The 51309-nt window shown below is 63.8% G+C and carries 52 protein-coding genes and 1 tRNA gene (1 of these 53 only partly in view); 29 read left to right on the top strand and 24 right to left on the bottom strand.

Features of this window, described 5'->3' with window-relative positions; all coding sequences use genetic code 11:
* A protein-coding gene (locus tag M1L53_RS07780) for an FAD:protein FMN transferase (RefSeq protein WP_007727618.1) crosses the window boundary here: on the top strand, positions 1–673 show its 3' portion. The gene continues 140 nt to the left of window position 1, outside the view; 673 of the gene's 813 nt are visible here — the last part of the coding sequence; its start codon lies off the left edge, out of view; the stop codon is at positions 671–673.
* Position 674: 1 nt separating this feature from the next.
* Here the strand turns inward: M1L53_RS07780 and pgi are convergent, their stop codons facing one another.
* Positions 675–2330, bottom strand: a complete 1656-nt coding sequence (pgi, locus tag M1L53_RS07785) for a glucose-6-phosphate isomerase (protein WP_054188954.1) — start codon at positions 2328–2330, stop codon at positions 675–677.
* 92 nt (positions 2331–2422) lie between these two features.
* On the opposite strand from pgi, the gene M1L53_RS07790 reads away from it, so the two are divergent.
* Complete coding sequence (locus M1L53_RS07790; protein WP_007727613.1) at positions 2423–3877, top strand: NAD-dependent succinate-semialdehyde dehydrogenase; 1455 nt, start codon at positions 2423–2425, stop codon at positions 3875–3877.
* A 74-nt stretch (positions 3878–3951) separates the two neighbouring features.
* Here the strand turns inward: M1L53_RS07790 and M1L53_RS07795 are convergent, their stop codons facing one another.
* Positions 3952–4278 (bottom strand): chorismate mutase, encoded by a 327-nt coding sequence (locus M1L53_RS07795; protein ID WP_003946362.1) that lies wholly within the window; start codon positions 4276–4278, stop codon positions 3952–3954.
* Between the two features lie 316 nt (positions 4279–4594).
* Here M1L53_RS07795 and pcrA point away from each other — a divergent pair, with 316 nt between their 5' ends.
* A complete protein-coding gene (pcrA, locus tag M1L53_RS07800; RefSeq protein ID WP_054188818.1) occupies positions 4595–7087 on the top strand; it encodes a DNA helicase PcrA in 2493 nt (830 codons plus the stop codon).
* Between the two features lie 78 nt (positions 7088–7165).
* On the opposite strand, the gene M1L53_RS07805 is transcribed toward pcrA, so the two are convergent.
* Complete coding sequence (locus M1L53_RS07805; RefSeq protein ID WP_003946366.1) at positions 7166–8059, bottom strand: M23 family metallopeptidase; 894 nt, start codon at positions 8057–8059, stop codon at positions 7166–7168.
* Positions 8060–8420: 361 nt separating this feature from the next.
* Here M1L53_RS07805 and M1L53_RS07810 point away from each other — a divergent pair, with 361 nt between their 5' ends.
* From M1L53_RS07810 to sucD, 3 genes are all read left to right on the top strand, one after another.
* On the top strand, positions 8421–10262 hold the full coding sequence (locus M1L53_RS07810; protein ID WP_232319114.1) for a hypothetical protein: 1842 nt from the start codon (positions 8421–8423) through the stop codon (positions 10260–10262).
* A gap of 179 nt (positions 10263–10441) precedes the next feature.
* On the top strand, positions 10442–11611 hold the full coding sequence (gene sucC, locus M1L53_RS07815; RefSeq protein WP_003946426.1) for an ADP-forming succinate--CoA ligase subunit beta: 1170 nt from the start codon (positions 10442–10444) through the stop codon (positions 11609–11611).
* Between the two features lie 15 nt (positions 11612–11626).
* Positions 11627–12529, top strand: coding sequence for a succinate--CoA ligase subunit alpha (sucD, locus tag M1L53_RS07820; protein WP_003946432.1), 903 nt, complete (start codon positions 11627–11629; stop codon positions 12527–12529).
* A gap of 42 nt (positions 12530–12571) precedes the next feature.
* Here the strand turns inward: sucD and M1L53_RS07825 are convergent, their stop codons facing one another.
* Positions 12572–13207, bottom strand: coding sequence for a YigZ family protein (locus tag M1L53_RS07825; RefSeq protein ID WP_003946418.1), 636 nt, complete (start codon positions 13205–13207; stop codon positions 12572–12574).
* Between the two features lie 86 nt (positions 13208–13293).
* Between M1L53_RS07825 and M1L53_RS07830 the strand changes: the two genes are divergently transcribed.
* The 4 genes from M1L53_RS07830 to purH all read left to right on the top strand — a co-directional run bounded on the left by M1L53_RS07830 (position 13294) and on the right by purH (position 18266).
* Positions 13294–14334 (top strand): DUF5336 domain-containing protein, encoded by a 1041-nt coding sequence (locus M1L53_RS07830; protein ID WP_030534877.1) that lies wholly within the window; start codon positions 13294–13296, stop codon positions 14332–14334.
* 121 nt (positions 14335–14455) lie between these two features.
* Positions 14456–15988 carry a DUF6350 family protein gene (locus M1L53_RS07835; RefSeq protein ID WP_007727603.1) on the top strand — a complete coding sequence of 511 codons (1533 nt, stop codon included), beginning with the start codon at positions 14456–14458 and terminating at the stop codon, positions 15986–15988.
* Positions 15989–15994: 6 nt separating this feature from the next.
* Positions 15995–16714 carry a phosphoribosylglycinamide formyltransferase gene (gene purN / locus M1L53_RS07840; protein ID WP_007727601.1) on the top strand — a complete coding sequence of 240 codons (720 nt, stop codon included), beginning with the start codon at positions 15995–15997 and terminating at the stop codon, positions 16712–16714.
* A complete protein-coding gene (gene purH, locus M1L53_RS07845) occupies positions 16707–18266 on the top strand; it encodes a bifunctional phosphoribosylaminoimidazolecarboxamide formyltransferase/IMP cyclohydrolase (RefSeq protein WP_003946407.1) in 1560 nt (519 codons plus the stop codon). Before purN ends, purH begins: the two co-directional genes overlap by 8 nt.
* A 76-nt stretch (positions 18267–18342) precedes the next feature.
* On the opposite strand, the gene M1L53_RS07850 is transcribed toward purH, so the two are convergent.
* From M1L53_RS07850 to M1L53_RS07860, 3 genes are all read right to left on the bottom strand, one after another.
* A complete protein-coding gene (locus tag M1L53_RS07850; RefSeq protein WP_003946391.1) occupies positions 18343–18564 on the bottom strand; it encodes a hypothetical protein in 222 nt (73 codons plus the stop codon).
* A gap of 451 nt (positions 18565–19015) precedes the next feature.
* Complete coding sequence (locus M1L53_RS07855) at positions 19016–19984, bottom strand: S9 family peptidase (protein ID WP_007727595.1); 969 nt, start codon at positions 19982–19984, stop codon at positions 19016–19018.
* 27 nt (positions 19985–20011) lie between these two features.
* Complete coding sequence (locus tag M1L53_RS07860; RefSeq protein ID WP_007727593.1) at positions 20012–20584, bottom strand: DUF4126 domain-containing protein; 573 nt, start codon at positions 20582–20584, stop codon at positions 20012–20014.
* An 85-nt stretch (positions 20585–20669) separates the two neighbouring features.
* Between M1L53_RS07860 and M1L53_RS07865 the strand changes: the two genes are divergently transcribed.
* Genes M1L53_RS07865 through M1L53_RS07875 form a run of 3 tightly spaced genes read left to right on the top strand, consistent with a single transcriptional unit; the run spans position 20670 to position 24464 of the window.
* Positions 20670–21086, top strand: a complete 417-nt coding sequence (locus M1L53_RS07865) for a VOC family protein (RefSeq protein WP_003946398.1) — start codon at positions 20670–20672, stop codon at positions 21084–21086.
* Between the two features lie 54 nt (positions 21087–21140).
* A complete protein-coding gene (locus M1L53_RS07870) occupies positions 21141–22517 on the top strand; it encodes an ATP-binding protein (protein WP_102999408.1) in 1377 nt (458 codons plus the stop codon).
* A 9-nt stretch (positions 22518–22526) separates the two neighbouring features.
* Positions 22527–24464, top strand: coding sequence for a VWA domain-containing protein (locus tag M1L53_RS07875; RefSeq protein ID WP_054188816.1), 1938 nt, complete (start codon positions 22527–22529; stop codon positions 24462–24464).
* Between the two features lie 9 nt (positions 24465–24473).
* Here M1L53_RS07875 and M1L53_RS07880 read toward each other — a convergent pair whose 3' ends face one another.
* The gene (locus M1L53_RS07880) at positions 24474–25499 is read right to left on the bottom strand and encodes an agmatine/peptidylarginine deiminase (RefSeq protein WP_007727577.1); all 1026 of its coding nucleotides are present in this window, start codon (positions 25497–25499) and stop codon (positions 24474–24476) included.
* Positions 25496–26443, bottom strand: a complete 948-nt coding sequence (locus M1L53_RS07885) for a nitrilase-related carbon-nitrogen hydrolase (protein ID WP_054188815.1) — start codon at positions 26441–26443, stop codon at positions 25496–25498. The genes M1L53_RS07880 and M1L53_RS07885 overlap by 4 nt, the downstream gene beginning before the upstream one ends.
* 149 nt (positions 26444–26592) lie before the next feature.
* Here M1L53_RS07885 and M1L53_RS07890 point away from each other — a divergent pair, with 149 nt between their 5' ends.
* Positions 26593–27210 carry a TetR/AcrR family transcriptional regulator C-terminal domain-containing protein gene (locus tag M1L53_RS07890; RefSeq protein ID WP_054188814.1) on the top strand — a complete coding sequence of 206 codons (618 nt, stop codon included), beginning with the start codon at positions 26593–26595 and terminating at the stop codon, positions 27208–27210.
* Here the strand turns inward: M1L53_RS07890 and M1L53_RS07895 are convergent.
* From M1L53_RS07895 to M1L53_RS07905, 3 genes are all read right to left on the bottom strand, one after another.
* Positions 27207–28733 carry an APC family permease gene (locus M1L53_RS07895; RefSeq protein ID WP_054188813.1) on the bottom strand — a complete coding sequence of 509 codons (1527 nt, stop codon included), beginning with the start codon at positions 28731–28733 and terminating at the stop codon, positions 27207–27209. The two genes, M1L53_RS07890 and M1L53_RS07895, sit on opposite strands and share 4 nt — an antisense overlap.
* Positions 28730–29629 (bottom strand): universal stress protein, encoded by a 900-nt coding sequence (locus M1L53_RS07900; RefSeq protein WP_007727555.1) that lies wholly within the window; start codon positions 29627–29629, stop codon positions 28730–28732. Before M1L53_RS07900 ends, M1L53_RS07895 begins: the two co-directional genes overlap by 4 nt.
* Positions 29630–29719: 90 nt before the next feature.
* A complete protein-coding gene (locus tag M1L53_RS07905; RefSeq protein WP_054188812.1) occupies positions 29720–31150 on the bottom strand; it encodes a gamma-aminobutyraldehyde dehydrogenase in 1431 nt (476 codons plus the stop codon).
* Positions 31151–31319: 169 nt separating this feature from the next.
* Here M1L53_RS07905 and M1L53_RS07910 point away from each other — a divergent pair, with 169 nt between their 5' ends.
* Positions 31320–32837, top strand: a complete 1518-nt coding sequence (locus tag M1L53_RS07910) for a PucR family transcriptional regulator (protein ID WP_054188811.1) — start codon at positions 31320–31322, stop codon at positions 32835–32837.
* A 36-nt stretch (positions 32838–32873) separates the two neighbouring features.
* On the opposite strand, the gene M1L53_RS07915 is transcribed toward M1L53_RS07910, so the two are convergent.
* The 7 genes from M1L53_RS07915 to rpmB form a co-directional block, all read right to left on the bottom strand.
* Complete coding sequence (locus tag M1L53_RS07915) at positions 32874–34235, bottom strand: NAD(P)/FAD-dependent oxidoreductase (protein WP_007727552.1); 1362 nt, start codon at positions 34233–34235, stop codon at positions 32874–32876.
* A 154-nt stretch (positions 34236–34389) separates the two neighbouring features.
* The gene (locus M1L53_RS07920) at positions 34390–34854 is read right to left on the bottom strand and encodes a hypothetical protein (protein ID WP_054188810.1); all 465 of its coding nucleotides are present in this window, start codon (positions 34852–34854) and stop codon (positions 34390–34392) included.
* Between the two features lie 19 nt (positions 34855–34873).
* On the bottom strand, positions 34874–35812 hold the full coding sequence (locus tag M1L53_RS07925; protein WP_007727548.1) for an AEC family transporter: 939 nt from the start codon (positions 35810–35812) through the stop codon (positions 34874–34876).
* 130 nt (positions 35813–35942) lie between these two features.
* Positions 35943–36200 (bottom strand): 30S ribosomal protein S18, encoded by a 258-nt coding sequence (rpsR, locus tag M1L53_RS07930; protein WP_003946414.1) that lies wholly within the window; start codon positions 36198–36200, stop codon positions 35943–35945.
* A gap of 9 nt (positions 36201–36209) precedes the next feature.
* The gene (gene rpsN / locus M1L53_RS07935; protein ID WP_003946379.1) at positions 36210–36515 is read right to left on the bottom strand and encodes a 30S ribosomal protein S14; all 306 of its coding nucleotides are present in this window, start codon (positions 36513–36515) and stop codon (positions 36210–36212) included.
* A 2-nt stretch (positions 36516–36517) separates the two neighbouring features.
* Positions 36518–36682, bottom strand: coding sequence for a 50S ribosomal protein L33 (gene rpmG, locus M1L53_RS07940; RefSeq protein WP_003946358.1), 165 nt, complete (start codon positions 36680–36682; stop codon positions 36518–36520).
* A gap of 4 nt (positions 36683–36686) precedes the next feature.
* Positions 36687–36923 carry a 50S ribosomal protein L28 gene (gene rpmB / locus M1L53_RS07945; RefSeq protein ID WP_003946346.1) on the bottom strand — a complete coding sequence of 79 codons (237 nt, stop codon included), beginning with the start codon at positions 36921–36923 and terminating at the stop codon, positions 36687–36689.
* 104 nt (positions 36924–37027) lie between these two features.
* Here rpmB and mrf point away from each other — a divergent pair, with 104 nt between their 5' ends.
* The 9 genes from mrf to M1L53_RS07990 all read left to right on the top strand — a co-directional run bounded on the left by mrf (position 37028) and on the right by M1L53_RS07990 (position 44047).
* On the top strand, positions 37028–38281 hold the full coding sequence (mrf, locus tag M1L53_RS07950) for a ribosome hibernation factor-recruiting GTPase MRF (RefSeq protein WP_003946410.1): 1254 nt from the start codon (positions 37028–37030) through the stop codon (positions 38279–38281).
* Positions 38278–38532: a type B 50S ribosomal protein L31 gene (locus tag M1L53_RS07955; protein WP_003946367.1), complete on the top strand. Its 255-nt coding sequence runs from the start codon at positions 38278–38280 to the stop codon at positions 38530–38532. The genes mrf and M1L53_RS07955 overlap by 4 nt, the downstream gene beginning before the upstream one ends.
* Positions 38532–38705, top strand: coding sequence for a 50S ribosomal protein L32 (gene rpmF, locus M1L53_RS07960; RefSeq protein ID WP_007727540.1), 174 nt, complete (start codon positions 38532–38534; stop codon positions 38703–38705). Before M1L53_RS07955 ends, rpmF begins: the two co-directional genes overlap by 1 nt.
* Positions 38706–38723: 18 nt before the next feature.
* On the top strand, positions 38724–39335 hold the full coding sequence (locus tag M1L53_RS07965) for a trimeric intracellular cation channel family protein (RefSeq protein WP_003946409.1): 612 nt from the start codon (positions 38724–38726) through the stop codon (positions 39333–39335).
* A 70-nt stretch (positions 39336–39405) separates the two neighbouring features.
* Entirely contained in the window at positions 39406–40092 is a 687-nt protein-coding gene (locus tag M1L53_RS07970; protein ID WP_003946387.1) for a response regulator transcription factor, read from the top strand.
* A gap of 65 nt (positions 40093–40157) precedes the next feature.
* Positions 40158–41537: a HAMP domain-containing sensor histidine kinase gene (locus M1L53_RS07975; protein ID WP_020908630.1), complete on the top strand. Its 1380-nt coding sequence runs from the start codon at positions 40158–40160 to the stop codon at positions 41535–41537.
* A 225-nt stretch (positions 41538–41762) separates the two neighbouring features.
* Positions 41763–43286, top strand: coding sequence for a S1C family serine protease (locus M1L53_RS07980; RefSeq protein ID WP_230587546.1), 1524 nt, complete (start codon positions 41763–41765; stop codon positions 43284–43286).
* A gap of 80 nt (positions 43287–43366) precedes the next feature.
* The gene (locus M1L53_RS07985; protein ID WP_176720912.1) at positions 43367–43864 is read left to right on the top strand and encodes a molybdenum cofactor biosynthesis protein B; all 498 of its coding nucleotides are present in this window, start codon (positions 43367–43369) and stop codon (positions 43862–43864) included.
* Between the two features lie 6 nt (positions 43865–43870).
* On the top strand, positions 43871–44047 hold the full coding sequence (locus tag M1L53_RS07990; protein WP_003946347.1) for a hypothetical protein: 177 nt from the start codon (positions 43871–43873) through the stop codon (positions 44045–44047).
* Positions 44048–44106: 59 nt separating this feature from the next.
* Here M1L53_RS07990 and mscL read toward each other — a convergent pair whose 3' ends face one another.
* The 4 genes from mscL to M1L53_RS08010 all read right to left on the bottom strand — a co-directional run bounded on the left by mscL (position 44107) and on the right by M1L53_RS08010 (position 46454).
* Positions 44107–44529: a large conductance mechanosensitive channel protein MscL gene (gene mscL, locus M1L53_RS07995; RefSeq protein WP_054188809.1), complete on the bottom strand. Its 423-nt coding sequence runs from the start codon at positions 44527–44529 to the stop codon at positions 44107–44109.
* A 99-nt stretch (positions 44530–44628) separates the two neighbouring features.
* Entirely contained in the window at positions 44629–45375 is a 747-nt protein-coding gene (locus M1L53_RS08000; protein WP_065455352.1) for an SAF domain-containing protein, read from the bottom strand.
* Positions 45376–45452: 77 nt separating this feature from the next.
* Entirely contained in the window at positions 45453–45764 is a 312-nt protein-coding gene (locus M1L53_RS08005) for an FmdB family zinc ribbon protein (RefSeq protein ID WP_003946378.1), read from the bottom strand.
* Positions 45765–45875: 111 nt separating this feature from the next.
* Entirely contained in the window at positions 45876–46454 is a 579-nt protein-coding gene (locus M1L53_RS08010) for a 5-formyltetrahydrofolate cyclo-ligase (protein ID WP_054188808.1), read from the bottom strand.
* A gap of 59 nt (positions 46455–46513) precedes the next feature.
* Between M1L53_RS08010 and M1L53_RS08015 the strand changes: the two genes are divergently transcribed.
* The 5 genes from M1L53_RS08015 (at position 46514) to M1L53_RS08035 (ending at position 50647) form a co-directional block, all read left to right on the top strand.
* Positions 46514–47425, top strand: a complete 912-nt coding sequence (locus M1L53_RS08015; protein ID WP_003946415.1) for a UTP--glucose-1-phosphate uridylyltransferase — start codon at positions 46514–46516, stop codon at positions 47423–47425.
* Positions 47426–47550: 125 nt separating this feature from the next.
* Positions 47551–48810 (top strand): gephyrin-like molybdotransferase Glp, encoded by a 1260-nt coding sequence (glp, locus tag M1L53_RS08020; protein WP_003946353.1) that lies wholly within the window; start codon positions 47551–47553, stop codon positions 48808–48810.
* A gap of 21 nt (positions 48811–48831) precedes the next feature.
* Entirely contained in the window at positions 48832–49467 is a 636-nt protein-coding gene (locus tag M1L53_RS08025; protein WP_007727523.1) for a GNAT family N-acetyltransferase, read from the top strand.
* Positions 49468–49734: 267 nt separating this feature from the next.
* Positions 49735–50469, top strand: coding sequence for a gephyrin-like molybdotransferase receptor GlpR (gene glpR, locus M1L53_RS08030; protein WP_007727521.1), 735 nt, complete (start codon positions 49735–49737; stop codon positions 50467–50469).
* A gap of 102 nt (positions 50470–50571) precedes the next feature.
* Positions 50572–50647: transfer RNA gene (locus M1L53_RS08035), tRNA-Ala, on the top strand.
* Positions 50648–50939: 292 nt separating this feature from the next.
* On the opposite strand, the gene M1L53_RS08040 is transcribed toward M1L53_RS08035, so the two are convergent.
* Entirely contained in the window at positions 50940–51203 is a 264-nt protein-coding gene (locus M1L53_RS08040; RefSeq protein ID WP_155277927.1) for a hypothetical protein, read from the bottom strand.
* Between the last annotated feature and the right edge of the window lie 106 nt (positions 51204–51309).

Raw genomic sequence — 51309 nt, forward strand, 5'->3', positions numbered from 1 at the left:
AGACGCCGAGATTCACGCCGTCAACCTCGCTCAGGGAACTCCGGTCAAAGTGACACGACGTATGTCGGCTCTGCTGCGGTCGGCGCTGTGGGCTGCCCGTATGACCGGCGGTGCAGTCAATCCGCTTGCCGACAACTACTCCGAGGACGAATCCATCCCTCCGGTGCACCCGACCCCGACGTTCGAGGACGTACAGCTCGACGGAGACGTGGTGTACGCGCCCTGGGGTGCGTCGTTCGACATCACCGGAGTTGCCAAGGCCGACACCGTCGATCGCGCCGCGCAGATCGTCGCCGCCGAATTACAATGCGGCGTTGCTGTGCGGATCGGCGACGTGATCGCCACGGCCGGCCATGCACCGGCTGGTGGCTGGCAGATTCCGGTGCCGGACAGCGAAGAAGTCGAACTGATCAACGGAACCGCGATGGCGACGGCGCGGGCGCTGGAGCTGCCCTCCTGGGAGCCGAACCAGGAGCGGCCCTCCACGGAATGGGCACAGGTCTCGGTGATTGCTGACGACGCGGTGTGGGCGTACGCCGCGAGCGAAGCTGCGTTGATCCGGGGGATAAGCGCCATCAAATGGGTTGAACAGCAAGAGCTTCGCGCTCGGCTCGTCGACCGATCCGGACGCGTGTACACAACGGAAAGTTGGTTCGGCCCGGCCGCCGCGTGAGTCAGGCCCGTCCGCGCTCTCTGCGGTACCACTGCACCAGAGCATCTGTGGATGTGTCGCCGAGGTCGCCGGGTGCTGCTTCGGAAGAGAGCGCAGGCCCCAGTTCCATGGCTTGTGTCTTGCCGAGTTCGACGCCCCACTGATCGAACGGATTGACACCCCACACAGCACCTTCGACAAATACCTGGTGCTCGTAAAGTGCGATCAGCTGACCTACGACCGAGGGGGTCAGCTCCTTCGCCAAGATAGTGCTCGAAGGCCGGTTGCCTGGCATCACCTTGTGTGGCACCAGCTCCGGAGCAGTGCCCTCTGACGCGATTTCTTCGGCAGTCTTGCCGAACGCGAGAACCTTTGTCTGAGCGAAGAAGTTACTCATGAGCAGATCGTGCATTGATCCCGTGCCGTCCGCAGTAGGCAGATCGTCGGTGGATTCCGCGAACCCGATGAAATCGGCAGGCACCAGCCAGGTGCCCTGATGCAGGAGTTGGTAGAAGGCGTGTTGGCCGTTGGTTCCGGGCTCGCCCCAGAAGATCTCACCGGTGGACGTGGTCACCGGTGAGCCGTCGGCGCGAACCGATTTGCCGTTGGACTCCATGGTCAGCTGCTGCAGGTAGGCGGGAAAGCGCAGCAAGTCGTTGGAGTAGGGCAGCACTGCGCGGGACTGTGCGCCGAAGAAGTTGGAATACCAGAGCCCGATGAGGCCGAGGAGGACCGGCGCGTTCTGGTCGAGCGGTTGGTTTCGGAAGTGCGTGTCGATCTGGTGGAAACCGTCGAGGAACTCCGCAAAGCGAACGGGTCCGACGGCACACATGACCGACAAGCCGATCGCCGAGTCGACGGAGTAGCGCCCGCCGACCCAATCCCAGAACCCGAACATGTTCGCGGTGTCGATGCCGAACTCCGCCACGCGGTCACCGTGGGTGGAGACTGCGACGAAATGCTTGGCTACGGCCGAGACGTCTTCGCTGCCCAGACCGGCGAACAGCCAACGCTTTGCCGCTGTCGCGTTGGTGAGGGTCTCGAGGGTGGAGAACGTCTTGGATGCGACGATGAAGAGCGTCGTCTCCGGATCGAGGTCGTCGAGCTGTCCGACCAGATCGACAGGGTCGATGTTGGAGACGAACCGGACGCTGATTCCGGCGTCGGCGTAATGCCGTAGTGCGCGGTAGACCATCACCGGCCCGAGGTCGGAACCGCCGATGCCGATGTTGACGATGGTGCGGATGCGCTTGCCGGTAGCTCCGGTCCACTCGCCGCTGCGCACACGATCGGCAAAAGCGCCCATCGCGTCCAGAACTTCGTGAACGTCGGCGACGACGTCTTGACCGTCGACGGTCAGCGCAGAATCCTTGGGCAGACGCAGTGCTGTGTGCAGTACGGCGCGGTCTTCGGAAGTGTTGATGTGATCGCCCGCGAACATCGCGTCGCGTCGTGCCTCGACGCCGGCCTCGCGGGCCAGGTCGACGAGCAGCGCGAGAGTCTCGCGGCTGACGCGATGCTTGCTGTAGTCGATGTGAAGATCACCGGCGTCGATCGTCAGCTCTCGCCCGCGGGCTGGATCGTCCTGGAAGAGTTCTCGCAGGTGAACGCCTTCGATGTCGGCGTAATGAGCGCGCAGTTTCTGCCAGGCTGAGGTTCCGGTGATGTCAGTGCTCACGATCATCGACTTTAGTGGCACAAGCTGGAAACTTCCGCGTGAGTCTCGCTCGCGGGCAGACGGACGCGGCTCCGACGAGCATCATGGAACCCATGGACACATTCGAATTCATTCGATCAGTTCCCACCCAGTTGTTCGTCGGCGGTCGGTTCGTGCCCGCGGAGAACAACGCGACCTTCCCGGTGGCGGATCCGGCGACCGGGAAATCGTTGACCGATGTCGCCGATGCGAGCCCCGCGGACGCGCTGCGCGCTCTCGACGAAGCCGTCGCCGTCTCGTCGAAGTGGGCGAGCACACCTGCGCGCGAGCGTGGTGAAATCCTGCGAGCCGTCTTCGAGAAGATCACCGAGCGAGCCGAGGACGTGGCGCTGCTGATGACCCTCGAAATGGGCAAGGCACTCGCCGAAAGTCGCGCCGAGGTGAAGTACGGGGCGGAGTTCTTCCGGTGGTTCAGCGAGGAGGCCGTTCGCATCGGCGGGCGCTACACGCCGGCGCCGGCGGGCAACGGCCGGATCCTTGTCACCAAGGCGCCGGTCGGACCGTGTCTGGCCATCACTCCCTGGAATTTCCCGTTGGCGATGGGTACCCGCAAGATCGGCCCGGCGTTGGCCGCCGGCTGCACGATCATCGTCAAGCCCGCCTCGGAGACCCCGTTGACGATGTTGTTGCTTGCTCAGCTCATGGCCGAAGCCGGGTTGCCCGACGGAGTCCTCTCGGTGTTGCCGACATCGAAATCCGGTGAAGTGACCGGCCCTCTCATCGACGACCCTCGACTGCGCAAGCTCACCTTCACCGGGTCCACCGGCGTCGGCAAGATGCTGGTGGAGAAGTCCGCGAAGCGATTGCTCCGCACGTCGATGGAATTGGGTGGCAACGCACCCTTCGTGGTGTTCGACGACGCGGACGTCGACAAGGCAGTCGAGGGCGCGGTACTGGCGAAGCTTCGCAACGGAGGCGAAGCATGCACCGCCGCCAACCGGTTCCACGTCGCCAACGCCGTGCGTGAAGAGTTCACGACCAAGCTGACCGAGAAGATGGCGACTTTCACGATGGGACCCGGTACCGACCCGGAGACGAAGCTCGGCCCGCTGATCAACCAGAACCAACTCGACACGGTCGCGGAGTTGGTTGCAGATGCGGTGGATGCCGGGGCGAAGGTGCGACTGGGCGGCGAAGCGCCGGGTGGTGAAGGGTACTTCTATCCAGCCACGGTGTTGGCAGACGTTCCGGCCAGCGCGCGGATTCTGAAAGAAGAGGTGTTCGGACCCGTCGCCGCGATCACCGGCTTCGACACCGAAGCCGAGGGAATCGCAGCCGCCAACGACACCGAGTTCGGACTGGCCGCGTACATCTTCACGAGGGATCTCGACCGTGCGCTTCGGGTTTCCGACGCACTGGAATCAGGAATGATCGGCGTCAACCGCGGAGTGATCTCGGACGCGGCAGCGCCGTTCGGTGGCGTGAAGGAATCCGGATTCGGCCGCGAGGGCGGGACCGAGGGGATCGAGGAATACCTGAACACGAAGTACATCGCGCTCGAGAGCTGATACACACGCGAACGGCCACATCGGGACTGCCAGAGGCATCCGATGTGGCCGTTCGCAAGTGATCTGGGTGTGCGCTAGTGGCCCAGGCGTCCGCGGCCCAGGCGCAGGAGCAGCATCGCGAGAGTGTGGCCTTCCTGGCCCAGCTCGTTGAATCGTTCGAGGACCTTCATCTCGCGGCTGTGCACCAGACGCGGACCACCCGATGCCATCCGGGTACGGCCGATGATCTGGGAGACCTCGGAGCGGCGTTTGATGGCCGCGAGGATCTCGGCGTCGAGACGGTCGATTTCTTTCCGTAGTTCGTCGATCTCCGCCTCACTCTGGGGGATCTCGACGTCTGTCGGAGCAGTTTTTACAGTATCGACAGTATTTCCATGGGGGGCTGCAGCCTGGGTGCTCATTGCTATTCGTCTCCTCTTCCTACTGCGTGGATCGTGGTCTCGGCTCGGGTCGTTACCGATCCAGGCACACTGACGAAAATGCCCCGGATCCGATTCGGACCAGGGGCGGGTGAGCTGTTCAGATCACGTGCACCGAGGTCCGGGGCACGTAAAGTAACGCCACAGCGGGCCGACGGGGTCGGCCTTGTTGTCGCGAACGGAAATGCTGAACATAGCGTCCAGTTTGCCATGCTCGACACAGGTAATCCAAGTGCCTCTACCAGCAGGTGGACGCACTGACGACCGTGTCGGTGGACGCCGGTAGCGTGGACAGGCGATGAACACGTACCCAGCACTCGGTGAGCACGACGGACATTCCCAGCACGACGGGGGCGGCGCGCGGGGACACGACGCGGGTTCGGACGCCCTCCTCGAGGGTCTCAACCCGCAACAGCGCGAGGCCGTGGTCCATGCTGGTTCGCCATTGCTGATAGTCGCGGGAGCCGGCTCGGGCAAGACTGCAGTGCTGACGCGTCGCATCGCCTATCTGTTGGCCGAACGGGGTGTCACCCCCGGTCAGATCCTGGCCATCACGTTCACCAACAAGGCTGCGGCCGAGATGCGCGAGCGTGTGGCAGCTCTTGTCGGACCGCGTGCCAACGCCATGTGGGTCTCGACGTTCCACTCCAGTTGCGTGCGGATTCTGCGAGCACAGGCGGCGCTCCTACCCGGTTTGAACTCGAATTTCTCGATCTACGATTCCGACGATTCGCGTCGACTGCTGACGATGATCTCGAAGGACCTCGAGCTCGACACCAAACGATTCTCCGCGCGGCTTCTCGCCACTCACATCTCCAACCTGAAGAACGAACTCGTCGGACCGGAAGAGGCGGTTGTCGCAGCCGATCAGGATCCGGCCGAACTTCCGCGACTGATCGCCAAGGTCTACGGCCACTACCAACAGCGGCTGCGTGCGGCGAACGCACTCGACTTCGACGATCTCATCGGTGAGACCGTCGCGCTTCTTCAGGCGTTTCCACAGATCGCCGAGTACTACCGCCGCCGCTTCCGTCACGTGCTCGTCGACGAGTACCAGGACACCAACCACGCGCAATACATGCTTGTGTGTGAACTGGTCGGTGGAGCCGGCGAGTCCGACCACGCCGTTGCCCCGGCCGAACTGTGCGTCGTCGGTGACGCCGATCAGTCGATCTACGCATTCCGCGGAGCCACTATCCGCAACATCGAAGAGTTCGAACGCGACTACCCGGATGCTCGGACCATCCTTCTCGAACAGAACTACCGTTCGACGCAGAACATTCTGTCTGCGGCCAACTCCGTGATTTCCAAGAACACCGGCCGACGAGAAAAGCGTCTGTGGACCGATTCGGGTGAAGGCGAACTGATCGTCGGCTACGTTGCAGACAACGAGCACGACGAAGCATCGTTTGTCGCCTCGGAGATCGATCGGCTGGTGGACCAGGGCGAGACCAAGTTCGCCGACATCGCGGTGTTCTACCGGACCAACAACTCCTCACGCGCGCTCGAGGAGATCTTCATTCGACTCGGAGTGCCGTACAAGGTGGTCGGCGGCGTTCGCTTCTACGAGCGCAAGGAAGTTCGGGACATCGTCGCGTATCTGCGCGTCCTCGCCAACGAGGACGACACCGTGAGCCTGCGACGCATTCTCAACACGCCCCGACGCGGTATCGGTGATCGAGCCGAAGCCTGCGTCGCCGTGCACTCCGAGCATCGCAACATCAGCTTCGCCGCCGCTCTCCGTGACGGCGCGGAAGGCAAAGTGGCGCTGCTCAATACGCGGTCACAGAAGGCCATCGCGTCGTTCCTCGAGATGATGGACGGGCTGCGGGCCCTGCTACCGACAGCGGCCGCCGACGAGGACGAACCGTTCGAGCTCGGTGACATCGGTGAGGTTGCCGAGGCGGTGCTCGAGCGCACCGGCTACCGCGCCGAGCTTGCGGCGAGCAGCGATCCGCAGGATGGCGCGCGACTCGACAACTTGAACGAACTCGTCAGCGTGGCAAGGGAATTCAGTTCCGACGCGCGAAACGCGGCCGGGCTGATCGATCCGGACGACGAGGAAACCGCAGCAATGCGTGAAGGTGAACCCGATCCGGGTTCGCTTGCCGCCTTCCTCGAACGGGTATCGCTTGTCGCCGACGCCGATCAACTGCCGGACTCCGACGACGGCGTCGTGACCATGATGACGCTTCACACCGCCAAGGGCCTCGAGTTCCCGGTCGTCTTCGTCACCGGTTGGGAGGACGGGCAGTTCCCGCACATGCGCGCCCTCGGGGATCCGGCAGAGCTGTCCGAAGAGCGTCGACTCGCCTACGTCGGCATCACCCGTGCCAGGCAGCGCCTGTACCTGACGCGCGCGATCATGCGTTCGGCGTGGGGGCAACCGATCCAGAACCCGGCGTCGCGGTTCATCCAGGAGATCCCGGAGGACCTGATCAACTGGCGCCGTGAGGATCCGGGCACCGGTGGCGGATTCGGAAGCGGCAGGCCGGGTTACGGCAGCGGAAGCCGCTACGGCAGCCAGGGCGGCCAGGGATACGGCGGCGGGCAGAACTATGGGGGAGGGTCCGGCAAGGCCGCGTCGACTCCCAGTTTCGGTGCCGCGCGTGGCCGCAACAACGTTCTGGTCCTCGCCACGGGTGACCGCGTCAGTCACGACAAGTACGGTCTGGGCACCGTGTTGGAAACCAAGGGCACTGGCCCCACCGCGACGGTCACCATCGACTTCGGTAGCGCGGGCAAGGTGCGGTTGATGCTCATCGGCGGTGTGCCGATGGTCAAGCTGTAGAAGACAGGCAAAAACTTACGGCCCGTACCTGGAAAGGTACGGGCCGGAAGTTTTTCATCAGAAGCGTTGGGCTTGCGATCAGTCCTGCTCGACGCCGAGGCTGATGCCGCGTGAGGCGAGCCAGGGGAGGGGATCGATCTTGTTCTCGCCGGCGAGATGAACCTCGAAGTGAAGGTGCGGGCCGGTGGAGAAGCCGCGGTTGCCGACAGTGGCGATCTGGTCGCCGGCCATGACCTGCTGACCGACCGTGACGGTGGACGTGTCGATGTGGCCGTAGACGGTGATCGTTCCGTCTGCGTGCTGTAGGCGTACCCACATGCCGAACCCGGAAGCCGGACCTGAATCGATGACTTTGCCGTCGGCGACGGCGACGATGGGCGTCCCGATCGGGGCGGCGATGTCGACGCCGGCGTGCAGGGTGCCCCAGCGGGTGCCGAAATTGGACGTGAACGTGCCCACTGCCGGCAGGACGAACAGCGGGCGACGGGCAGCGGCTTCGCGTGCTGCGCGCTCGTCACTGAAACGCTGGCCCTTGGCAAGCAGGTTGCTGAACTGGGAGAGGTCGGTCGGCGCTGCGACGTTGAGGACCTGCGGAGCGTCGGCCTCGGTGGTGGCTGCCGTGGAGGTGGCCGGAGCGAACTGAGCGGCCTGCGGTTCTGCGGTGGTACCGATCGCGGAGGACTCGTTGGCGAGTGCAACTTCCGAGTGGTCGGCGGCAGAAGAGGAACCGTCGTTGACAACTGCCTGGCCCGCGGCGACAACCGCGCCGGCTGCAACTGCCAGAACGGCGGCGCGGCCCTTGAGAGCGGAGGGAGGGGTGGGGAGTCGGTGAGCACCGCTGCGGCGAACCGGAGATTCGACATCGACTGTCGGTGCGGAGGAAGCGTAAGTGGGGGTGCTGATCACGTCGGACTCGACGAACTCGTGAGAGTCGGAATCGGACGACGTGGAGGATGAATTTCGAGTGAACATATCGGTAGAGATCTCAGAACTTTTGGTCTCGGTGTAACGCCTGGCCGAGTGCGTTGGATAAGTGGTCGTGACCTCGTCTGGAGCTGAGTTCGAGAACCTACTAGCGGTGAACTGGCTGCGGTGATGCATATGCCGGTTCTCTCCTCGAGTTCGTGATCAGCCCGTGACTTAGACCGACTGACGGTAACGAAATGATTGCGATTGGCGCAAGCCGTAGCGGAAACCTGTCCGATTATGTGACGTGCCTCACAGCTTGACCTGGGAATATGTCGATCCGGGCAAAACGGACGAATCATCTCGTTTCGTGATCACGCGTGTCACAACCGGATCACCGGTCCATTGGGGCACTACCGTCGATCGAGTGTCCACAACACCTGGAACTACGTCGCAGGCGCGTTTCGACGACCCCGGAGTGAAGTCCGGGGCGCCACTCGCGGCGGTAATCGGACTGCTCGGTGCCGTCGGAGTGGCAGCCAGTCCCGTCGTCGGAGTCGGGAGTGGCCGCGGGGTCGACACGACGGGGGCGCTTGCTTCTGCCGCTCTCTTCGCGGCCGTCTGCACGATCGTCGTGCCGCTGGTTGCGGTGCTCACCTCGGGGCGCAGGCCCGCCTTCGCAGGCGGACTCCTGGCAGGTATCGGCGCGGTGTCCCTCGGCGCGGCGATCCTCGACGTTCAGTTGTTCGTCGACGCAATCGATGCAAACCGCTTGGACCTTTTCCGTCCGATTTCGGCGGGTTCGATCGATGCGGGTCCGGGCGCTTATCTCGCGCTCGCGGGCCACGGACTTCTTGTGGTGTCCGGTGTCCTCGGCTTCATGGTCGTCCATCGTGAATCGGAGCGGGACGGATACGGCAGCGCTCGCGCCGCGGAATTCGACGGGCGATCGGTTGGCGGGCGGATCGGTGGGTGGCCGACTGCGCTGCTGATTCTGGCCGCGGTGGTGTTCGTGCTCTCCCTGTTCGGTCCTTCCTTCAGTTCGCAGGATCCGATCTTTCTGGTCAAACCGCTCGTCGACTCGGCGGCGGCTACCGCCGTCGGTACGGGATTGGTCGGCGTCGCGGTACTCGTTGCGGTCGCGGCGGCATTGACGTCCATCTCGCGACCGGTGGGCTGCGGCGCCCTGATCGGTGTCGGTCTCGGCGCACTCGCAGTCAGTGGAACCAGGGTGATGGCTGGGTTCGCGGCCGGCGATCGGATCGGCGTCGGTTCGGGATCGGTGGTCGGGGCACTGGCCGCCGTGGTCATCGCCGTGATCGGAGTTTCAGCTCCCTACCTCGCTTCCAGGCGTGAAACAGATGCGATTCCCGCTGAAAGTGTGGTTCGCGCACCCGCGAAGACGACAAAGGGTGCGCTGAAAGCGGCGATGGTGGCTCAGTCCCGGGCGGCGCAAGCGCGGGTGAACAGACTTCACCGCGTTGCCGGTATCGGCGCAGTTGTCACCGCAGCAGTGGCAGCCCTGGGGGTGGCACTTCCGGTCCTGTCGTTGCCGGAGAACATCCCCGAACCGTCCATGCTTTCGTCTCGAGTTGTCTTGCTCGCGGCTGCTGTACTGCTGGTCGCCGGTCTGGGCTTGTTCGCCCCGGGCCGCGCCGCGGTGGTGCGGCCGGCCGTCGGCGTGTTGTGGACCACGGTCGTGATGGGAGTCGCCGCTGTCATGCAGTCGGCTGTCATCGCCACGGACGTACCGGGCGTCGGGTTGGGGGCCGGTGCCTTCGTGCTCTGCGGCGCGGCTTTCCTCGCTGCGGCGACGGGACTGCTCGTCTGGCTGGCGGGAAGCGCCGAGCGTGAGGATGTCGACACGTCGGTAGGTGGCGGTTCGCGAGGGCTGGTGCTTCTCGTCGGTGGGATCGGCGCCGTCGCTGTCCTGACCGGAACCGCGCTTCCCCTCTATCAGGGCGACGCCTATACGGCGGCCTCAGTTCTGGAGTGGCCGTGGGGAATTGACGTCTGGGGTCAACTGCTCGTCGGCGTCACCGTCGTGATCGCCGCTGTGATCGCAGCGTCCGCGCGGCCGTCGCGGGGCGCGGCATTGCTGATCGGATCTGCCGTGGCAGCTCTGGTGTATGTGGGTGAGTGGCCACTCACGTCATCGCGCATATCGGACGCAACCGTGGGGGTGGGTGCGATCACAGCGGCCACGGGCATAGTGTTGCTTCTCGTTGCAGCGTTCTCGAGCGCAAGAATCAGTGAGACTGATGCTTGACAAATTCGGTGTGGCCACCTTGCCGAATCGGTGAGGCGTGCCTCATCGGGCAATTGCGCGTGACTTGGGCCACATAGCATCAATGCGGGCGCAAACCGAACGCGGCAACTGGTTAAAGTCCAGAACAGACCCGCTCCTACCCCTCGAGCGGGTGACAACGCAGACGAGACGGTGAGCAGATGGATCTCTTCGAATACCAGGCGAAGGAACTCTTCGCCAAGCACGGAGTGCCGACTTCGGCTGGACGTGTTACAGACACAGTCGCCGGCGCACGCGAGATTGCCGAAGAAATCGGTAAGCCCGTGATGGTGAAGGCACAGGTCAAGGTAGGCGGCCGCGGCAAGGCCGGTGGCGTCAAGTACTCGCCCGACGTGGATGCCGCAGTGGCAAACGCCGAGGCAATCCTGGGCCTGGACATCAAGGGCCATGTCGTCAAGAAGCTGCTGGTCGCAGAGGCAAGTGACATTGCCGAGGAGTACTACATCTCCTTCCTGCTCGACCGCACCAACCGCACCTACCTGGCCATGTGCTCGGTAGAGGGTGGCGTCGAGATCGAGGTCACCGCCGAGGAGAACCCCGACGCTCTCGCCAAGATCCCCGTCGACGCAGTCAAGGGCGTCGACCTCGCGTTCGCGCGCAGCATCGCCGAGGCAGGAAAGCTGCCCGCAGAGGTGCTCGACGCAGCGGCCGTGACGATCCAGAAGCTGTGGGAGGTCTTCATCGGCGAAGACGCACTCCTCGTCGAGGTCAACCCCCTCGTTCGTACGCCTGACGATCAGATCCTCGCCCTCGACGGCAAGGTCACCCTCGACGAGAACGCAGCGTTCCGTCAGCCCGGCCACGAGGCATTCGAGGATCGCGACGCTACCGATCCCCTCGAGCTCAAGGCCAAGGAAAACGACCTCAACTACGTCAAGCTCGACGGTGAGGTCGGAATCATCGGCAACGGCGCAGGCCTGGTCATGTCCACGCTGGACGTCGTCGCATACGCCGGCGAGAACCACGGTGGCGTCAAGCCCGCCAACTTCCTCGACATCGGCGGCGGAGCTTCCGCTGCAGTCATGGCTGCCGGCCTGGATGTCATCCTCAACGATGCACAGGTCAAGAGCGTGTTCGTCAACGTCTTCGGCGGCATCACCGCGTGTGACGCAGTTGCCAACGGCATCGTCGGCGCACTGAAGACCCTGGGTGACGAGGCCAACAAGCCGCTCGTCGTTCGCCTGGACGGAAACAACGTCGAAGAGGGTCGTCGCATCCTCGCCGAGGCCAACCACCCGCTGGTCACGGTCGTCGCAACCATGGACGAGGCCGCCGACAAGGCCGCCGAACTCGCTCACGCAGCGAAGTAAGGGACTCACAGAACAATGGCAATCTTCCTCACCAAGGATTCAAAGGTCATCGTCCAGGGCATCACCGGCGGCGAGGGCACCAAGCACACCGCTCTGATGCTCAAGGCCGGCACCCAGGTCGTCGGCGGCGTCAACGCTCGCAAGGCCGGCACCACGGTCTCGCACGTTGCAGCTGACGGTTCCCCTGTCGAGCTCCCCGTCTTCGCGACGGTCGAAGAGGCAATCAAGGAGACCGGCGCAGACGTCTCCATCGCATTCGTTCCCCCGGCCTTCTCGAAGGACGCCATCGTCGAGGCCATCGACGCGGAGATCCCGCTCCTCGTGGTCATCACCGAGGGCATCCCGGTTCAGGACTCCGCTTACGCTTGGGCGTACAACGAGTCCAAGGGCAAGAAGACCCGCATCATCGGACCGAACTGCCCCGGCATCATCACCCCGGGTGAGGCTCTCGTCGGCATCACGCCCGCCAACATTGCAGGCACCGGCCCCATCGGCCTGGTCTCCAAGTCGGGCACCCTGACCTACCAGATGATGTACGAACTCCGTGACTTCGGCTTCTCCACCGCCATCGGCATCGGCGGCGACCCGGTCATCGGAACCACCCACATCGACGCCATCGAGGCGTTCGAGAAGGATCCCGAGACCAAGGTCATCGTGATGATCGGTGAAATCGGTGGCGACGCCGAAGAGCGTGCAGCCGATTACATCAAGGCCAACGTCACCAAGCCGGTCGTCGGCTACGTGGCAGGCTTCACCGCTCCCGAAGGCAAGACCATGGGCCACGCCGGTGCCATCGTCTCCGGTTCCTCGGGAACTGCTCAGGCAAAGCAGGAAGCTCTCGAAGCTGCAGGCGTGAAGGTCGGCAAGACGCCGTCCGCTACCGCTGCTCTCGCTCGCGAGATTCTTCAGTCCCTGTAAGGGGCTTCGCCCCCGTGCGTGGTTAGGGAGTCTCCGGACTCCTTAACCACGCACAGTGGTATCGACCCACATCGACCCGGCAGGTTCCAACTGCCCGGCACCGGATGTGATGGATGCGACGATCGAATCGAGATCGTCGGCGTCACCGGCGGCGAGCGTCATCACCGCCTTCGATCCATACGTAGTTCCGAGCACCGAGACGCCCCGCGCTCTCAGCTCCGCTTCCACCCGACCGGCCTCTGAGTGCCGGATCGCCAAAGTGCGCAGGACCTTTCTCTCCCTGGCCACAAGCTCGGCCGAATCGAGAGCCACCGAGACCGCTCCCGAATACGCGCGGACCAATCCACCGGCGCCGAGCTTGATTCCGCCGAAATAGCGCGTGACGACAACAATCACATCGACCAGATCTCGAGACTTGAGAACTTGAAGCATCGGCACCCCGGCAGTGCCGCCCGGTTCACCGTCGTCGTGTGCACGCTCGACGCGTGAGTTCGCCTCGTATCCGATCACGAAAGCCGAACAATGATGGCGCGCATCGGGATACAGCGATTTCTGCTCCGCGACGAACTCCGTGGCGGCTTCGGCGTCGTCTACCCGGTGAAGCGCGGCGATGAATCGTGAGTGCTTCACCTCGGTTTCGACGACGTGGTCGGCGCCGGGTGCGAGGGTGAAGGGCATCTGCCCATTGTCTCCTGTCGGTGTTAGCGTGCGAAGTCGAGACACATACGCTGGTAACCATCGAAGACCGTCTACGAGGAGAAGTCATGACGTTCACGCCGCAAGGGCCCAGCTTCGGGCCACCGAATCAGCCGGCAGCGGGCGGTGGAACCAAGAATCTCGGATTCATCCTGCTCATCGCCGTCGCGGCACTCGGCCTGATCAATTTCCTGCTCGGTTTTGCGCCCTTCACGTCGATCAGTGGAAGCAGCAGCGGCATCGGTAGCGGCCTGGATACCAGTTCGAGTTTCTTCGAATCGAGCATCTACGGCCTCGGATTCGTTTTCGCCGGCGGTGTGGTCGCAGGCGTCTCGCTGCTCCCGAAGCAGTCGTATGCAGGCATTGCCGCAGCGCTCACCCTCACGGGTTTCTTCGCTTTGGTGTTCGCCGCGTTCTCCGTCGGTACCAGCGACTACGTCGACATCAGCCTCGGTTGGGGCCTGATCATCGTGCTGATCCTCTCGTTCGTGCAGACCGTCGTCGCAGTCGCCGCGTTGTTGTTCGAGATCGGAATCCTGAAGGCGCCCGCGCCCCGACCGGTAGCTCAGCAGTACGGTCAGCAGCAGCCTTACGGCCAGGCGCCGGGGCAGGCGCCAGGTCAGCCACAGGGATACGGACAGGCTCAGTACGGCCAGCCTCAGCAGGCTCAGCAGCCGGGCCAGTACCAGCAGAATCCGCAGTACGGGCAGGCGCAGCAGCAGGGATACGGGGGAGCGCACGCCGCCCCCACAGACCCGACCGCTTCGCAGCCTTACGGCCAGACTGCGCCTCCATACGGTCAGAACCCTGTGCAGAATCCCGGACAGACCGACTCGTCGGCCGCGACGACGTCGTCTTACTATCCGCTGACCTCTCAGCCCGGTGGCCAGCCGAACCCGAGTTACTCGTCGGATCAGTTCACCGCTCCACGCGGTTACGGCCAGCCGTACAACCAGCAGCAGACTGGCTCGACCGAGCAGCCGACGGGCTTCGAGCCGCCCACTTTCGAAGCGCCGACGCCGTCTGCGGAACCTGACCAGGGCAGCAGCGATTCCGCGGCCGAGACCAAGGTCTTCGGCTCGCAGAACCCCGACGAGCGTCAGCAGTAGTACTTCTTCGTTTCACGAACATGAATGTGGCCTCCGACCCGCTGCGGGTGGAGGCCACATTCCGTGAGCCCGACGGCGCGCCTGAGTGCGCGGCGCACTGTCGAGTGAAACCCTCGAGGGGATGAGTTCTTTGATTGATGGCACCCGGTCCCGTCCCACGTCCTCACGACCCGGACGTGGTCGTACAGGCAGCGGCCGCGTCGGCGGCGGTCGCCCGGGACCGAACCCGGACCTGGCGCGCAAGCTGCTGACCGTCGCCTTCCGACCGTCGGGCCTGACGATGCTGCTGATCGCGGCTGTCGTCGTGGTCACTTTGGTATCGGCGAGCAGCGATCTGACCGGAACCTTCGGCGCCATTGCCACCACCTGGTTGGTCATCCACCAGGTGCCGGCGACTATCAGCGGCGTCCAACTCGGTGTACTGCCACTGCTTCCAACGGCGGTCATGATGTGGGTGGTCGCACGCCGATGCGCGTCGACTGCGGTGCACACCGACTCCCGTGACGACACCCTCCGCCTGGTGGGGGCGGCAGTAGCCGGGCCGTTGACTATCACGGCAATCGCTCTCGCCGTTGTCGCCGACGCCTCCGCGGCAATTCCGCTGTCGAGCCCCAACACGTTGGCCGCTTTCGGCTGGGTCGCCGGGATTCACCTGATCGCCGCGTCCGTCGGTGTTGCTGCTGCGCACTGGGATCGCGTCGTCGCCGAGATTCCGCCGTGGGCATCTGCCGCTGTTCGTCCGGCCGCGGCCGCGTCGGCAGCGCTGCTGGCTGCGGGCGCCGTGGCCGTCGTGGTGTCACTACTCGTGTCGTGGTCGACGGTCGGTGACCTACTCGCACGCGGCAACGGGTTTGTCGGCGTACTGGGATTGACGGTGTTGTCGCTGCTCTATCTGCCGAACCTCGTGGTCGGTGCAGCCGCGGTGATGACGGGATCGACTGCCGATTTCGGAAACGTCTCCATCAGCGTGTTCGGCAACATCGGTGGAGATCTGCCACCCTTGCCCCTTCTCGGAGCGGTTCCGGAAGGCGTCGCCGGCGGAATCTGGCCGGTGCTGTTGATCGTTCCGGCTGCGGTGGGTGTGATGCTCGGCCGTGATTGCGCTCGACGCATCGCCGGGCAGGACAGTGTGCTCGCAGTGCTGACGGCAGCTGCCGGTGCCGGCGTCGTCATGGCTCTGCTTGCCCTTGCTGCGGGGGGAGACCTCGGGCAGTTCGGCACCGTCGAGGTCCTGTGGTGGGGCTTCGGTCTTCTGACTTTTGCGTGGCTGGGATTGTTCGGAACCGTCTCGGCGCTGTTCGCGATGTGGTTCTCACACCGCGGACACATGAAGGACGAGGTTGCGCCGCCGACGGCTGAACCGGCTCGAGCATCCGAGCCCGAACTTGCGATCACGGCCGCGGCCACAACGGATGGCGAGGACGACGAAAACGCCGACGAAGTGCTCGCCCAGGAATCTGCGGTGGTAGTGACCAAGGTCGTCGAAGCCGAAATTGTCGAAGAATCAGGCGAACCCGTGCAGGTAGTGACAGAGGAAACCGTCGAGATCGAAGTAGTCGACGCGGAGGTTGTCGCGGCACCCGAGGCGGACCCCACAGCCGGGGCGGAGCCGGAGACCGACCTGCCCTCGAAGCCGCAGGAGTCCAGCGACTAGGCTGTCATGCGGCCGATACTCCGGCCGCATCATCTTCCAGTTCTCAGGAGTAGTGCGCTGACTGCCTCGGCCGACAATCCGCAGCCGACAATGCCCGACAGGGTCCAATTTCGCGACTCGGTCGCGCGGGTAGTCGTACTCGCTTCCGGCGCGGGAACCCTGCTGACTTCGCTGATCGACGCTTCGCATGCCGAGGGATACCCCGCCGAGATCGTTGCCGTCGGTGTAGATCGTGACTGCCTCGCCGCCGAGCACGCTGCGGATTCGAAGATCCCGTCCTTCAAGGTCTCGATCAAGACCTACGAAAATCGTGCCGCCTGGGACGAGGCGCTGACAGCAGCAGTGGCCGAGTACGAACCCGATCTCGTGGTCAGTGCAGGCTTCATGAAAATCCTCGGCCCCAGCTTTCTCGCGCGTTTCGGCGGCCGAATCATCAACACTCATCCCGCGTTGCTGCCTGCCTTTCCCGGCGCGCACGCGGTTCCCGACGCTCTGGCGTACGGCGTGAAGGTCACCGGTTCCACGGTGCATCTCGTCGACGGCGGAGTTGATACCGGGCCGATCTTGGCGCAGGAAGCTGTGCCGGTGCATGACGACGACACCGAGTCTTCGTTGCATGAACGCATCAAAATTGTGGAGCGACGGTTGTTGGCGGACGTCATCGCCGCTGTTGCTACGCGCGGAGTGGTTTCCGATGGACGAAAGGCCGTGATCCCCAGTGAGTGAACGCAAGGCTGTGCGCCGTGCACTTGTCAGCGTCTACGACAAGAGTGGTCTGATCGAGCTGGCCACGGGCCTGCACGAGGCCGGTGTCGAGTTGGTCTCGACCGGTTCGACCGCGTCGAAGATCGCCGACGCCGGAATCCCCGTGACGCCGGTCGAGGCTCTGACCGGATTCCCGGAATGCCTCGAAGGCCGTGTGAAGACGCTGCATCCGCGCGTCCACGCCGGCGTTCTCGCCGATACCCGCAAGCCGGATCACCTCGCTCAGCTCGAGGAACTCGGCATCGCGACCTTCGAATTGGTGGTCGTGAACCTGTACCCCTTCACCGAGACGGTTGCCTCGGGCGCTAGCCCGGACGAGTGTGTCGAGCAGATCGACATCGGCGGCCCGTCGATGGTGCGTGCTGCAGCCAAGAACCATCCGTCGGTTGCCGTCGTGGTCGATCCGGCTCGTTACGCCGACGTCCTGACTGCCGTTGCCGGTGGCGGATTCACCTTGCGTGAGCGCACTGTGCTTGCAGCGCAGGCTTTCCAGCACACTGCGTCGTACGACGTCGCTGTTGCGAGCTGGATGACGAGCACGATCGCCGCTGACGAGGACGGCTCGCTGTTCCCGGCCTGGGTCGGTGCTACCTGGAACCGCAGCGCTGTTCTTCGCTACGGCGAGAACCCGCACCAGGACGCTGCGCTGTACGAAAACCCGGCTGCGCCTGCAGGTTTGGCTCAGGCGGAGCAGTTGCACGGCAAGGAGATGTCGTACAACAACTACACGGACTCCGACGCAGCGTGGCGCGCAGCGTACGACTTCACTGATCCGGCCGTCGCAATCATCAAGCACGCCAACCCGTGTGGCATCGCCATCGGCACCGACATCGCCGACGCCCACCGCAAGGCGCATGCATGCGATCCGGTCAGTGCTTTCGGTGGTGTGATCGCTGCCAACCGCGAGGTCACCGTCGAACTGGCCGAGCAGATCGCCGACATCTTCACCGAGGTCGTCATCGCGCCCTCGTACGAAGACGGAGCTGTCGAGGTTCTGCAGCGTAAGAAGAACATTCGTGTTCTGAAGGCAGCCGCTCCGACCGCTACCGGAATCGAACTGCGTCCGATCTCCGGCGGTACCTTGCTCCAGCAGCGCGACGTCCTGGACGCCGACGGCGACAACCCGGCCAATTGGACCCTCGCCAACGGTGAGGCTGCCGATGCCGAGACTCTCGCTGACCTCGAATTTGCTTGGCGCGCCAGCCGTTCGGTGAAGTCCAACGCGATCCTGCTGGCCTCCGGCGGTGCCTCTGTCGGCGTCGGCATGGGCCAGGTCAACCGCGTCGACGCAGCGCATCTGGCTGTTCAGCGAGCCGGTGACCGCGTCGTAGGTTCGGTTGCAGCTTCGGACGCGTTCTTCCCGTTCCCTGACGGTCTGCAGGTGCTGCTCAACGCCGGCGTCAAGGCTGTTGTGCAGCCGGGTGGTTCGGTTCGCGACAACGAAGTGATTGCCGCAGCCAAGGAAGCCGGTGTCACTCTCTATCTGACCGGTGCGCGCCACTTCGCGCACTGACTCCTGCCTCGGTAGCGGGCCTCGACTCCTCAACGGGAGTTCGGGGCCCGTTCTGCATTCAGGCCGCCCGGGTCTTTCAGGCGGCGCTGCTGTGGGTGCCCTGGAGTTCGCGGGGTGAGCCGGTGATGACGACGCGTGAGGCTCCGCGACTGCGGATCTCGCTGATCAATGCGCCGAGGGTAGCTTCGTGGGCCGCATCGGAGTGTGAAAGATCCAGGGTGACGGCGTATCCGGTGAGGTCACCGGGCAGATCGACATACGGCGGCGCGATGGACAGTTGGTTGACTCGAAGTTTCATGTGGTGCTCCTGCGTGTGAAAGGTAAAAGAAAAGGCACCCGAGGCGTTTGCCCTGGGTGCCCGAGAACGAATCCGGTGAAACTGGGGATCATTCTCGGGGTACACCGCGCTTGTTGCCCATGTGCTTGGCCGACATTGCGGCCGAAAAAATGTGCTTGTCTACGGTGCAGCTGCGCCACGAAGGTACGGATACGACGTGCGGGTGTAGCGACATGATGTCCGTTCCTTTCTGTGTGGCGTTGCTGGTTAATGGATGACCGTACAGCACGGATCGAGGGTTCGCACCAATAAAAAGCGCCGCGAACGTAAACTCCGGGTGACTTCTGTCCCCAGGTTCGCTGGATTGAAAGAGTCTTCATTGCAGGTCAGGCGTAGAAAGCAGAATTCCCTCCGCGATGGTTCGCGGAGGGAACTTTCTACCTGAAAAAGAGGACGTTCGGTCTGTACGTGATCAGGAGAACGAACGGACCCACGCTGTGAAGGGCTCCGAGAACTCTGCCGAGTACGGAAGCGGCGCGACGTAGTCGGCACCGGTGGACTGTTCGTCGCCGATGTCCTTGAGTACGAAGTTGGCGTTGCGCATCCGCACGGAAGTCAGCGCTGTATGTGAGAGCGCGGCGTCGAGTGCCGCGACATCGGCGGGAATGACTTGGATGTCCTTGTCCGAGCAGCTCGTGAGAACGGGCATGCCCGCCGGTAGCGCCGCCACGAGCGCAACCGGGTCCAATGCGTCTTCCTCGGCGAGTGCCTTGGCATTGGCGTGTACGAGTCCCGCATTCTGCAGCGGCTCGGGCAGGTCATCCGGAACAGTGCCCTCGGATCGCAGCGACTCGACGGCATCGGCGAGCGCGACGCGCAGTTCGTCAGCCAGTTCGACCGGCAACTGACCGGCGCCGACGACCGCATCGAGCTGGCGGTGAATCTGCGTCGTGAGTAGATCGAGAAGTCTGACGCTCAGTGGCTCGAGCAGTGCGAGGGCACTGACTCTGGCGCCCTCCTTCGCGGTGGCGAGAGCCAGTGCGACTACGGCGCCGTCGCTGTGTCCGACCACGAACAAGCGCTCGGGATCGACACCGGGTTGCCCGGCGAGGTAGTCCAGTCCGTCGGAGGCGGCGTCGACAAAAGTGTTGAAGCCGAGATCGGCGATGTCCTCGATCTCGTAGTCGCCGAGGGCGGTTTCGCCGCTGCCGAGCTTGTCGTAACGCAGGCTTGAAATGCCTTGATTTTCAAGAAGATCCGCGATGAACCGCAGAGTTCCGATGTCGCCTTCGAGGAGGGCGCTGTCGCCGTTGCGATCGGTGGGGCCGCTGCCGGCCAGAATCAGCGCGGCCGGGGCAGGGGCGTCGGGTGAGGCGGCCAGGCGAAGACTCCCGTACAGGGTGACGTCGCCGGATTGGAACGAGATCTCGGTGTCGGACATGACGACTTGTCTACCAGGTCGGTGCGGTCAGGCGGTGCGCAGACTCCGGACACGACGCCAGCCACGCCAGCTGAACCACAAGAGCGCGGCGAGCAGGGGAATGATCAGGAGCGGCAAGATCATCGCGATCAAGGAGGTGAAGAAAGTCAGCACATCCTCGATGACGGAAACGACGGGATTTGCCAGCCCACCGGTAGTGGCCGTACTGACCGCGCGAGTGCCGGTCTGCGCGGCGCTGAACGTCAACGCCGTCGGCGCTCCGACGATGATGCCCGCCAACGCGGCCATCGCAGGGTCGAGATGACTGAATGCCGCCCAGGCGGCGATCACTCCGGCAATCGGTCCGGTGACGTTCCCGATCACCGAGAGTGCGTTGTCCACGAACGGAATGAGGTCGGCACCCAGTTCGACCACCGCGGCGATTGCCAATGCCACCAGCGCGCCGGTCGATCCGATCCACCGCATCGACTCACCGACGGTGATCCCGAACAGTTCGAAGTGGACGGCAGCGCTGAGCATCAGCAGCGGCAGGAAGGTTCGCATTCCGGACGCTGCGGCGAGTCCGAGGCCGAGCATGGCCGGCAACACCCAGGTATCCATGGGTGGAGTTTAGGTCTACTGTGCGCCTTTATTAACCGCCGGCGGTTAATAAAGGCGCACAGCAAAGTCTCGGAAAGGACCTTTCATGGCGACAAACCCGCAGCCGATGTTCTTCCTCAACCTGCCCGTCAAGGACCTCGGCAAGGCCACCACCTTCTACGAGGGCCTCGGATACTCCAAGAACACGCAGTTCTCCGACGAGAACGCGTCGTCGATGGTCATCAGTGACACCATCGTCGTGATGCTGTTGGCCGAGCCCTTCTTCAAGACCTTCACCACCAAGGGCATCGCCGACACCTCGACGTCGACGGAAGCGCTGCTCGGTCTCTCGGCCGAGACCCGTGAGGCCGTCGACGCCCTCGTCGACAAGGCGCTCGAGACCGGCGGTTCCGAAGGTAACGCGACGCAGGATCACGGCTTCATGTACAGCCGCAGCTTCCAGGATCCCGACGGCCACATCTGGGAAATCATCTGGATGAATCCCGAGAACATCGAGGGCTGAGCGACCGAACTTCCTCGGCGAGAGGCGAAACCCCGCAAACACTCGTAGCGTGGAGTGGTGACTGTCGCAAAAACCCTCGGAGAGCTACGCGCCTCCGGACACGTACAGCGAAGTGTCAAGGAAGAACTACGAGAGAATCTTCTCGCCGCGTTGCGGGACGGCCGTGACCCCTGGCCCGGGATAGTCGGGTTCGAGGACACGGTCGCCCCGCAACTCGAGCGGGCGCTGATCGCCGGCCACGACGTGGTTCTGCTCGGCGAACGAGGTCAGGGAAAGACGAGGCTGCTTCGCACTCTCGGGCTCCTGCTCGACGAGTGGACGCCCGTCATCGAAGGCTCGGAACTGGGGGAGCACCCGTACGAGCCGATCACCCCGGCTTCGATACGTCGAGCCAAGGAACTGGGCGACGACCTCCCGATCGCCTGGCGCCACCGCAGCGAGCGGTACTCCGAGAAGTTGGCGACGCCGGATACCTCGGTCGCCGACCTGATCGGCGACGTCGATCCGGTCAAGGTTGCCGAAGGCCGGAGCCTCGGCGATCCGGAGACCATTCACTTCGGCCTCGTGCCTCGCGCGCATCGCGGAATCGTGGCCATCAACGAGCTCCCCGACCTCGCCGAACGCATCCAGGTCTCTTTGCTCAACGTGATGGAAGAGCGGGACATCCAGGTCCGCGGGTACACGCTTCGGCTTCCGTTGGACGTTCTTCTGGTCGCGAGCGCCAACCCCGAGGACTACACCAACCGCGGGCGCATCATCACACCACTCAAGGACCGCTTCGGCGCCGAGATCCGCACTCACTACCCCGTCGAGCTGGCGGGCGAGATCGCGGTGATCGAGCAGGAGGCGCACCTGGCCGCGGAGGTGCCCGACTACCTTCTCGAAATTCTTGCCAGATTCACTCGCCTGCTCCGCGAATCCACCTCGGTGGACCAGCGATCGGGTGTGTCGGCACGCTTTGCCGTCGCCGGCGCGGAAACCGTCAGTGCCGCCGCGGTACGACGGGCAGCGGTGCTCGGCGAAGCCGATCCTGTTGCACGGCCCGTCGATCTCGAGTCCGTGGTCGAGGTTCTTCGCGGCAAGGTCGAGTTCGAATCCGGTGAAGAGGGACGGGAACTGGAGGTGCTCGAGCACCTGCTGCGTCGCGCGACGGCCGATACGGTTCGGGTGCGTCTCGGCGGGATCGACCTGGGGATGCTGGTTGCTGCGGTGGAGATGGGCAACACGATCGTCACCGGTGAATCTGTCACGGCCAAGGCATTTCTCGACGAGCTTCCGGACCTCGAGGTCCTGGACGAAGTAGCCGAACGCCTCGGCGCGCAATCCGACGGCGAGCGTGCCGCCGGTGCCGAACTTGCCCTCGAAGGGCTTTACCTCGCGCGCCGGATCTCCAAAGATCAAGGCCCGGGCGGCCGCTCGGTGTATTCGTAAGGGGCAGTGATGATCCACAATCCGCGGTACGGGCCTTACGACGGTGGTCCCGATCCGCTCGCGCCTCCCGTGGATCTGCGCGAGGCCCTGGCAGCAATCGGCGACGACGTGTTGTCGGGCACGTCGCCGCGCCATGCCCTCCGAGAGCTCCTGCGCCGAGGCAACCGGGACATGCGCGGGCTCGACGACCTTGCCGCCCAGGCGAACCGGCGTCGACGCGAGTTGCTGCGCCGCAACAATCTCGACGGAACTCTCGACGAGGTTCGCAAGCTTCTCGACAAGGCGGTGCTCGAAGAGCGCAAAGAACTGGCACGTGCTCTCGACGACGACGCACGATTCAACGAAATGCGGATCGAGGAGTTACCGCCGTCGACAGCTCAGGCCGTGCAAGATCTGGCCGACTACAACTGGCGCAGCGAACAGGCTCGCGCGGATTGCGAGAAGATTCGTGATCTGCTCGGACGTGAGGTTCTCGATCAACGCTTCTCGGGAATGAAGCAGGCACTCGAGGGCGCCACCGACGAGGATCGTGAGCAGATACGCCAGATGCTGGCTGATCTGAATCAACTGCTCGACGCGCACTCTCGCGGCGTCGACACTGCGGAGCAGTTCGCGGAGTTCATGGACAAGCACGGGCAGTATTTCCCGGACAACCCGCGCAACGTCGAGGAACTTCTGGATTCTTTGGCGCAGCGCGCGGCGGCTGCACAACGATTGCGGAACTCGCTCTCGCAGGAGCAGCGTGACGAGTTGGATGCGTTGGCGCAGCAGGCGTTCGGTGATCCGAGCCTGATGAGTGAGCTGAGTCAACTCGACCAGTTCCTTCAGGCGGCTCGGCCGGGTGAGGACTGGGAAGGTTCGCAACAGTTCCGCGGCGACAACGGAATGGGGTTGGGTGAGGGGACCGGTGCCCTGCAGGACATCGCCGAGCTGGAATCCTTGGCGGATCAACTGTCGCAGCAATACGCGGGCGCGGCGCTCGACGACATCGACCCCGAGCTACTCGCGCGGCAACTCGGCGACGAAGCCGCCGCTGATGCTCGCACCCTGGCCGATCTCGAAAAGGCTTTGCAGGAACAGGGTTTCTTCGATCGTGCACCGGATGGTCAATGGCGCTTGTCGCCCAAAGCCATGCGACAGCTCGGACAGACTGCTCTGCGCGATGTCGCCGGGCAACTGTCGTCACGAACCGGTCAACGCGATACGCGTCGGGCCGGTGCGATGGGTGAACCGACCGGAGCGTCCCGCGAATGGGAATTCGGGGACACGGAACCGTGGGACGTCACGAGAACCATCACCAACGCCGTCCTGCGTGACCCGGGCCGAATGCCGGTGCGGCTGAGCGTCGTCGATGTCGAGGTGGCCGAAACCGAACAGCGCAGTCAGGCTGCGGTTGCTCTCCTGGTGGACACGTCGTTCTCGATGGTGATGGAAGATCGCTGGGTGCCGATGAAGCGCACCGCTCTGGCACTCAATCATCTGGTGAGCACGCGGTTTCGCAGCGACGAGCTGCAGTTGATCGCCTTCGGACGCCACGCGCACGTGCTGAGCCCGTCGGAGCTCGCTGGTTTGGACGGCGCGTGGGACCAGGGAACCAACCTGCACCACGCACTGTTGTTGGCGGCCAGGCATCTTCGACGCCACTCCAACGCACAGCCGGTGGTACTGATCGTCACCGACGGTGAGCCGACGGCTCATCTCGAAGCGGACGGAGAAGCCAGGTTCGACTACCCGCCGAGTGCGCGAACCCTCGGTTTGACGGTTCGAGCACTCGACGCGGTGGCCAGGCTTGGCGCCAAGGTCACGTTCTTCCGCCTCGGTGAGGATCCAGGTCTGGCCAGGGTGGTCGACCGGATGGCGCACCGTGTGGGTGGACGCGTCATCGCGCCGGACCTGGACGGCCTCGGCGCCGCGGTCGTGAGTGACTACATGCGAGGTCGCCGCTGATTCCGGCCGTCAGTCTTGTTCAGCGGGCTGGTGCTGGGTGATGCAGTGGATGCCGCCGCCACGTTCGAACAGCGGTCTGGCGTCGACGGTGACGACGGTGCGCCCGGGGTAGGCGGCCGCAAGGATCCGGGCCGCTTCGGCGTCGGCCGGATCGTCGAAGCTGCAGGCGATCACTCCGCGATTGACCACGAGATGGTTGATGTAGCTGTAGTCGACGAATCCCTCGTCGTCGCGCAGGATCTCGGGCGCAGGTACCCGAATGACCTTCCACGGCCGACCGCCGACGTCCGTCGAGCTTTCGAACAACTCGATGATCGTCTTGCTGACGGCGTAGTCGGGGTGCACCGGATTGCGTTGGTCATGGACGAGTACAACTCCGGGGGAAGAGATGGCAGCGACGATGTCGACGTGTCCGCGCGTTCCGTAGGTCTCCTGATCGCGAGTCAATCCGCGGGGAAGCCAGATCACGTGCTTGGCGCCGATGGTGCGGGCGAGTTCGGCCTCGATGTCGGCCTTCGTCAGGTCGGGGTTTCGTCCCGGATCGAGTTGGACGGTTTCGGTGACCAAGACGGTGCCGAGACCGTCGACCGCAATACCGCCGCCCTCGTTGACGATTGGTGAGTCGATCAACTGGGCACCGGATTGTTCGACGACAAATGCGCCGATCTTCGAGTCCTTGTCCCACTGCGCCCAATCCTGTGCACCCCAGCCGTTGAACACCCAGTCGACTCCGCCGAGACGGCCTTCGTCGGACAGGACGAACGTCGGCCCGATGTCGCGCATCCATGCGTCGTTGAGAGGTGCCTCGACGATGTCGACCTTCTCGGACAGGTACTTTCGTGCTTCTTCGACTTCGGCGGGATCGACGACGACGGTGACCGGCTCGAATTCGGCGACGGCGTGGGCGACGGCCGCCCACGTCGAGCGCGCTTCGTGCTGTTCTTCCGCGGTGTCCCCGAGAGAGTATCCGGCGCTCGGGTACGCCATCCAGGTACGTTCGTGCGGTTCACTTTCCGCGGGCATGCGCCAGGTCATCGGTTGGCTCCTGCAGTGTTCACCGGTGCGGTCAGGGCCGAGTAGGTGTCGGGTCGGCGAGTGGCCAGGAACGGGAACAGCGCAAGCCAGTCTTCACGGTGCTGCAGATCGAGATCTGCGACCAGGACGGCTGATTCGTCGCGCGGAGCCTGAACGAGGATGCGTCCGTACGGGTCCGAGATGAACGACGAACCGTAGAAGGTGATGAGACCTTCACTGCCGTGGCGATTGGGGACAACCATGAAAGTGCCGTTGGCGATACCGTTTCCGACGATCACTTGCTGCCACAGCGGTTGGGTGTCGAAGTTCGGGTGATCGGGTTCCGAGCCGATCGCCGTCGGGTACACCAGGACCTGGGCACCGGCGAGGGAGTATGCACGTGCGACCTCGGGAAACCACTCGTCCCAGCATGTCGGGAGTCCGAACTTGGCGCCGAGTGCCTCGTGAACGGGGTATGCGTCCTCGGACGGACCGCCGCGAAAGTACGTGTCCTCGTAGTACCCGGCCGTCACCGGAATGTGGAGCTTGCGGGTACGACCGAGAAGTTCACCCCCGGGCGAGACCAGGATCGCGGTGTTGAAGCCCAGGCCGTCCTCGGCGTCGCTGCGCTCGTACAACGACGCGTGAACGAGAACCTGGTTCTCCGCGGCGGCCTTGGTGGCGAAGGCGAAAGTGGGTCCGGTGAGCAGGTCTTCCGCCGCGCGTCCGGGATTGTCGCCGGCCGGGGTGGAGGCGGGGTAGCGGCTGAGCGTCAGCTCCGGAAGAAAGACCACGGAAGCGCCCAGCTTCGCTGCGGACGCAATGCCTTCGCTCAATTCAGCGTGGAGGTCGTCTTGGTCCTCGTGCCAGCGATGTTGGACGAGACCTACACGCAGAGGGGTGGACGTGGACGGCGAAGTCGCGGCCGGTGACTCGGGTGGGGTGAGGGCGGTGATCGTCAGCATGGGGTTTCCTCGGTGCTCGGGTATTCGACGTTCAACGTAAAACGAATGTGATTCGTTAAGTATGGTGGGTGAGCGCTGATTGATCAAGGACTTTCGAGGAATTGTTTTTTGCAGCGCCCCGGACGGTGTGGATCACTACAGGAGGACATATGCCGCGGCCATCGCAACGACTGCTCTCACCGGCGATCATCACCGAGGCAGCGATCGAGTCGGTGGACGAATCCGGCGACTTCACCATGCCGGGACTCGCCGCAAGTCTGAAGGTTCGACCGTCCTCGCTCTACAACCACGTTTCCGGACGAGCCGAGATCGTCGAACTGATGAGGGCTCAGCTGATGGCAGGAATCGACGTCGAGTCGGCCTCGGGGACCTGGAGTGAGACCGTCGCGGCGCTGGCAGCCGAGTACCGGCGAAGCTACGCCGCGCATCCTCGTCTGATTCCGCTCTTCACTGCCCAGACGGTGCAGGCCGGTGTGGCGTTCACCCTCTACAACGCATTGGCGCAGGCATTTGCCGATGGTGGCTTCGACCCGACCGAAACACTGCACGCGATCACGACCGTCGACAGTTTTGTTCTCGGTTCGGCCCTGGACCTGGCGGCGCCGGACGTCCAGTGGGCGTCGGGACCCGAAGCCAACGACGCGATGAAGGCGGCGTTGGCAACATCCGGGAAAAATCCCGAACGTGCCGACGCCGCCTTCGAATTCGGCTTGCGCGTGTTGATGGCGGGCCTGATCGCGCAGGCCCCCGAAGCTAGTGACTCCTAGGACACGCTGAGGTCGTTCTCGTCGCGCAGAGCCTCCGTGTCGCGATTGAGGGTCTTGCCCTCGAAGAACTCGGGATTGCGCACTCGCATGACCATCATCAGGACCGCGCCGAGGATGAGGATTCCGAACCCGAGGAAGAAGACCAGGCCGATTCCGCCGATGGATGCTCCGCTGGCATTGTCCGGATTCATACTCTCCTGGACCGAAATGACGAACACCGCAAGCAGCATGAGGCCACCGATGAGTGGGAACGCGAGCCGAAAGACGAAGTTTCGTACGCTCTCTAAAAGCGTCTTGCGGAAGTACCACACGCACGCGAATGCGGTGATGCCGTAATACCAGCAGATCATGATGCCGAGTGCGGCGATCGTATCGAGCAGAGCACTTTCGGACAGGAACGTGACGACGCTGTAGAACACTGCGGTTACCGCGCCGGCCACGACGGTCGCGTACGACGGCACCAGGAACCGAGGCGACACCTCGGCGAGCTTCTTGGGGAAAGCTCCGTATGCACCCATGGCGAGCATGGTTCGTGCCGCGGGCAGGAACGTGGTCTGCAGGCTGGCGACTGAAGAGACGAAGACCGCGAGGAACAGAAGCATTCCGCCCCAGTTGCCCAGGACCGGGTCGGCCAGAGCGCCGAAGACGTTCTCGGAGTTGTCGGGATTGCCGAGACCGAGGCCTTCCTCGCCGACGCCGGCGTACATCATCGCGGCAACGGCGACCAGCAGGTAGGTCAGGAGAATGGTTGCGACACAGAGCAAACCGGCGCGGCCCGGGGTCTTCTTGGGGTTCTTCGACTCCTCGCCCAGCGTGAGACAGGTATCCCAGCCCCAGAACGCGAAGATCGATCCGGTGAGTCCGATGACAAACGCACCGATGGCGAGTCCGCTGAACGGGTTGAACCAACTCAGGTCGAAGGACAATCCGGCCGGGGCGTCGCCGGCGCCGACGTGAACCAGTGCAACGACGGCGAAGACGACCAGCAGCACCATCTGGAAGCCGACGAGCGCGAACTGTACGCGCTCGCTGGTAGTGATTCCCCGACTGGCAATCCAGGTGGCCAACGCGATGAACACCAGTGTGGTGCCGACGTTGACGAATTTATTGCCCGGCAGATCGGCGATGGAGGGATTGTCGGCCACCCGCGCGATGAACAGATAGAAGAAGTCGACGGCAATCGCAGCGAGGTTCGAGAGCACGATGATGGTGGCGATCACCATGCCCCAGCCGCACATCCAGCCGACGTACGGTCCGAATGCCTTGGTGGACCACGTGAATGACGCTCCGCAGTCAGGAGTGTCGGAGTTCAGTTCGCGGTACGCGTACGCGGTGAGGAACATCGGGATGAAGCCGGCGATGAAGATGGCGGGCATCTTGAGACCGACCGCAGCGACGATCAATCCGATGCTGGCCGTCAGGGTGTAACCCGGTGCCACGGAGGAGATTCCGAGCACCGCGCCGGAGATCATGCCGATCTTGCCGGTGGCGAGGCCTTTGGAACTCAGTTCGGTGCTGGTCATGACAGTGCCTCCGGCTGGGTGAATTCGTGCTTGGGCACTACGACCATGGGTACGGGCAGTACGCGCAGCATCTTGGCGGCGGTCGAGCCCAGGAAAAGTTTGCGGGGCTGGGCGAGGCGACTTGAACCGACCATCACGAGATCGCCGTCCTGCCAGTCCAGTTGACGCACTGCCGATTCCACGGTGGACCCGTCGGCGATGATGACCTCGATGGGGAACTCCGCGGGGAGCGCGGCTCTTGCGACGTCGAGTGTGTCCTGAGCGTGATTTCGTGCACGCTCCCTGGCCGACTCGGCGGTGTCGCGATGATCGCGCAGATCGTTCTGGGGGTCGAGCGCTACCAGTGAGACCAGTCGCAGCGGAACCTGCATCAGTTCGCTGGCGCGCACGGCGGTGTTCAAGACGATGTCGGCGCCGACACGGGTGCCGAGTGCACAGGTGACCTCTCGTATAGCAGTGGCCGCCGAGTGCCGCGTTCCGCGAGGCGCCAGTGCTACCGGGACATGGGCGGAGTGAAGCAGTTCGGTCGAGACCGAACCTATCGCGTGACGGCCGAGCAGACCGTCGCCGGAAGCTCCCACCACGATCGCGAGCGCATTCAGTCGGTCCACTTCGTCGAGCAGGCCCTGAGCGAACGACTCGTGGAAGCTCAGGTGTACTTCCACCTGGATGTCCTCGGGCACCGACGCTTTCGCCTCGGCGAGCCAGTCGTGTGCACGCGCGGCGAGGATGTCGTCGTAGCCGGCTTCCGAGGGAACCTTGGCCGGCAGTGTCCGATCCGGTGGGAGGACCATGCAGATGTCGAGTTGCGCGCCGAGACTGCGCGCGAGCTGGGCCCCGAGGACCAGCCCGTCTTTACCGCTGGGTGTGGCGAGGTATCCGACGATAAGGCGCATGGTGGCTCTTTTCCGGATTGGAGGAATCTGCTGTGCGCCTTTATTAACCGCGGGGGGTTGATAAAGGCGCACAGCAGGAGGGGCGGCGACTCAGTCGTGCGAACTCATGACGTGCTTGAGACGGGTGTAGTCCTCGACTCCGTAGGCCGAGAGATCCTTGCCGTAACCGGAATACTTGAAGCCGCCGTGCGGCATTTCGGCGACGAGCGGGATGTGGCAGTTGATCCACACCGCACCGAAGTCGAGAGCAGCGGAGACGCGTTGCGTGACACCGTGATCCTTGGTCCAGATGCTCGAGGCCAGGCCGAACCGAACGTCGTTGGCAAGCGTGATCGCCTCCTTCTCGTCGGAGAAGCTCTGGACTGTGAGGATAGGACCGAAAGTCTCTTCCTGCACGATGTCGTCCGATTGCGCGACGCCGGTGATGACGGTCGGCTCGAAGAAGAATCCGGTTTCGCCCGAACGCTTTCCGCCGGTAACGATCTTGGCCGACGCCGGCAGGTTCGCGATCTTGTCGCTCACGGCGTTGAAGTGATTGATGTTGTTGAGCGGGCCGTAGAAGGCATCAGGATCGGAAGGCGCTCCGGGGCGCAGCTTCTCGGCGTTCCGGACGAGGGCTTCGACGAGCTGATCGTGGATGGACTCGTGAACGATCACGCGAGTGGCCGCGGTGCAATCCTGGCCGCCGTTGAAGAACGCTGCCTCGGCGATGCCGGTGGCGGTCTTCTCGATGTCGACGTCGCCGAAGACGATCGCCGGCGCTTTGCCGCCCAGTTCGAGGTGCGCGCGCTTGAGCTGCTGTGCTGCGGACACGGCGACAGCGATGCCTGCCCGCACCGAACCGGTGATCGAGACGAGACCGAGGGCCGGGTTCTCCACCAACGTCGCGCCGGTTCCGCCGTTGCCGAGCACGACGTTGAACACACCGTCCGGCAGGATGCCCTTCGAGAGCTTCGCCAGGACCAGCGTGCTGCCCGGTGTGGTGTCGCTGGGCTTGAGGACGATCGTGTTGCCGGCCGCGAGGGCGGGCCCGATCTTCCACAGCGCCATCATGAACGGGTAGTTCCAGGGAGTGACCTGGCCGACGACGCCGATCGGTTCACGACGGACGTAGGAGGTGAAACCCTCCATGTACTCTCCGGCCGCCTTGCCCTCGAGAAGTCGTGCGGCTCCGGCGAAGAACCGCATCTGATCGGCTCCGACCTTGACCTCTTCGTCGGCGATCATCTGGTGAGCCTGGCCGGTGTTGGCGCTTTCGGCTGCGACGATTTCGTCGCTGTGCGCTTCGATGGCGTCGGCGAGCTTGAGGAGTGCAGCCTGCCGCACGCTCGGCGTCGTCTTGCCCCAGGTCTCGAATGCTTTCTGTGCGGCTTCGACGGCGGCGTCGACGTCTTCCTTCGTGGAGACCGGCGTACGCCCGACCACACTCTCGTCCACGGGGTTGATCAGGTCGAGTGTTTCCGTCGCGGCTGAGGCGACGAATTCACCGTTGATGTAGTTCTCGAGTACGACGATCGACATCGGTACCGGTTCCTCTCGAGGTCGAACGAGTTCCGGCCGAGGTGATCAGCACGGAACTCGCACTTTGTGGGGCGTGTGTGAGCAAGTGTGCGCTGACTCACAAGTAAAGGCAGCTGCCAAAAAGGTGAAATCTTTGATCGCCGACGCACCGAGTTGTACAGTCCTGCCCATGACGATCGCTGTGCGGTGGATGTTGGCGCAGCCGGATCTCGCGCTGGAACTCAAAGGTGGCGCCCAGGGTGTCGGTCGCGAAATCACATTTGCGCACGCCACGGAGCTGCTCGACCCGTTTCGATGGTTGACCGGCGGCGAATTCATCCTCACCACCGGCATCCGATTGCCGTCCACTCAGCAAAAGCGCGGCCGCTATCTCCGGATGCTCGACGCGGCGGGAGTGGCGGCGGTGGGATTCGGTACCGGGCTCTCGTACCCCGAGGTCCCGGCCGATCTGGTGGCCGTCGCCGACGAGATCGGACTCCCGCTGATCGAGGTGCCGCTGCCGACGCCGTTTGCTGCCGTCGTCAAGCGTGTGATGAGCCGGTTGGCAGAGCAGGAATACGAAGCGGTCCTCCGGGCGTCGCGGGCGCAACCGCGGATGACGCGTGCCGTCATTTCCGGCGGAACGGCTGCGACCGTGCGTGAACTGGCGATCGCGACTTCGGCGACGGTGCTTCTTCTCGACGTCGCCGGAAGAGTTCTCGAGAGCTCACCTCAACTGCCGACGGACGACGTGATCGACGAACTGCGAGCAACTCTCGGGGGCGGTGCCTCCAGTAGCGTGACGCTCGCAAGGTCTGGAGCGTCGATCGCGGTGCAGCAGATCAGCGTCGGGCGAACGCCGTACGGATACCTGGCGGTGATCAGTGCTTCGGCGCTCAGCTACGTCGATCAGATACTGCTCGGTCACGCGAACTCGTTGTTGGCGTTGGACTTCGAGAAACCCGCGCGTCTGCGTGCTACTCAGGATCAGTTGAATTCGCACGCCCTCGGGCTGCTGCTCACCGAGGATCGCGACCCGGCGCCGGCGTGGCAACAGATCAGGCAGGCCGCCGACGGTGAGGGAATGATCCGAGGATTGACAGTTCTTACCGACACGTCCGACGTAGCGGGACGCGTCGGAGCCGAGATTGCCGAGTTCATGAACAAGGCGGGGCGGCAGTTGTTCTCGCGGATCAACGACACTCGCGTCACGGTGCTGCTGCGTGGAACCGACGACGTCGAGTTCGCCCGAGAGCTGCTCGGCGGGGTATCGAGGTCGGATCTTCGCGCGCTTCGTGTCGGCTTGAGCGCGCGACGGGTGGTCGCTGCGCTGGCGGTCGCCGTCGAACAGTCCCAGCTGTGTGCGTCGGCGGCCGAAATCGGTGGCGAGCCTTTGGAATTCGCAGCTCTGACCGGAAGTGTGCTGCTGTCTTTCGATTCGACGCGTGAAGTGCTCAACACGCTGGCGGAAACGATGATCACACCGATCGAGGACTACGACCGTGACAACGGCACCGAACTGCTGGCGTCGCTGCGGGCATTTCTCGAGGCCAACGGACACTGGGAAGCGGCCGCCATCACGATGGGCGTTCACCGGCACACACTGCGGAGCCGAATGGCGAAGGTGGAGAGCCTGATCGACTGTCGGCTGGAAGTGGCCAGGGTTCGGGCCGAACTACTGCTCTCGATCATTGCCCGGCAATCGTGACTGCCGGGCAATGATCGAGACTTGGCAAAGCGGCCGTCAGGCCTTGCTGCGAGCGATGATGTCGGCTGCGGTTCGCTGACCCATCCGAACGGCACCGTCGACGTGCTGGTACCCCTCGGCCGCAATGTCGGAGCACGAGAAGTGAATCGGGCCGACGGGCGTGCGGGAATCCGCGCCGTAGCGGTGCAGGCCTCCGAGGTCGAAGCTCGCTGCATACGCACCGCGGGTCCATTCCTCCGAGCCCCAGTCGGATTCGTAGTACACAACCGGCTCTTCGGCCTTCGGGCCGAGATAGCGGGCAAGTGAGGCCAGAATCGTGGCCTTACGCTCCTCGACGGAAAGCTCGAACATCGCGTCGGCCTTCTCGTCGGAGACGAACGCGACCAGGGTGCCGCGATCGTCCTCGTGGTTGGTGTTGTCGTACACCTCCTGCACTACCTCGGACGCGCCGAAGCCGGTGCCGGAGAGGCCGTCTTCGCGCCAGAAAGGCGTCTCGTACACCGCGTGAACCTTGATGACGAGGCCGAGGGACTGGTGCTGGTGCATCTGGTGCTGACGACGCGGCAGCGGGGGATCGTACGAGATTCGGGAGTAGAGGTTGGGCGGTACGGCCAGGATCACTCGGCTTGCCTCGACGCGAACATCGCCGTCCGCCAACACCGTTGCACCGGATTCGTTCCACTTCACCGTTCGCACGGGTGCGTTGAGGAAGACGTCGTCACCGAGGGCCTCCGCCATGCGGATCGATACCTGCTGCATTCCGCCGATCACTCGCTTGTCGAGAATGAAGTCCTCGTCGACAAGGTGGGAGAACGAACCTGCGGAAGCGGCCATGAGTACGGCCTGCAGGGCAGAGAACGAGTGGGCGGGCTTGGTGAGCATGCCACCGGCGATGAAGAGGCCGATGTTGTCACGTGCCTCGGCGTCGTCGGACTGATTGATCAGCCACTGCTTGAAGGAGACTGTGTCGAGATCGCGGGCGAGGGGATGTGCCCACGGTTCCTCGGCGCCGATCTGTGCTGCGAGATCGTCCATCTCGTCGATGAGACGGTCCATCTCCTTCTTTGTGGTGTCGTTCGTGGGGAAGGAATCACCCGTGTACTGCGTCCGCTCACCTGCCGACGAGATGTAGACGGACTCGCCCTCGCGGTAGCGCTCGAAAGTTTTCAGGCCGAGTTCGTCGAGCAAGGAGATCAGCGCGGTCTGGTCGGGGGAGACCCACTGGCCGCCGATTTCCAGAACTGCTCCGTCGATGGTGTCGGTCCACGTGCGGCCGCCGACGCGGTCGCGCGCTTCGATCACAGCGACGGTCAAACCGGCCTTGCGCAGCGCGGTTGCAGCTGCCAGGCCAGAGGGGCCGGCACCGACGATTGCAACGTCTCTCTGGAGAGTAGGCACTTGCGAGCTCCTTCATGTTGAGCACCGCTCGAGTCGAAAGCTGCCGACGAGCGAGTGAACGGGTGTCGGTTTTCAGTCTGTCCCGAGGAGACGCACACCACACCTGACGAAACGGCGTGTTCGATCGTCGAAATTGTGCCGTTTAGGCGCGCAGCTAGCCGTTGATGACGTGACGATCGCCGAGCGGTCGGCTCAGCGGGACATCCAAGCTGCCGAACACGGCAACCAGAATGCACATCTTGTCCGCGGCCTCGGGCAGTGCCCCGGTTCGGAGCGTGACGATCACCGTCGTATCGGTCTCTTCGACGGTTGCGTACGCGCCGTAGCACTCCGGAGTGCCGGTCACGAAGTGGACGGCCACCGTGTGATCGTCGACCTCGGACCACGATTCGAACATCGTGGCCGTCGCACCCACGATGTCGGTGCGGCTGTCGAACTCCGTGCCCATCTCGCTGTCGTCGACCTCGTCGGGAACGGGGGTTCCGAGCGACCAGTCGGCGGGACTTGCTTCGTTGGCCGCCATCGGATTCGGTGCGGCAACCGGCCCCATGGTCTGGGCCCCGACGGAGCATCCGGCCACAGCAAGGCAGGCCAGAACGGCGAGGGTTAGTACACGCATGAATCCACCGTAACCCTGCTCAAGCGAGTAGCGCTGTGACCAGCGCAATTGCCGGAATTGACGCCAAAGTGGTGACAAAGGCACTGTCTCGGGCGAGGACCATTCCGCGCCGATAGCGGCTTGCGTAGATGAAGACGTTCTGCGCCGTCGGCAACGTCGAGACGACCACGATGGCGAACAACTGATGACCGTCGATGTCGAGGAGGAAATGCGCCATCAGATAGGCCAGCACAGGTTGGACCACGATCTTGAGCGTCGACGCCAGCGCGACGTCGCGGCGTGGACTCGAGCCCTTCTCCAGCACCCGCACGCCGTAGAGCGAGAGCCCGAATGCCAACAGCGCACCGGGTACCGACGTCGCGCCGATCAATTCGAAAGGCTGCATCAGCGGCCGGGGCGGTACCCAACCGATCAACGCGACGATCAACCCCGCAGCGCCCGCGAGCACGATCGGATTCTTGAACGGGGCGGTGACGGTGTCGATCAACGAGAGCTTCTCGGCATCCGCGCCGCGAAGGGCCGTCAGATCGAGGATCGTCAAGGCGATCGGGGAGTACACGACGATCTGGAAGAGCAGGAGCGGCGCGACGAACGTGGCATCGCCGAGCACGAACACCGCGATCGGGATTCCGAGGTTGGCTGAATTCACGTACGAAGCCGACAGCGCGCCGATGGTCAGTTCGGGTAGCGGCCGGTTGAGCCAGATCTTTGCGACGACGACGTACAGAGCGCCGACGGCAAAGGCAGTAGCCGACGCAACGGCGAGCGTCGGCGAGAAGATCACCGAAAGATCGGACGACGCGAGGGTGGTGAACAGCAGGGCAGGCGTCGCGACGAAGAAGACGAGTCGACCGAGAACGAACTGTCCTTGGCTACCGAGGGTGCCGAGACGGCCGAGGAGATACCCGACCGCGATGACAACAAAAATTACGGTGAAACCCGCAACAACTCCCGACACGCTGCGGGCACCTCTCGACTGGAATGAACGACTTCGGGAAAATCTTAGTCAGGGCAACAAAAAGGCCGCGCAGTCGAGTGACTGCGCGACCTCTTCGGTACTTCTACGTGTGACTACTGAGCACGTATGACTACCGGGCGGCGGTGAAGGGGAGCAACGCCATTTCGCGTGCGTTCTTCACTGCAACGGCGACCTGACGCTGCTGCTGCGGGGTCAGGCCCGTGACGCGACGGCTGCGGATCTTGCCGCGGTCCGAGATGAACGTGCGAAGCAAGTTGATGTCCTTGTAATCGACATGCGTGATCTTCGCTGCGAACAACGGGTTCTTCTTGGGCTTACGACCCTCTACGGGGCGTGGCTTCTTCGACGGTGAACGCTTGACTGCCATCCGACTTCCTTACCAGCTCGACTTGTGTACGCCAGGCAGTTCCCCACGGTGCGCCATTTCTCGCACGCGAATCCGGGAGAGCCCGAACTTCCGCAGGTGGCCGCGCGGACGTCCATCCGCAGCGTCTCGATTGCGCAATCGTACCGGACTGGCGTCGCGTGGTAGACGTTGCAGGGTCGCTTGGGCCTTCGCGCGCTCCTCTGCCGAGCTTTTCGGGGAGCGGATCGTCTCCTTGAGAGCGGACCGCTGCTCCGCGTACCGCTCGACGACGACCCGTCGCTGGTTGTTCTTCGCGATCTTCGACTTCTTGGCCATGCCTACTTCTCTTCTCGGAAATCGACGTGCTTTCGCAGCACTGGGTCGTACTTCTTCAGTACGAGTCGATCGGGGTCGTTACGACGGTTCTTGCGGGTCACGTACGTGTACCCGGTGCCCGCGGTGGACTTGAGTTTCACGATCGGGCGGATCTCGTTGCGTGCCATCTGCTCAGACCTTCTCGCCGCGCGCGCGGATCCGGGCGACGACGGATTCGATGCCGTCGCGGTCGATCGTCTTGATGCCCTTGGTCGAGAGCGTGAGTGTGATGCGACGCCCCTCGCTGGGCAGGAGGTAGGTCTTGCGCTGGATGTTCGGGTTCCAGCGACGGTTCGAACGCTTGTGAGAGTGCGAGACGGATTTTCCGAACCCCGGCACACGTCCGGTCACTTGGCAGTGAGCCGACATGGGTGTTCCTTTCAACTTGCAGATGACAATCATTTTCGACAATGCGGTGAGATCAATGTACCGTTCAACCTCGGTAATGACAATCATTCCCAGAAAGGCCCGCTGTGAACACGATCTTGGACGGCAGGACTCCGCTGGTCCTGGTCGCCGGCATGAGCGAATCCACCCCACACACCGCACGAGCGTTGCTGAGAACCGGAACTGTTCTGGTCCACCACGACCTGAGCCACGTCCGTGAAGGGGTGGTCCGGCGGACGGTCACCTCGATGACCGGGAGTGCCGGGTCTGCCGGCACTGTGTCCGAGCGCGAGACGATCCTCGAGCTCGCGCACGGCTGCGTCTCCTGCACCCTGCGCGAAGACTTGCTGCCGCTCCTGCGCCGGCTTCACTCGCACAGTTCGGTGCAGCGGATCGTGTTGCTGTTGGACCGGCAACTCGAGCCCGAGGCGCTGTGCTGGGCGATCGAGCACGTCGTCGTGACCGGCGTCGTCGGCCAACTGGACGGACCGGCGCAGCGGGACGTCCGCGTCGACGCCGTAGTGACGTGCATCGACGCGGCGACCTGGCTGGCAGACGCCACCGGCGACGAAGCTCTCGACGACGACCGCACCCTGGCTCAGGTCGTCGTCGGGCAGGTCGACTTCGCCGACGCGCTCGTCCTACGCGGGTCCGATGCGCTCGACGGCTGGCAGCGGTCCCGCTTGAACGCGGTTCTCGCGCGCATCGCTCCACGGGTACCCGTCTTCGATGAGGGAGACGACATCGAGGCACTACTCCTCGAGGTGCCTGCGGATGCGCGACGCGGTGAACTGGCCGACGCTCACTCACCGCTGTTGCGTCGCCAGCCGCCGCTCGACGACGACGGCGGAGTGATGCTCGTCGAGTTCACCGCGAACCGGCCGTTCCACCCCGGTCGTCTGCACGAGGCGATCGACGTCCTGCTCGAAGGCGTCGTGTACTCCCGCGGACGAGTCTGGGTGGCGACGCAACCGGGTGAAGCGCTCTGGCTCGAATCGGCGGGCGGTGGCCTGCGAGTTGCCAGCGCGGACACCTGGCTTGCCGCGATGACGCCGGAGGAACGAGACCGCGTTCCAGCTGAACGCCGTGCACTCGCGGCCCTGAAATGGGACGAACGTTTCGGTGATCGCGACACCTCGATGGTCGTTCTCACATGCGGTGCGAACCCGCTCGAGATCGACCGAACACTGCAGCACGCCTTGGTCACCGACGACGAATTGGCGGACGAAGCGTCGTGGGCAACGTGGGAAGACCCGTTCGGCGAGTTTCACGAAGACCCGTGTGACGAATCCGAATCACCTTATGCCGAAACCGAATCAACGCGAGAGGGAAACGAATGAAGAAGCAGATGCACCCCGACTACCACCCGGTGGTCTTCCAGGACGCCAGCACCGGCAAGAGCTTCCTGACCCGATCGACCGTGACGAGTGAGCGCACCGTCGAATGGGAAGATGGTGGCACGTACCCGCTGCTGGTCGTCGACGTCACGAGCGACTCTCACCCGTTCTGGACCGGAGCGCAACGTGTGATGGACACCGCCGGACGCGTCGAGAAGTTCGAGCGGCGCTACGGAAAGCGCAAGGCACTCTGATGGCCGTTCCCAAGCGGAAGATGTCCCGTTCCAACACGCGCAGCCGTCGTGCCCAGTGGAAGGCGACGGCGCCCGATCTGGTCGAGGTCACAGCCTTCGGCCAGACCCACCGAGTCCCTCGGCGACTGGTCAAAGCAGTTCGACTCGGGGTGATCGACCCGAGCCGCATCTGACCGTGCGATCCTTGGCCGGTGCTGCTGAGGATCCTCGAACTGGTGGGCATCGTGGCGTTCGCGGCCTCGGGTGCCCTGGTGGGCGTCACCAAGCGACTCGACATCTTCGGGGTGTGCTCGGTGGGTGTGTTCACCGGCATCGGCGGCGGTATCGTCCGCGACGTTCTCCTCGGCGTCCATCCGCCCAGCTCTCTGAGCAGTTGGCCGTACTTCGGAACGGCCGCCGCCACCTCACTCGCCGTGTTCTACCTCCACGAGCCGCTCAATCGACTGCGTCGTGAAATCCTGGCGCTCGACGCACTGGGGATGGGCTTGTTCGCGAGCACCGGCGCCGTCATCGCGCTGGACAACAACGCCAGTTCGCTGGCAGCGACGTTGATCGGTGCGACCGCGGCGATCGGCGGCGGCGTGATCCGCGACGTTCTCGTCAACGAGGTGCCACTGCTCCTGCACAAGGACCTGTACGCGGTTCCCGCACTGCTCGGCGCTGCGTTGGTGGTCACAGTCTCGCAAGCCGGACTGTCCACCAACGCCGCGCTGGTGTGCGGCACAGCGTTCGCCGCGGTGTTCAGACTGCTTGCGTTATGGCGTCATTGGAGCCTGCCCGGGCCGAGGCGAACCCGGGACTGACCGCGACACGCCGGAGGCCGGAATCGGACCCTCTCAGCCGCATCTCAGCACTTCAGTCCAAACTGTCGGTATGCGTATTTTGGTGGTCGACGACGACCGGGCGGTTCGCGAGTCGCTTCGGCGGTCGCTCAGCTTCAACGGCTACACGGTCGAGCTCGCGGTCGACGGGCTCGACGCACTCGAGAAGATCCTCGCCAACCGGCCCGACGCCGTCGTGCTCGACGTCATGATGCCGCGACTCGACGGACTCGAAGTGTGCCGTCGTCTTCGCAGTGCCGGCGACGACCTGCCCATCCTCGTGCTCACCGCCCGCGATTCGGTCAGCGAGCGAGTGGCCGGTCTCGATGCCGGAGCGGACGACTACCTGCCCAAGCCCTTCGCTTTGGAAGAGTTGCTTGCCAGGTTGCGTGCACTACTTCGCCGCACCGCGCCCGATCTGGACGCCGATTCCGAAATGATGGCGTTCGAGGACCTCACCCTCGACCCGGTCACCCGTGAGGTCAAGCGCGGCGAACGATCGATCAGCCTGACGCGCACCGAGTTCTCCCTCCTCGAAATGCTCATGGCCAACCCACGCCGCGTGCTGACCCGTGGACGCATTCTCGAAGAAGTGTGGGGATACGACTTCCCGACGTCCGGCAATGCCCTCGAGGTGTATGTCGGCTACCTGCGTCGCAAGACGGAAGCCGACGGCGAACCGAGGTTGATCCACACCGTCCGCGGAGTCGGCTACGTCCTGCGGGAGACGCCTCCGTGATCACCGCTCCGTTCGGCAAGAACGCCGAACCGAAGAAATCCTCCACCACCCAAGCGTCCGTCGAAATGCGCCCGCCGATGCCGCTGACCCGTTCGGTGTCATTGCGTTGGCGTGTGACGCTGCTCGCCGCGTCGGTGGTGGCCATTGCCGTCGCAGTCATGGCGATCGCTGCCTACGCGGTGGTTTCGCGTGCGCTCTACGCGGACGTCGATCACCAGTTGCGTACCAGGGCAGCGGTGCTGATCGACAGCAATGTCGTGCGATTCGATCCTCGCTACATCTCCGGTGCGACGCTGTACACCACCGACATCAGTGTGGCCCTGATCTTCTCGGACCTGAGCACGTACCAGCCGCCCGGTTCCGACGTGCCGATCGGTGAAGCCGAAGACGCCGTAGCGCGTGGCGAATCGGATTCCTCGCTGCGAACCGTCGACGGTCAGCGAGTGCTGGCTCAACGAACCCATGACGGAAGCACTTTGGTGATCGGTCAGCGGCTCGCGCCGACCGTTGCGGTACTGGACCGTCTGGCCTGGGTGCTCTTCGTGGTCGGCGGGTGTGGCGTCATACTTGCGGCGGTGGCGGGTACTACCGTGGGCCGCACCGGTTTACGACCTATTGCCAGGCTGACTGCTGCCACCGAACGAGTCGCTCGGACCGACGATCTGACGCAGATCCCCGTTACCGGCAGCGACGAATTGGCGCGCCTGACAGAGAGTTTCAACACGATGCTGCGGGCGCTCGCCGAGTCCCGTGAGCGTCAGTCGCGCCTCGTTGCGGACGCCGGACACGAGTTGCGGACGCCGTTGACTTCGTTGCGCACCAACATGGAATTGCTGATCGCGTCCAGTCGCCCCGGTGCGCCGCAGATTCCCGACGAGGACATGGCAGAACTTCGTGCCGACGTCGTCGCGCAGATCGAGGAACTCTCGACTCTGGTCGGCGACCTCGTCGACCTGGCCCGTGAAGACGCACCCGAAACCGTGTACGAGCGCGTCGACGTCAGCGACGTCGTCGAGCGTGCGCTCGAACGAGCGCGGCGCAGGCGCAACGAAATCGAGTTTGAGGCGGTCACCACTCCGTGGTACGTCTACGGAGATCAAGCGGGCCTGTCGCGTGCCGTGCTGAACGTCCTCGACAACGCTGCGAAGTGGAGTCCGAAGGGCGAACAGGTACGCGTCGAAATGCGACCGGTGGGTCAAGGATTGTTGGAATTGACCGTAAGTGATGCGGGACCTGGCATTCCGGAGGAGGATCGGGAGTTGGTGTTCGATCGTTTCTACCGGTCGACTGCGGCACGTTCGATGCCGGGATCGGGTCTGGGACTTGCGATTGTGCGTCAGGTCGTCGTCAAGCACGGCGGCACCATCGCGATCGACGAATCCGATCGTGGGGGAGCGCTTGTTCGTATCGTGCTTCCCGGTGAACCGGGGCCGAGTGCCGAGTAGCGTGTTCTGTAGACCGTTGGTCCCGCGCTTCGGTGACTGACGTCACGGCTTAATGCGTTCGGCCCGAAAGTCTTTCGGGCCGAACCGACAACACCGGTTTTTCACGTCGAACTCTGGGTAAAGTGACAGGCACGTCTCAGCGCCTTCTCAGCAGCGCAAGGCAGCATTGTCGGCAGAACAGTTGTGACTGCCCGTCCGGTGGTCACCGTAGACGAAAGCGAGCCGATGACCGAGGACCGTAACGTCGGGCCGACCCGGCCCGAGCAGCCCAACAGCGAGCCCACCACCCAGGCGCAGCCGACAGCACCTCAGGCACAGCCGACAGCACCTCAGGCACAGCCTCCCGTGCCGCCGCAGCAGCCTCAGGGGCAGGCGCCTCAGCAGCCGTACCAGCCGACCGAGTCGTTCGCCCGACCCGCCGAAGCCCGACCCACTGAAGGCAGGCCCACCGAAGCCTTCGGGCAGGCACAGCAGCAGCCCACGCAGGCTTTCGGCCACCCGCACGGTGCCCATGAGGCCGCGTACCAGCAGAGCGCCCCGTACGGCGCACCCAACCCTGGTGGCCCCGGCGGTCCGAACGGCCCGGGCGGCGGCCACAACCAGATCCCCGCACCGCTGCAGGGGCCGAACTCCGGTTCGACCACCACCAAGCCGAAGTCGGGACGCATGGCGCTGGTTGCCGGCGCTCTCGCCCTGGTCCTGGTCAGTGGTGGTGTCGGTGGCGTGGTCGGCGCCGTCGTCGCGGACCGCAACGGTGGAACCGCGACGGTCACCAACTCTCTGAACGCTCCGAAGCCCACTGCGACCAACACGTCCAACGCTCCCGCCGGCTCGGTTCAGGCCGTTGCCTCGAAGGTCGTGCCCAGCGTCGTGCAGATCGAGGTGGCCACCGCGCAGGGACAGGGCGGTGAGGGCTCCGGTGTCATCCTGTCCTCCGACGGTCTGATTCTGACCAACAACCACGTTGCCGGCGCACAGGGAGCGCAACTTCGCGTTGCGTTCTCCGACGGAACCAAGGCCTCGGCCACTCTGGTCGGTGCCGACCCCGTCTCCGACATCGCCGTCATCAAGGTCGACGGTCGCAACGACCTCACGCCCATCGATCTCGGCAACTCCGGCGACGTCCAGGTCGGACAGCAGGTGGTTGCCGTCGGGTCCCCGCTCGGCCTGGCCGGCACGGTCACCGAAGGCATCATCTCCGCACTCGATCGCCCGGTCTCCACGAGCGGCGAGTCCGGCAACCAGAACACCGTCATCGACGCTCTGCAGACCGACGCAGCGATCAACCCCGGCAACTCCGGTGGCGCCCTCGTCAACATGGACGGCCAGCTGATCGGCATCAACACGGCGATCGCCTCGCTCGGAGCGTCGTCGGGTACCCAAGGCGGTTCGATCGGACTTGGTTTCGCCATCCCGATCGATCAGGCACGCCGCGTCGCCGACGAACTGATCAAGACCGGCAAGGCGACTCAGGCCATGATCGGCGTGACCGTGCCGTCGCAGGACAACGCCGACGGCGCAACCGTCATGGATGTCACTGCTGACGGGCCGGCCGCCAAGGCCGGTATCCCGAAGGGTGCAGTCATCACCAAGGTCGACGATCGTGTTGTCGCAGATGGTGATTCGCTGATCGCGGCAGTGCGTTCACATGCTCCCGGCGACAAGGTCTCGATCACGTACAGCGACGGCGGGCAGACCAAGACCGTCGACGTCACGTTGGGAACCGCGGCAGCGCAGGGCGGCCGATGATGTTCGGCGATCAGCAGACGATCGACCCGATCTTCGGCCAGATCGCAACGGCGTCGGGATCGGACACTACGGTAGGAGTCATGGAACTCGAAGCCACATCGGCCGGCCGCGCTCTGGTCGTCATCGTCGACGATCGCACAGCCCACGGCGACAACACCGACTCCATCGGTCCACTGGTCACGGAACTGCTGAACGAAGCGGGTTTTCTCGTCGATGCGACGGTCGCCGTCGCCGCCGACGAAGTGGAGATCCGCAACGCTCTCAACACCGCAGTCATCGGTGGCGTCGACCTCGTCATCTCGGTCGGCGGTACCGGGGTATCCCCGCGTGACGTCACTCCTGACGTGACCGCTGAGGTTCTCGATCGCGAGATCCCGGGAATTGCCGAAGCACTTCGTGCTTCCGGTCTTTCGGCCGGATCGCTCGAAGCAGGCTTGTCCCGCGGCCTCGTCGGGGTTTCGGGAAGCACCGTGGTAGCCAATCTGGCGTCGACCAGGCCGGCAATTCGCGACGGCATGGCAACCCTGACGGCTTTGGCGAGTCACGTGATCGCCGAGCTGTCCAGCCTCGAGGGCTGAGACAGCTTGTCGGAGCAACCAGATACCCCGAAGAAGCCGTCAGTCGACAAGAAGCGCCTGGCGCGCATCTTCGGGGACGTCTTTCCCGAGACGACGTCGGACGAGCGGGGTCCCGAAGGATCCTCGCGGTCCTCGGACGACGACTGGCTGCGCAGTCAGCGGCCCCCGCACCACGGCGGTTGAGAAGTAAATCAGGCCCCCGGACAATTGTCCGAGGGCATGATTTGATCTGTGGGCACTGCCTATTCGAGAGACTTGGCGTGCGCTCCCGTGTCGGCGCCACCGGCATTGGCCGAGAGGATGTCGCGGATCTGGATGAGCAGATCGGTTTCGCTGGCTTCCTTGTCCTCGGGCTCGGAGACGAACTTCTTCTTCGCCGCATTCGCAGGGACGATCAGCACGAAGTAGACGACCGCTGCGATGATGATGAAGTTGATGATCGCGGTGACGACCGCACCGAAGTTCAGGAACGTCTCAGCGGAGTTACCCGTCAGCTGAATGCCCCACCCGTATTCGTTGGCTCCGCCAATCGAAGCGACAAGTGGGTTGATGATATTGCTGGTGAAGGCAGTCACGATGGCGGTGAAGGCCGCGCCGATGACCACTGCGACGGCCAGGTCGAGCACGTTTCCGCGAAGCAGGAAGTCCTTGAATCCCTTGAGCATGTCGGTGTCCCCTCGAGTCTCCGATGGCAAGTGCCAGATGGTCCGTTGATACCGAACCGACTGGAAAAATCCTAGAGGAGCTTCGGACGCTTTGTGCGGTCAGCGGAATGTCACGGTGATCGCATTGGACAGAGATGCCGCGGCTACGACGTTGGCTGCTGGTGTCGGCAGGGCCAGCAAAATCACCTGTTCCTGCTGGTTACGTGTACTTTCCGACGTGGTGACCAACGCGACTACCGCTCCTGCCGCAAGAATTTGTGGGGCCTTGTCTGCAACTGATTCGTTGGGTGTGTCGGGGTGGGGTGTGTCTGGGCGGGATGTGTCAGGGCCGACGGTCAGGACGTCGACGACGTCCCCGCTGCGCAACATGTCCGCGACGGCCGCATCGGCCAATCGGACGGGGACGATGCGGGCGTCGTCGGTTCCTACCGACAACCCGGCCAGCCGTGGGCTGAGAACGCGCACGTCGGTGACGGTTTCTCCGGAGCGAATCGGGCCGGCAACGGTTCTCCCGACTACCAGGTCGGTGTCGGAGACAACTCCTTCGGGAAGTTGTTTCGAGTCGATCTCGCGGACCTCGACGTCCGAATCCGCAATCACCTGCCCCGGAGTGAGATCGCGGCTCGAGACAACTACGGCGACGGTGTCAGTCGCGGGATCGCCTCGAAAGAAGAGAACAACGCCGAGTGTGGCCAGGACGACCGCTGCGATCTTGCGGACGGTCGCTGAGCGAAACCGTGTGCCGCGTGTCAGTTCGACGACGCGATCGAAGGTGTTCGGCGTGAGATCGAGCTGGGCGCGCAATGGATGGGAGCGCCTCGGCGAACGAGAACGTACTGACGGCATTCATGCACGTTAGGGCCGGAAGCGGTGCTTCCGGCCCTAACAATGTGAACCTGTGGACAACCCGGAGGTTGTGGAAATCAGCTCGCGGCAGCCTTTGCGGGCGCCGGCGTGCTGGTCGACGAACTCGATGTCGAAGAGGAGTCCGACTTGGACTCGGACTTCGCAGCGGGTGCCGAATCACTCTTGGCGGGCTCGCTCGCAGTCCCGGAGCCGCCGCGGCTGTCGGTGCGGTAGAAGCCGCTGCCCTTGAACACGATGCCAACAGAGTTGAACAGCTTGCGGAGCTTGCCTGAGCAAGCTGGGCAGACCGTCAGCGAATCTTCGCTGAAGGACTGGACGATGTCGAAACGGTTGTCACATTCCGTACATGCGTATGAGTAGGTGGGCACCGGGCTTCCTCCGCACTGTGATGTTCGAGCAGCCGCGTATTTACACCGCAGCCTTTAGCACTCTACAAGTGACAGTGCCAACAGCGCTAATCAGGGATCTATTCCCGCAGATCAATCGCCTTTGAGTTGCGTGAGACCGCCGCTTGGCGTCAATGCCCAGCCCATGGGAATGTCGTGGTCGTCGGCAGGCAAGGCCTCGACGAGTTCGGAGTCTCTGACAATTGCCACGAGCCGAGTCTGTGGTCCGACCGACCCTAGCGTCCGGTCGTAGAAGCCTGCGCCACGGCCGAGGCGTGTTCCGCGAAGATCCACCGCGAGAGCAGGGATCAGCATGCATTCCACGTCGGACAGGGTTTCCGGTGGTAGGACGGGTCCGACAGGCTCCCGAATGCCGTACTTCGCGGGACGCAAACCGTCCGCGCCGCTGTACTCGACCCAGGACAACGGTCCCGGCTCCCCGGTGATCGGAAGTAGTACACGCTGAGCGATCTCGGCAACGGCGTCGAGCAAATCGGTGGATCCTGGTTCGGTGCGGGTGGGGACGTACGCACAGACGACCGAGCCGTCGACAATCACTGAACGTATGTGCGTGATCAACGCCGCAGTTTCCGTGTTTCGAGTGTGCTCGGAGACTGCATCACGTGCTGCGAGTGTGATTTGTCGCCATTGTGCTTTTGTCTGAGGTGTCACCCCGCAACGATATTCGTCGTGCTGACCGAGCGGTAACAAGCGGCGGCTAAGGTGTTGGCATGACAGACGTTGTCGCTAGCAGCACGAGGGCCTTCCGTACGGCCGTGGTTCCCGCAGCCGGACTTGGTACGCGTTTCCTGCCTGCCACCAAGACGGTTCCGAAAGAATTGCTGCCGGTCGTGGACACACCGGGTATCGAACTGGTGGCAGGTGAAGCTGCGGACTCGGGAGCCGAGCGGCTCGTCATCGTGACGTCCCCGGGCAAAGACGGCGTGGTTGCCCACTTCGTCGAGGATCTCGTGCTCGAAAGCAAGCTGGAAGCAAGCGGAAAACTCGCTGCCCTGGCGAAGGTGCGCAAAGCGCCGGGTTTGCTCGAAGTCGACTCCGTGATTCAGGAGCAGCCCCTCGGCCTCGGGCATGCAGTCGGTTGCGTCGAGTCGGTTCTCGACGACGACGAAGACGCCATCGCGGTCCTTCTGCCCGATGATCTCGTACTACCGCGTGGCGTCCTGGAGATCATGGCGCGAGTTCGGGCCAAGCGCGGCGGGTCCGTTCTCTGTGCAATCGACGTCCCGAAAGACGCAGTCAGCGCTTACGGCGTCTTCGACGTCGAGATCGTTCCCGACGCGGTCAATCCCGACGTCCTCAAGGTCGTCGGCATGGTCGAGAAGCCGGCTGTGGAAGACGCGCCGTCGACCTTTGCCGCTGCAGGTCGCTATCTGCTCGATCGTGCGATCTTCGACGCACTTCGTCGCATCGAGCCGGGAGCCGGCGGTGAGTTGCAACTCACCGACGCCATCGCTCTCCTGATTTCCGAGGGCCATCCGGTTCACGTGGTGGTGCACCGCGGAACGCGTCATGACCTGGGCAACCCCGGCGGGTACCTCCGCGCTTCGGTGGACCTGGCACTCGACAGTGACGATTACGGCCCGTCCTTGCGTAAGTGGCTCGCGGATCGGCTCGACCGCTGAGCGTGTCGCCACGGTGGTTGATCGCCCGATAACGCAGTATCAATGTGCTTGTCCCTTTTCGGCGGCAAGGCATCATGAGCTGACGGATATCACCGAATTTCCAGACACAGGAGGACGCGGACCAGATGCGGTCGGTTGAGGAGCAGCAGACCAGGGTTACCGCTGCTGCAGTGGCACCCCGTCCGGTTCGGGTCGCCATCTCGGAGGCGCAGGGACTGCTGTGTGCCGAGGAAGTGGTGACCGAACGCCCATTGCCGGGATTCGATCAAGCTGCCATCGACGGTTACGCGGTTCGCAGTGTCGATGTCGCCGGCGCCGGAGCCGACCTCCGAGGCGAGGACGGCGAGCCTACCGACCTCAGCTTGCCGGTGGTCGGTGAGGTGACGGCGGGCTCACGCCAACCGATCCGCTTGCAACCTCGCCAGGCCGTCCGAGTCGACACCGGCGCGCCTTTGCCCACGCTGGCCGACGCAGTTCTTCCCCTCGAGAACACCGACGGTGGTCGCGCTCGCGTTCGGATCTTCGAGCCGGTGCGTTCGGGCGATTACGTTCGCCGTGCAGGCGACGACGTCCAGCCGGGCGACGTGGCCGTTCGGGCAGGCACCATCATCGGAGCCGCACAGGTCGGGTTGCTCGCCGCGGTCGGCCGCGACAAAGTACTCGTCCATCCCCGTCCGCGCCTCTCCGTCATCAGCGTCGGTGGAGAACTCGTCGACGTGGATCGCACGCCGGGGCCTGGTCAGGTTTACGACGTCAATTCGTATGCCCTCGCCGCCGCAGCGCGCGATGCCGGCGCCGACGTCAACCGTGTGGGAATCGCAGGCAACGACTCTCGTCGTCTTCGCGAAGTAGTCGAGGGACAGCTGATTCGCTCGGAAATCGTTGTCATCGCCGGTGCCGTGGGCGGCGGAGCGTCCGACGAGGTTCGTGAGGCGCTTGCCGACCTGGGGACACTCGAGGTGGAGCGCGTTGCCATGCATCCGGGATCGGTGCAAGGCTTCGGAAAGCTGGGAAGGGACGAGGTTCCGACCTTTCTCCTACCGTCCAACCCGGTCAGCGCACTGGTGGTATTCGAAGTCATGGTTCGCCCGCTGATCAGAATCGCGCTCGGACGCCGCCAGCCGATGCGGCGAGTAGTGAAGGCGCGGACAGTGGGAACGATCACGTCGATTGCCGATCGCAAGGGTTTTCTGCGTGGTCAGCTGATGCGTGACGAAGCGACAGGGGAGTACCTGGTGCAGGCCCTCGGGGGCGCGCCCGGTGCGTCCTCACATCTCCTCGCGACCTTGGCGGAAGCCAATTGCTTGGTTCTGGTCGATCGAGACGTCACCGAAGTGCACATCGGTGAAGAAGTCGACGTAGCTTTTCTCGCCCAACGTGGGTAACGCCGACCCGAGTGGGGTGTGATGTCAGTCCATCCAGGATGGCCGGAAGATCTCGGCCCGCTGCGAGTGCCCGCGGGAGTGGTGACCGTCCGCCCCGTGAAGCTCCGTGACGCTGCTGTGTGGAGTCGTCTCCGCATTCGCGATCGCGAGCACCTCGAGCCGTGGGAGCCCACCGGAGAATCGCCCTGGGATGCTCGCCACCACATCACCGTCTGGCCGTCCCTGTGCGGGAACCTTCGCTCCGAAGCGCGCAAGGGCAGGATCCTTCCCCTGGTGATCGAACTCGACGGGAAGTACTGCGGGCAGGTCACCATCGGAAATGTGGTGCGCGGCGCTCTGCGGTCCGCCTGGGTGGGCTATTGGGTCGCCTCGCACGTGACCGGTGGGGGCGTAGCCACAGCTGCCGTTGCACTCACACTCGATCACGCATTCTCGAAGGTCGGTCTGCATCGAGTGGAGGCCACTGTTCGGCCGGAGAACGCGTCGAGTCGCGCAGTCCTACGAAATGTTGGGTTCCGGGAGGAAGGTCTTCTCAAGCGCTACCTCGATGTCGACGGCCAATGGCGTGATCATCTTCTGGTCGGAATGACCATCGAGGAAGTACCCACCACCGTCGTCGACAGATTGGTGCGGTCCGGACGCGCTTCGTGGGTGTGACGAAGACGGCGCCAGAAGCGTGAGAAACGCGAGCTAAACAGCAGTTACCGCTGAGTAGTCCTACTTTCGGGCGGGAAAATGTGGTTTTTGATTCAACCAGAACTTGAGACTTTTGGGACTGAACCGGAAGTTCAGTTCGGTACGCGTGTGACACATGAGTATGGTGGGGTTCGGCGCGTCGGCAACGATGCGAGGGCGTCGGCCGTTAACCTTGACTCGTCAACGGCTGGCATAGGTGCTGGTAGGTGATCGGGAGGAGGCCGCGGCATGCCTAGCTCATTCGTGTGGATCGGGCTGGTGGCCGTGTGGCTGTTCGTCCTGGTGCCGATGCTTGTCAACAAGCGCCCCAGGATCCGGCAGACGAGTGACGCGGCACTCGCGACTCGAGTACTCCACCGCGGCGACAGCAACCCTGTTCAGCGCGGGCCGGCAGCAGGACATCGAAGCGATCCGAACTGGCAACCAGAACCAGTGCGCAGCAGCTACGACGCGGAGGACCAGATGGACACTCACGCAGAAGACGACTACGCCGGCGGTCGTGCACCGGTCGGAGAATTTGTTCCGGTTCGGCGCGGCCGAGGCGGATTCGACCCCGAAGCGGATGCCATCGCCCGGGAGGCGCGGTATGCATTCCGTCAGCGGACATTGCTGGGACTTGCGTTCGTCGCGATTCTCTCGGGCGCTCTCGCATTGATCATCTCGCCGATGGTGTGGTGGTTGTTTGCGCTGACCGTGTGCGGCCTCGGCGGGTACATGGCGTACTTGCGTCGGCAGGTTCGGATCGAGCAAGAGATTCGCCGCCGTCGTACCGAACGCCTCAACCGATCGCGACTCGGAGTCGAATCGCACACCGACGAAGAGCTTCGCCTGATTCCGGCGCGACTGCGTCGGCCAGGAGCGGTTGTCCTCGAGGTCGACGACGAAGATCCGGTGTTCGATCACCTGGATCACTACGAAGAAGAGATCAGGCACACCGAGATGCGTCGCGCGTCCGGTCAGTGATCTTCTGGGCCGATCTCGTCGGGCCGAAAGTTCGTGTCGGGTGATTCCAACGGGAGTATTCGTTCCTGTTAGAGTTGCCGAGCACCGCTGAGGCGGTGGCACGGGGCTGTGGCGCAGTTGGTAGCGCGCTTCGTTCGCATCGAAGAGGTCAGGGGTTCGATTCCCCTCAGCTCCACCAAGAAGTACCAGCGAAAAGGGTCTTTCAACGAAAGTTGAACGACCCTTTCCTGCATTTTCAGGGCCTGCCCGAATTGCGAAGATTCGATCTGAGTGTGCGCCGTTTCATACGATTGCGACCGCTGATCCGGACCGTTGAGCTTCCAAGTGAGGGATGATCCTTGGGCGGATACATGTTTGCCGGAAATGTAACGAGGGTGTGTCCGGTGCGATAGGCACGGTGAGTCTGCCGCAGTTTTCCGCAGGTCGGACGTATGTGTCGGGGAGGAATGTCGATGAGCCAGCCACGACGGCTAGCGATGATGCTTGTTGCTGTGATGTGCCTGATGGGTATCGGCGTCCTTGCCGTATCGGTCTTCCCCGCCATCGTCGCCGCCCAACCTGGCGGCAACAGCGGTGGTGGCAACAACGGCAATGGAAACGGCAATTACGGCAACAACGGTGGCAATAACAACGGCAACGGTGGCGGTCACAACGGCAACAACGGCAACGGTGGCGGCAACAACGGCAACGGTGGCGGCAACAACGGCAACGGCAACTATGGCTGGCATTGTCACCGTCACAACTGCGGCACGACCGTAATTCCGACACCGACCACGACGACTGAGCCGACCACGACGACTGAGCCGACCACGACGACTGAGCCGACCACGACGACTGAGC

The organism is Rhodococcus sp. T9N, assembly GCF_024436645.1.
Classification (GTDB): Bacteria; Actinomycetota; Actinomycetes; order Mycobacteriales; family Mycobacteriaceae; genus Rhodococcus_F; species Rhodococcus_F qingshengii.

Coding starts and splice junctions, on each gene's coding strand:
- M1L53_RS07875 (WP_054188816.1), top strand. CDS start 22,527: ATGATCCACAATCCGCGGTACGGGCCTTACGACGGTGGTCCCGATCCG.
- rpmB (WP_003946346.1), bottom strand. CDS start 36,923: ATGTCGGCTCACTGCCAAGTGACCGGACGTGTGCCGGGGTTCGGAAAA.
- M1L53_RS07855 (WP_007727595.1), bottom strand. CDS start 19,984: ATGTCCGACACCGAGATCTCGTTCCAATCCGGCGACGTCACCCTGTAC.
- pcrA (WP_054188818.1), top strand. CDS start 4,595: ATGAACACGTACCCAGCACTCGGTGAGCACGACGGACATTCCCAGCAC.
- M1L53_RS08015 (WP_003946415.1), top strand. CDS start 46,514: ATGACAGACGTTGTCGCTAGCAGCACGAGGGCCTTCCGTACGGCCGTG.
- M1L53_RS08000 (WP_065455352.1), bottom strand. CDS start 45,375: ATGCCGTCAGTACGTTCTCGTTCGCCGAGGCGCTCCCATCCATTGCGC.
- M1L53_RS07895 (WP_054188813.1), bottom strand. CDS start 28,733: ATGACCAGCACCGAACTGAGTTCCAAAGGCCTCGCCACCGGCAAGATC.
- sucD (WP_003946432.1), top strand. CDS start 11,627: ATGGCAATCTTCCTCACCAAGGATTCAAAGGTCATCGTCCAGGGCATC.
- M1L53_RS07880 (WP_007727577.1), bottom strand. CDS start 25,499: ATGACCTGGCGCATGCCCGCGGAAAGTGAACCGCACGAACGTACCTGG.
- M1L53_RS07795 (WP_003946362.1), bottom strand. CDS start 4,278: ATGAGCACCCAGGCTGCAGCCCCCCATGGAAATACTGTCGATACTGTA.
- M1L53_RS07970 (WP_003946387.1), top strand. CDS start 39,406: ATGCGTATTTTGGTGGTCGACGACGACCGGGCGGTTCGCGAGTCGCTT.
- M1L53_RS07825 (WP_003946418.1), bottom strand. CDS start 13,207: ATGCCCTTCACCCTCGCACCCGGCGCCGACCACGTCGTCGAAACCGAG.
- M1L53_RS07955 (WP_003946367.1), top strand. CDS start 38,278: ATGAAGAAGCAGATGCACCCCGACTACCACCCGGTGGTCTTCCAGGAC.
- M1L53_RS07910 (WP_054188811.1), top strand. CDS start 31,320: ATGACGATCGCTGTGCGGTGGATGTTGGCGCAGCCGGATCTCGCGCTG.
- glp (WP_003946353.1), top strand. CDS start 47,551: ATGCGGTCGGTTGAGGAGCAGCAGACCAGGGTTACCGCTGCTGCAGTG.
- M1L53_RS07790 (WP_007727613.1), top strand. CDS start 2,423: ATGGACACATTCGAATTCATTCGATCAGTTCCCACCCAGTTGTTCGTC.
- M1L53_RS07830 (WP_030534877.1), top strand. CDS start 13,294: ATGACGTTCACGCCGCAAGGGCCCAGCTTCGGGCCACCGAATCAGCCG.
- M1L53_RS07905 (WP_054188812.1), bottom strand. CDS start 31,150: ATGTCGATCGTCGTACTCGAGAACTACATCAACGGTGAATTCGTCGCC.
- M1L53_RS07885 (WP_054188815.1), bottom strand. CDS start 26,443: ATGCTGACGATCACCGCCCTCACCCCACCCGAGTCACCGGCCGCGACT.
- sucC (WP_003946426.1), top strand. CDS start 10,442: ATGGATCTCTTCGAATACCAGGCGAAGGAACTCTTCGCCAAGCACGGA.
- M1L53_RS07985 (WP_176720912.1), top strand. CDS start 43,367: ATGGAACTCGAAGCCACATCGGCCGGCCGCGCTCTGGTCGTCATCGTC.
- glpR (WP_007727521.1), top strand. CDS start 49,735: ATGCCTAGCTCATTCGTGTGGATCGGGCTGGTGGCCGTGTGGCTGTTC.
- M1L53_RS07850 (WP_003946391.1), bottom strand. CDS start 18,564: ATGAAACTTCGAGTCAACCAACTGTCCATCGCGCCGCCGTATGTCGAT.
- M1L53_RS07980 (WP_230587546.1), top strand. CDS start 41,763: ATGACCGAGGACCGTAACGTCGGGCCGACCCGGCCCGAGCAGCCCAAC.
- M1L53_RS07975 (WP_020908630.1), top strand. CDS start 40,158: ATGCGCCCGCCGATGCCGCTGACCCGTTCGGTGTCATTGCGTTGGCGT.
- M1L53_RS08025 (WP_007727523.1), top strand. CDS start 48,832: ATGTCAGTCCATCCAGGATGGCCGGAAGATCTCGGCCCGCTGCGAGTG.
- purN (WP_007727601.1), top strand. CDS start 15,995: ATGCGGCCGATACTCCGGCCGCATCATCTTCCAGTTCTCAGGAGTAGT.
- M1L53_RS07805 (WP_003946366.1), bottom strand. CDS start 8,059: ATGTTCACTCGAAATTCATCCTCCACGTCGTCCGATTCCGACTCTCAC.
- rpmF (WP_007727540.1), top strand. CDS start 38,532: ATGGCCGTTCCCAAGCGGAAGATGTCCCGTTCCAACACGCGCAGCCGT.
- rpmG (WP_003946358.1), bottom strand. CDS start 36,682: ATGGCACGCAACGAGATCCGCCCGATCGTGAAACTCAAGTCCACCGCG.
- M1L53_RS07890 (WP_054188814.1), top strand. CDS start 26,593: ATGCCGCGGCCATCGCAACGACTGCTCTCACCGGCGATCATCACCGAG.
- M1L53_RS07860 (WP_007727593.1), bottom strand. CDS start 20,584: ATGGATACCTGGGTGTTGCCGGCCATGCTCGGCCTCGGACTCGCCGCA.
- M1L53_RS07900 (WP_007727555.1), bottom strand. CDS start 29,629: ATGCGCCTTATCGTCGGATACCTCGCCACACCCAGCGGTAAAGACGGG.
- rpsR (WP_003946414.1), bottom strand. CDS start 36,200: ATGGCAGTCAAGCGTTCACCGTCGAAGAAGCCACGCCCCGTAGAGGGT.
- M1L53_RS07835 (WP_007727603.1), top strand. CDS start 14,456: ATGAGTTCTTTGATTGATGGCACCCGGTCCCGTCCCACGTCCTCACGA.
- mscL (WP_054188809.1), bottom strand. CDS start 44,529: ATGCTCAAGGGATTCAAGGACTTCCTGCTTCGCGGAAACGTGCTCGAC.
- rpsN (WP_003946379.1), bottom strand. CDS start 36,515: ATGGCCAAGAAGTCGAAGATCGCGAAGAACAACCAGCGACGGGTCGTC.
- M1L53_RS07865 (WP_003946398.1), top strand. CDS start 20,670: ATGGCGACAAACCCGCAGCCGATGTTCTTCCTCAACCTGCCCGTCAAG.
- M1L53_RS07920 (WP_054188810.1), bottom strand. CDS start 34,854: ATGCGTGTACTAACCCTCGCCGTTCTGGCCTGCCTTGCTGTGGCCGGA.